Here is a 43,885-nt window from a genome sequence, read left to right on the forward strand (position 1 = left end):
GGGGAGAAGCCTTCCATGATTTCAATGTGAGTAGACACATCTTCAAGGGTTGATTTGTCAGCATGTTTCATCACGGCCTTGATCTTCATCATGGCTGATTGAAAGTCTTGATTCATTCCTTTTCCAGTGATTTTCTCATAGATTTTTTCAACTACCAGAAATGAAAGTGCTTCTTCTTTGGTGAACATCAAAGGCGGAAGTCTATATCCTTCTACCAAGGTATATCCTATACCAGCCTCTGCGGTAATGGGCACTCCTGACTCTTCCAATGCCTTCATGTCTCGGTATACTGTTCTCAAACTGATACCAAACCTATCCGCTATATCTTGAGCTTTGATACACCGTTTAGATTGAAGCTGTGTTAGAATGGCGGTTAGTCTTTCGAGCCGGTTCATATTTTACTGAGGTTGGAAGCTGAAATATTTTTGAAAATTAAGTAACAAAATGAATTTTTCTAAATACTACTGACATAAGGCTGTCACTCTCATGTCTTTTTTTTGTGAAATAAATCAAATAAAACAGTAAATGAGGAAAGGATTTTTGGTATTTGACTTTTATCAATCAAGTCAAAAATCAAATGGGACATGATGCTTTAATGACGGGTATGCATCATGTTTTATTTCTGATACTTAATATGTCTTCAAATACCTATTTAATATTCACAAAAAATAAAACACCATGAAAGATTCAAATTCTGTTACATCCGCAACAAAATCAACACTTCTTATGACACAACAGCAACTCTTGGAGCATTGGCAGGGACACAGGGCCTTGACGAGGAGAGTGATTGAGGCTTTCCCAGAGGATGAGTTTTTCTCTTTTAGCATAGGTGGCATGAGGCCTTTTGCTATCATGATCAAAGAACTTATAGCCATTGCGGCACCAGGAGCAAAAGGTCTCGCTACAGACACTTGGGAGCAACTTGATGAGGAAATTGATCTTGGTCAAAGCAAGTCAGAGATACTTTCTTTTTGGGACAAGGCCACGGAGGATATCAATTACTGGTGGTCTCAAATTCCTCTGGAAAGGTTTCAGGAAGATGTACTTGCATTTGGGATGTATCAAAACAAGGGCTATTGCAATTTACTTTATTTCATCGACAATGAAATTCATCATAGAGCTCAGGCTTATGTGTATCTTAGATCCTTGGGGATAGCGCCACCTGCATTTTGGGAAAGATAATATAAAATAGATCATCTTTTCCCGATGCTATAGCCTGTCTCATCATTGCAAATGATAAATGATGAGACAGTTTTTTTCATACATCAGTTCGTTATCCTCATCATGGTAGGTGAACCGGTTCTTCTTATATTCCCTAGTGGGTTGGCATTGTTGTTCATTTTGTAAGTGAAGCTTAGCATATAAAACCTTCCTAGGTTATTGGTAACAGTTTGTTCTATGAAATTGACATCCGCTCGCTGGGCTACACCAATGTTTTGATTCAATAAGTTGTCACAGGACAGTTTTACCTCACCCATATTGTTTTTGAGTACAAACCTGCTTAGGGAGATGTTGAGTAGTGGTATGGACTCGTCAAAATCGGAGGTCTGAGAATTGTATCGCAGTAGATTGTATTTGGTATTGAAGCTGTATTTTTGAAGAAAGTTTAGTCCTAAGTCAGTACTATAGCTTTGATTAATAAATCGTTGATTTTGTTGGGGGTTAAAATTATAAGCGGTGTTTTGTCTACTAATATTGGCTGCTAAGCCAAAGTTGATGTATTCTTTCCAGGTGAAATCATACCTAAAATTACCTCCAAGATTTAAGATTTTGATTTGATCTTCCAAATCATTGAGTAGCGTAGAGATCATTACGATCAAAGGGATTGGGTATTATTTTTCGGTGTAATCGCGCTGGTTTCAAGTAATCTAATTTTCTAATACATACTCAATTTCAATCCTGTCATTTTCTATATGCTCGGAGTCGCTGCATGGTAGGCCAGGTATACAATCATTGAGAAGCTTCGTAGAGCCAAGCCCGATGGCAGTTATCCTTGAGGCTTCGATCCCTTTTTCTCTCAAATAGGCTTTCACTGCTGTGGCTCTTTTGTCGGATTTCCGTTTATTGGCAGCTGGAGTACCGCGGGAATCTGTATGAGCTAGTATCTTTATCTTCAGCTTTGGGTTATGGTTCAGTGTCAGAAATAAAACATGTAGCACCTCTTCAATTACCTCCAAAGATAGCTGGTCTTTGGAGGTAAATCCACTATTGAAAAGAAGCTTTGAGTCAGCCTTGATTTTGTTCAAACCCAGATTCAGTTTTGTATTGATGTCAAGGCTATCTGGTAAATCAATTTTTAATACTTCGAAACCTGCAACAAGGAGATATTTAGCTTCAATACTGTCTTTTAGATCATTTTGTAGCGATAGCTGAAGTTCACCATTACTGTTGGTGAGGATTTCTTTGCTTTCAATTGTATTGGAAATATTAACTTTCTCATCCCGAATGGGGGTGTTGTACGCCATGTCAAACAACCTCACCTGAATGATATCTTGCTGATTAGAAGCATTCTGTAAGTAGTACAGATCATCATCACCGCTTCTGTTGGAACTGAGTACAGCTATTTCTTCATCTTCTTTCTCATATAATCCATAAAAAAGATCATCCCCATGAGAATTGATTGGTGGAGATAGATTTTCTGGATTGCTATATTGATTATCGGTGATTTTGGTGCTAAATATATCATATCCACCATATCCACCTTGCCCATTACTCGAAAAATAGAGAATACCTGCCTTTACAAAAGGGCTTCGTTCATCTTGTTTACTATTGATTTTTGATCCCAAGTTTACAGGATCAGACCACTTGAGATCCCCCAGATACTTGACGCTATACAGGTCCAATCCTCCACTACCACCAGGCATATCTGAGGAGAAGATGAGCAACCCTCTTTCTTCATCCCAAAACGGATCGATCATTGCGAATTCCCTTTTGGATTTGTTGAAGAGTTTTTTCTCAGGACCATATGAACCATTCCTTAATTTTTCTCTGAAGAAAATTTCTGGAAATGAGGCATCTTCATCTTTCGAAAGTAGTTTTTTGATACCTGAAGCTTCTTCAACTTGACTTGCCGCATAGAATACAAATTGGTCTGAAAAGGTAACACTGCCATGTTGGATCTTATCTTTGATAAAAGGGACTTGTTCTACAATGCCATCATTTTGACCTGATGCTTGTCGATAGGCCTTGAAACTTAAGCTTTCGTAGGGATTTCCAGTTCCAGCAAAGAATTTGTTTGGTCTATTGGAGACAAAATAGTGATACCCATCATGTATCCTTAACCCAAAATCACGGTATTTAGAATTCAAATTTGTGAACGTACTCAATTCATCAACGATTCCACTATTGACTTGATTGAGGTTTTTTTCGATAACCATTTGCATTTTGGTCAGCTCTTGATTTTCTAAAGTTATCCTATTGGTAAATTTCGCAAACTGATATAGCGTCTTAGCCTGCTCAAAATCCCCAAGTCTTACCAATGATTCGAAAAATGGTATGATGTCCTCTGTAGAAAGCTCATAGTTAGACCTGAGGTAGGAGTAGCCTTCTACAGCAGCCTCAAAATTCTTGATTTGATATTGAGAATGGGAAAGACCCTGAATCGCTTCTTTGGTTTCTTTTATCTTCAAGGAAGACTTGAAGTGATCTATCGCCAAAAGATAGTCGCTATTTTGAAAAGCAATATTTGCTTCGGCAATTTTCCTTTTTTCCTGAGTTTGTAAAACTTGGGCATTGACAAACCCTACTGAAAAAAGGAGTATAGTGAGTATGTATATTTGAAAACGTTTCATTTTTATTAGAAGTATTTTGGGGAATAGATCCGTCTTCTTTTTTCAGGAAATATAAAACCTATTGATACATCATGGGTAGTGAATGCACCCACGCTGATTCCGTTGATCTGGTGATCGTAGGCATAGCCTATTCTCAATCCATTGGTCATCCAAAATTGAGCTATAGCAACTACAGCACTACTATTTCGAAGATTTTCTGAATCTACTCTATTTGCATAATCTATAGCTCTTCTATAGGTCAATCCTAGCCAAAGTTGCTCGTAAAACAGGAAGGTTGAACTAAAATCAATGCGCCCAGGTGTACGAAAGTCATCCAGCACAAGCAGGGTGTTTTTCATAGTGACTTCATTGCTTAGGTCAAACCAAAAGCCAGTATACAGATTGATATGGACATCATTATTAATAAGGAAGTCACCTCGGTCAGGATTGGTGATGAGTGAGCCAATATTTTCAGCACCTAAACTGAAAAAAAATGTCTCATCATAGTAGAATAATCCAGCCCTTAATTCAGGATAGAGGAAGTTAGTATTGCCCGAAAGACTGGCAGGATCCTCTGGATCTATGCCATCGAGTAGTGATTCATCCAATCGGGAATTGATAAGGCCCAAACCTAGCCCAAAGCTTAGGAACTGTTCCTCACCAAGCTGAAGGTGATAGGCGATGTTTGATTGGAATGTGTTTGTTCTATTTGCGCCAATTTGATCACTCATCACGTACATGCCTATGCCTAATTGGCTTTTTTCTAGAAATCCATCAGCAGAAAGTGCCATGGTCGTAGGACTTCCTTCTATACCCGTCCATTGAGTCCTGTAATAACTTTGGATGTAGAGCCTTTCTTTGTAGCCAGCATAGGCAGGATTGATAAATATGGGGTTGAACATGTACTGACTGAACTGAGGGATTTGTTGACCATAGCTATCCTCAATGGTCAAAATGAACATAAGTCCAGGAGCAATCATGCTTATGAATAGTTTGATCAAGTTGCTTTTCATGGTCATTTGATTAAGGTTATGTATCCGTTCAAAATCACCTCTTGGCCATCAGGCTTTCTCCCTTTGATTTGGTAGAAATATGTGCCCGCATTCAATCCATCACCAGCCCAATCATTTTCGTAATTGGCTGATCTGTATAGTTCAATTCCGTACCTGTTGAAGATCAAAACTTCCCAAAATGCTAAAAAGCTATCTAATCCTTGGGTTTTCCAAGTATCATTTCTTCCGTCACCATTAGGAGTGACCATATTTGCTATTTTATATTCCAACTGATCATGAGCAACACTGGAGGATGCTAATACCGTAGGAATGGAGCTACTGTCATCTATCAGATAAGCGGTGTTTACAACTGAGGCTGATGCTTGTGCAGCCCTCACTTCAAATGATATTGAAGTACTTTCTCCACTTGCCAAACCTGGTATACTCCATCGAAGCGTCTGGGTAGCTTGGTCGAACTCAACTTGGGTCGTGCCACTTAGAATTCTCACAAAGATTACTTCCTCTGGTAAAGTGTCTATTACGATCAAGTTTGATTCGGAACCAATCTCATCTCCAGTGTTGAGAATCTCTATCTGGTAGGTAAATACTTGATCTATTTGAACGTTGGGCTGGGAGACCGTTTTGAGCATTTCGAAAGACAAGTTGATGTCTCCATCTCCATCATCACCTACTACAGGCACAGGCTGAGTTTGATCAGATTGAGTGTCAAAATTATCACCAGATACCTGTGCGGCATTAGAGACTTGTGTAGCACCATCTTGCACCATTGCTTGAATGCTATAGATTCTAGAATCTCCAGGAGCTAAAGTTTCCAAATTCCAATGGATATTTTGCCCATCAATATCACCACCGTCACTTGCAGCTATGGCAATCAATTCTACAGGAAGAATGTCCAAAATGTTAATGTTCAATGCAGGAGCTTCACCAGTATTGGTTATTGTGATTTCATAGTTAAGAATGGATCCGACATTGATTTCACCTTCATCTGTCAGTAATTTGGAAATGTTCAATGTGGTGTTTTCATCCTCGATAGGATTTTCTCCGTCTCCATCATCATTTCCAATCACAAGAACTTCTACTGTATTTGAACTGATGATTTCTGTATCAGATTGAATTTGACCAGTGGCAGTGTTTGGGATAATGGTGTTCATTGGAATATCATCAACAAGTCTTACGGTTATGGTCAAAGTGATGGATTGATTTACAGCTAAAGCATTGATAATCCAATTTACCGTATGGTTGTCAAGTAGTTGCACTGTACTGGATGAAGCTATGTAAGTCACCAAATTTGAAAGCACATCTGTGATCACAAGGTTTGTGATAGGCAATGTTCCATCATTTGTAACGGTGATTGAAAAAGTGACTGTCTCGCCAGCTTTAGCTTCTAGTTGATCTACCGATTTTTCGATAGAGAACGTCGTACAATCGGCGGAAAATGTCAGCGCTGTGGTGAATGTTTGTTGCAAAGATTCGCAGTTGCTGTTGATCGTCACCACCAAGTATAGCATTTCTAGGCTTGTACTTGGGTTTATATTACTTATCGTAAGTGCTCCATTCTCTGCAATTGTAAAAATCGCACCCTCAAATGTTGAGCCATCATTGATTTCATTGATTTGGTCTTCATCAAAAAACCAAGAGAAAGAAACTTCTGCCTGATCATCAGGGAAGCCAGATGTAAAAGTAGGAGTGAGGGTTACATCATCTCCGGCACAAATGTTTTGCTCATTTCCAGTGATAGTTAATACTACTTCATCAAGTGCCTCCTGAACATTGATTTCTATAGGCAATCTTTTCGATTCTAAGTCGCAGACAGGATCATAGGCAGACACATAATATGTTTTTGTATCAGTGATCTCCTCGGTTACAAATGGAACAGCACTTGGGTTTTCGGCTAAAGGAATACCTTCTGTCTCTACTTCATACCATCTAAGGAGCAAGCCGTCTGGTACGTTGGCTGTCAAGGATGCTGTTTCTCCTGTACAAACCAAAATAGGGAGTAGTTCGGGAGAAATTTCTGGTGGGTTGATGCTGAATGCTATATGAGCCAGTTGAAGTGCTGGAAGTTCGACTAGTCCTGCATTCCCTCTTGCATAAGATACAGATAACCTATCCACTGGGCCATTTACTACAAATGGCACCGATACATATTCTCCATTTTGTAATAAATCAATAGCTTCCTCCGAAATCAAATCAGAAAGTTTCTCTTCATACTGCAAACTGTTCACCTCAAAGCCTCTTATCGAGACTCTTTGAAGGTCAGCGGTTCCAATGTTTTGGTCACTAAATTTAAATGTCAATTCAAATGTTGTGTTTCCATCAGAAGTTTTAGATAGCGTTACAAACTGCTCTATGACTGCATTTGAATTGTTGGATGTGAGGTTTAGTTCTGAGTATGAAGTGGTGCCTGGTTGTAATATATTTTCGACATCAAAGGCAGGCTGTACTCCAAGCAAGTTGGATAGATTGAAGTTTTGTAAATTGATACCAGTAAATGCTGATGTAATGCAATCATGGTCTGGAGGTATGATAAACACACCAAATATATCAGTAGAAGCACTATTACCAAGCCCCAAAAGGGCACTGATTCTATCCGTCAGCCTAATACTTTGAAATTCCTGTTGTGGTCGGATTTGTACATAAAAGTTTCTTTCTTCGTCTACAACTATGCGAAGATTGTCACCCGCAAAGTCTTCTGGGTTGGCCGTAGAACCAGATAGAACAACTTGATTTCCATTTCTAGCTTGAACTTGCAAAGTGTGATTTCCAAACAACCCATTATCAAGTAGGCTACTCCCCAGTCCACCTGAAGTTCCTCCAAGAAGATTTTCTAATATATTGATATCGAAATCTACTTTTATAAATACCAGTGTATTGGCAGGTAGCACGCTTGGGAAACCCAATTCCAGCACTCCAGTACTAGCACCTATTCCTAGAGCTACACCCGTGCTTGAGGTGATTCGAGCAAAGGTATTTAGGTTCTCATCTATTGCATTTAATGCGTTATTTACATTTTCTTGAAGGGGAATCTCTAATGCAAATTCCCTATCAAATTGAGCATGCGACCACAGAGGAGTGATCAATAGTGAGAACAAGAAAAGGTATTTGGTCAAGTGGTTCATTCTTGAAGTAGTTTAGCATAAGGCAATCAACTGTTGTCTTCTAGTTTGTAATCAGGCATTTGTTTTTTCCACATTTCATGGTATACACCTTTGTCAGCCATCAGCTGCTCATGAGCTCCTGTTTCGATCAGTTGCCCTTGGTCCATTACAAGAATCTGATCAGCACCTACTACAGATGATAATCTGTGTGCTATCATAATTACCGTTTTTCCTTGATCTTTGAGGTTGTGAAGGGTCTTCAGGGTGAAGGCTTCTGATTCAGAATCCAAGGCAGATGTAGCTTCGTCAAAAATCAAAATGCTAGGGTCTTTGTACAATGCTCGTGCTATAGCGAGTCGCTGACGCTGACCACCAGACAGACTTACACCATTTTCACCTATATATGTTTTGAATCCTTGTGGCAAGGCTTCTATAAATGTCAAAATTCCAAGGTCTTGACAGATGCTAAGCACCCTGTCCATGTCAGGGTAGAAATCTCCCACAGCAATGTTTTCCACTATATTTCCTGCAAATAGATGGATCTGCTGTGGTACTACACCGATCATTTTTTTGAGTGATCCACTGTGAATGTATTCTAAGTTTTGATTACCAATGTACACCCTTCCAGAGGTAATTGGATATACTTTTTGGATGATAGATGTTAGGGTAGATTTTCCAGAACCTGATTGACCAATGATAGCTGTAAACTTTCCAGTTTCTATTTCAAGGTCAAGTCCATTGAAAACCTGATTTCTGGATCCATAGCTGAAGACGACATCTTTGAAAGCGATATTGCCTATTTGACTTTCATCCAATTGGATTTTTCCTTCATTGTCATCAGTCTCAATATCCATAATTTCAAAAAGCCTATCAGCAGCAATCAAAGAATCTTGAATAGTCTTGTTCATACTGATAAAGGAAGCTACAGGTCCAGTGAAATACCCCATGATAGCATAGAAGGAAAGTAATTCACCAGCAGTCAATTCATTTTGCAATACAAATGAAGTTCCTATCCATAGTAATGCGACAGTGAAGACCGAAGTCACAAGTCCACTTAAGTTACCAATCCAAATGGAGTTAGTTCCTGATTCATAGATGGATTTCAGCAAGTTGATAAACCTACCTTCTGTCTTGATATTGGTATAATCTTCTATTCCAAAGCGCTTGATAGTACTTACAGCATTGAGTGACTCTACCAATTGTGCTTCCAAGTCGGCGGAGTTCTCCATTAGCTCTCGCTGAGTTTTCTTGTTTACTTTATTGGAGAAAATGTAAATAACAATATACAAAGGGATGACCACGATCATCAAAAGTGCTAGCTTCCAATAGAAGATAAACATTAATGTGAATGAAAATATCAAAACAAAGATGTTAACCACGAAGCCTACGATTACATCATTGATAAAGGCTCTGATTTTCACTGCATCGTTGATCCTAGAGATGATTTCTCCAGTACGCATATTATCGAAAAATTGCTGAGGGAGATTGAGTAAGTGCTTGTAATATCCCAAGATCAGTTTTGCATCTATTTTTTGACCAGTTTGTAGGGTCAGTATTCCCTTGAAATGTCCAAGGATAGCACTAAAAAGAATGATGCAAATCATCAATACGCCCATCAAGTTCAGCAGGTTGCCATTGTCATTAGGAATGACGTTGTCGATGATCTTTTGGATATATAGAGATGTGGCAAGTCCAAGGATCACAGCGAATACTGAACCAATCAAGATTTGAGTGAAGATGAAGGTGTACGGCTTGAGTAGAAACCAAAACCTTTTGGCTACACTGTATTTTTCATTTTTTTCCTCAAAGCTTTCACCAGGCTCAAGTAGCAAAATCACATTGGTCCAAATGGTGAAGAAGCTTTCTGCACTCACAGTCTGTATCTTGCCATGGGCAGGATCCATCATGGTGACTTCTTTTTCGGTCGTTTTGAGGATGACTACATAATGGTGTAGTCTGCCTCTTACTACTACGTGAGCAATACAAGGTCCAGGTAGCTCCGCAATTTGATCATCACTTACTTTTACACCTTTGGCATCAAAACCTAGTTGTTTGGCAGCTTCGATCATACCAAGGAGATTTGTGCCTTTTTGATCTGTGTAGGCTATTTGTCTGATTTTAGCTATCGGAACTTCCAGTTTATAGTAAGCTGATACTGCGGCTAGACATGCTGCTCCACAATCAGTCAGATCATGCTGCTGTATTTCTGTTCTTTTGAAATCTCTATTTTTGAAACTACTGAATCTGAACATAGACTTACTTATTGGCTAAATTTGGATTGACCCAATCATCTACTTTATCGAATAGCAAATTGATGATTCTCCTTCTTGTAAAACTAAATCTTGCTTGTACCGTCATGCCTTTCAGTAGCTGACCTGTGTAGCCATTTTTCAACTTCATTTCTTCCTTGGGCAGCTCACACCTGATTTTGAAATAAGGTTTGCCATCAGGCTGAATAAATACATCATTGGAAATGGATTCAATCTTCCCTTCCAAGAATCCCCATTCGTTGTAATTGAATGCATCCACTTGAAATTTCACAGGGGTGTTTGGATTGATGAAGCCTATATCTTTTGGCTGCACATATACTTCTGCGATCAATGCACCATCAGGTGTGATTTCAGCGAGGGTTTCTCCAGCAGCTACACTTGCTCCAGGATACAGTTGCCTGATGTCCTGAATATATCCATCTATCGGTGATTCCACGGAATAGAACTTGATCTCCTCATCAATCTGTACATTTTTTGACTGAAGGTCTTGAAACAAGAGCCTGATTTGATTCAAATTGGCTTGCCAGTAAGCTGCCTGCTGAGAGTAAGATGCAAGTACGGTGTTTTTTGCTCTTTCATATGCTTGTTTGGACCTATCAAACTCTGCCTCGGCAATAGCACCAGATTGGAACAGTAATTCTGATCGCTTGAACTCTTTCTTTGCCAGCTCAAACTGCTCTTTGATGTCGTTGAGCTTTTGGAAAAAGAAATTAGCCTCTTGTTGGAAATTAGGATTGGATAATCTGGGAATATTTTCCCAGTCATATTTATTGGTCTTAGAAATCAAGAAATTCAAATCGCTCATTTGTGACTGATACTCTTTGACAAGCCTTTTGGTACTTTCTGATTTTTCATCCAAAATATTGGTTTTCACAGAGAAGATTTTTTGGCCTTTCTTTATCCGTGAATTTTCTGATACAAATACAGAATCTATACTTCCTGTGACAATGGAGCGTAATTGATTTCTGTTTTCTACGGACTTTATCATTCCTACACCTTGTACATTGACATCTACTTTGATGACGAAAATGCCTACAAAGATGGAGATCAACAAAACGAGAACTACTTGATACAATATGATAGATTTTGAATCATATCGCTTGAAATAATAGCTCGTAGTACTTTCCAATATCTCGGGAGGAAATATGTCGTTGTGGTTCTTTTTCATAGCTATAAAAATTTGGGCTAGCGGTAAATTACCGCTAGCTCTGGGTGATTATTGGCTGCTTGTACTACTGAAGATACCGATGTCACTGAGGCTCAATCCTACATTTAAAGATGATTGATCACCTTCTTGAGAAGTTGATGATAAGTTAAGGTTGATACCTATATTTCCAATAAGTGAAGCTTGTGACGAGGAAGTTCCACGTCTATTTAGTCCCAAAAGACCACCTAATAATCCTCCATTTACTGTTTTCAATTCTTCTGAAGTCAATTCTTGGAATTTCATGTTGGTTAAATTTAGTTGGTTGTTTCCTACTCTTTTTTAGGTTTTCGGATCACCCTGTTTGATTGTAGTTATTGGGATTTACGAACTTGATTCCCTATTTGGATGATGTGAGAAGGCAATGAAAATGTAAATCACTCATCGTATTCATCAAAAGTGCAAGCTGAATTCCCAAAATCAACATCATAGTTGTGGTAAGTTTTGTAAAGAAAAAATGAACTTTGGTTAAGATAAAAATGAGTGATCTATAGAAGTTTAACTTTTTTCAAACGCTTATATCACCATTGACCATTTCTTGAAAATAATAATGGTTTGTTTTTAAAGAGATATTAAATCAAATGTTTTATTTTAGCCCAATCATTCCCAATTTCATTACCCCATTTTATCACCCGTCCGCACATGTTCTTGTTGCCCATTACAGTAATCTGTTCATTGGTATTGTACATCCAAACTTCAGGTATCACAGAACCAGAAACTAACAAAGTATTTAAACTGCCTAAAACCATTGAGGAAATAAATGCTTTGCATGACCATGCTTTTGATATTAGGGGAAGTCATCCCGATTCATTGTTTATATATGCCAATATCAACCTCAAAGCAAGTCAGGAATTGAATTATCAAAACGGTATAGCCAAAAGCTATACTCATATGGGTGTATATCATTATCAAAAATCAAATCATGGTAAAGCAATAGAATATTATCTAAAAGCAAAAAAGATTTTTGATCAAGAAAAGCTCTATGGATCTTCAGCAAGTACCAGCAATAATATCGGTTTGGTATATTTCAGGGAAGGGGATTATCCTTTGGCACTGAAGTATCATCAAGAAGCCATAGATATAGCCACGGACTCGGGGGACATCGTCCAAATGGCAAATTACAAGTTGAATAAAGCTTTGGCTATCAATAGGTTGAGCTCATTTAGTGAAGCTTTACCTATTTTCTATGAGGCGATTAGAGATTTGGAGCAAACAAAAGAATATGAATACTTATCGAATGCTTACCTAAATTTAGGTAATAATTTTGGTGCAAATGGTCAATTGGATTCAGTGAAAAAATATTTTGATAAGGGGCTTGAAGTCGCTGAGAAAACTTCTGATTTTGAAACCTTGTCCTACGCATATACAAGCCAAATAAAATATTATGTAGTCACTGAAAATCCACGAGCAGCGCTAGATTATGCAGAAAAATCTCTCTCAAATGCTTTAAAATCAGGCTCTATTTTCAATATTTCAGATGCTTATCATACCATTTCTACTTTACAAGAGGATACTGGTGATATAGAAGGAGCCTTGCATAGTTTCAAAATGTATTTTGAATACAAGGATTCATTGAGAAAAAATGAACAAACGCTGGAAATAGCCAGATTGGAAGGTAGTAAGATCATAGAACGGGAAAAGGAACTTTTTGAGTTTGAATTGAAAACAAAAGAAAAAAGCAATCAACAAAAGGTTTTGATTATCATACTTCTTGTAATTCTTACGATTACATTGGTGACGCTATATTATGTCGTTTCAAAAAATCTAAAGGGATCTAAAAAACGTAATCAGATATTACTTCAGAAAAACAAAGAAGTAAAGAAGCTTGCAAAAAATTTGAAGAAAATGAATGATCATCAACATCAGATTTTTAGCATCATTGGTCATGATCTAAATGGTCCAGTAAGTTCTCTGGTGACTGTGGCTGACCTGATCAATGAAAAACAATTGAGCGAAGAAGATTTACTGGAGATCATGCCTCAATTGAGTTCTGAGATCAAAAGAGCAAAAATTACCCTAGAAAACTTGCTGCATTGGGCACTCAGCCAAAAAGAAGGCGAGTCCCTTAATCTTATCAAGTTTAAGCTGAGGGAGTTGTTTGTCGAGATCGTGAATTCTCTACAGTATGCCATAGATCGAAAAAAACAGCTAATTGAAATCAAAATGGATGAGGAGCTCTATCTAGAAGCTGACAGACAAATGATTCAGATATCGTTGAGAAATTTGATATCAAATGCTATCAAATTCACTCCTGAAGGAGGAATGATTAAATGCAAGGCTTTCAGAGATGGGGAGCTATTGAAAATTGAAATCGATGATAATGGAATCGGAATGGATCATTTCACACTTTCTAAGTTGCAAAACAATGACCTGATATCGAATTATGGTACCAATAATGAAAGTGGTACAGGTTTGGGATTGGCCCTTTGTAGAGGTTATGTCGAAAAAAATGGCGGGACAATGCATATTCAAAGTGAGATCAATGTTGGTACAAAAATCATATTGGAATTTAGGTAGATTTTAAAAGCAAATTAAAAATCTTGAGCCCTAAAGGAGAATAGTAATCATCATGTTTATGAGTTGATTATAATCTTAACTGATTTTTTTGAATAGTGGAGCAAAATCAAGCATGATGATTGATTGTATGAAATATATTATTTTTAATGTTTAGAACCATTTGAAAGAAATTATCCATGCAAAAGCGAGTTTTGATCATCGACGAGATGCACGAATCAATCATCCCCTTATTGACAAATGAGGGGTTTTTGGTGGATTACAAACCAAAAATCAACAGGTCAGAAATCTTGGAAAGCATTTGTGCTTATGATGGATTAATCATAAGATCAAAGACGCCGATGGATAGAGCGTTATTAGAAAAGGCCGAAAAGTTGGAGTTTATAGGTAGGGCAGGGGCTGGTCTTGACCAAATAGATCTTTCCTATTTGGAAGAAAGAGGAATCAAACTTTATAATGCTCCAGAAGGAAACCGTGACGCTGTGGGAGAGCAAGCCATTGGCAGTCTGCTTGCGCTTTTCAATCATGTCAAAAAAGCGGATAGGGAGGTTCGAAAGGGGATTTGGGATAGAGAAGGCAATAGAGGAGAGGAACTTTCAGGTAAGACAGTTGGAGTTTTTGGCTTTGGCTATATGGGGCAAGCCTTTGCGAGGAAACTATTAGGTTTTGATGTGAAAATTCTGGCTTATGACAAATACAAGAAAGGATTCGGAGATGGCTTCATCGACGAAGTAGATTTAGAAGAATTGCAGAAAGAGGCTGATGTACTTAGTATTCATGTCCCGTTGACCTCAGAGACCAGAGGCTTTTTCAGCCTAGATTTTTTACAGAAATTTGCAAAGCCTATATACCTAGTCAACACAGCAAGGGGAGAAGTGATTAGTTTTGAGGTTCTCAATGAAGCATTGGAAAGTGGGATTATAAGAGGAGCAGTTTTGGATGTATTGGAAAATGAGAAGTTTGACACTTTTTCGATCAGCCAAAAGAAGTCATTCGAAAAGCTTGCGCAAAGGGAAAATGTCTTGTTCAGTCCACATATAGCTGGATGGACATTTCAATCCTACGAAAAAATAAATCAAGTCTTGGTGAAGAAAATCAGAATCGGAAGCACGAAACAAGAGCATAATAATTTCAGTTAACCAACAAGCCTAAGTTGACGAAGATTTAAGGTCGAAGGATGATTTGTAGAATATAATTGCATTCTCTATTCAATCTTTGTATCTTTGTGATCAACATAGCGCAATAGCATAAGAGAAACGGTTTCAATTTTGAGACCGTTCTTTTATTTTTCATAGCCATAGAAAAAAATAAAAAGCATGGGAAAAGTACAATATTATACAGAAGAAGGACTGAAAAAATTGAAGGATGAACTTCAAGACCTGAAAACAAGAGGTCGTCAAGACATTGCAAAGCAAATTGCAGAAGCAAGAGACAAGGGTGATTTAAGTGAAAATGCAGAGTACGATGCAGCCAAGGATGCTCAAGGTCTCTTAGAGCTGAAGATTGCTAAACTAGAAGCTGTAGTTGGTAATGCTAGAGTGATGGATAGTGCAATGATGGATGCTTCCAAAGTGGGGATTTTGTCAACGGTGAAGATCAAAAATGTCAAAAATGGTATGACAGTAACGTACACCCTTGTATCAGAGGAAGAAGCAGATCTCAAGGCAGGAAAAATCTCTTTAGCTTCACCTTTTGGCAAAGGATTGAATGGCAAATCAGTTGGTGAGATCGCTCAGATCAATGCGCCTGCAGGTGTATTGGAATTTGAAGTGTTAGAAATCACTTATTAATAATTTTACTTTCCCGATGGTTTACCTTCGGGATTTTTTATTTTTGAACTATGGCATCAATATTTACAAAAATCATCAATAGGGAAATCCCCGCAGAAATCATCGCAGAAGATGATCACTTTATAGCATTCTTGGACATCATGCCTTTGGTCAAAGGTCATGTGCTCGTAGTACCAAAGCTGGAGGTGGATTATATTTTCAATCTTGAAGACGATGTACTTGCAGGTTTGCACATATTTGCAAAAAAAGTAGCTAAGGCTATTGATAAAACCATCAAATGTACTCGTGTAGGTGTGGCTGTGATAGGTCTTGAAGTTCCACATGTACATATCCATCTTGTACCACTCAGGACAATGGATGATATCAATTTTACTCGACCAAAGCTAAAACTTAACCCAGAAGAATTAAAGGGAATTGCAGACCTTATAAGGACAGGATTTTAGGAAGAAAAAAAAACCGAAAGGGGTTAAATATTCAGAATCCCCGAGTTTTGACTCGGGGATCAAAGATGAAAGTCAAGGTTAAAAGCACCAACCCCGTAGGGGTTGATTTTCTTGAAAGAAGTTAAGAAAAGTGTCAAGTAATTCCAAGAAACAACAAAGAATCAAAAGGTAAGAATTCTTTCTCTCTAGTCTCTAGCCTCTTGTCTCTTATTTCCCGTCTCTTATTTCTTGTCTCTTATCTCTTGTCTCTTGTCTCTTATATCTTGTTTCTTGTCTCTTATTTCTAATCTCTTCCCTAAAATCTAAACCCCACCACCTAATGCTCTGTACAGACTTACTTTGGCATGGAGCTGATGGAGTTTGATTTCTAGAAGTTCCATGTTGGCCTCCAAAGCCTCTCTTTGGGTGAGTAAGACCTCCATGTAATCAGCCCTTGCGGCGTTGAATAGGTTGTTGGATATAGCTGTAGATTTATTTAATAGGGCGACTTCTTTAGATTTTATATCAAAACTTTTATTGTAATTCTCAACCTTATTGAGCTGATTTACCACATCTACGTAGGCCTGTAAGATGGTCCGTTCATAATCATAAATAGCTTGAATCTGTTTAGCATTAGCATTGTAGTACACCGCTTTGATGGCGTTTCGATTGACAAGTGGAGCCATTAGATCTCCTGCAAGCCCATATAGCAGTGAAGCAGGATTTATGAGAAAGGATGGATTGAAAGCTTGGAAACCTATACCCGACTGGATCCCAAATGATGGATAGAAATTGGCTTTGGCAACCTTCACATCGAGTTTTGAAGCTGCAAGTTGTAAGTTAGCTTGACGAATGTCTGGACGGTGTTCAAGTAAATCTGAAGGTAGCCCACTTTCAATTTCGGCTGTGTCGTAAGTGAGAAATTTTGACGAGTTTCTTTCAATAGGTTGAGGAAACCTTCCTACAAGGAAATTGATTTTATTCTCTGTTTCTACAATCTTTTGCCTGACTTCGAATTGAAGATTCATGGTGTTGAGTACTTGAGCTTCGAAGCGATTCACGGCAAGTTGAGTCACTTTAGCAGCTTCTTTTTGTTGTTGAATCACTTGAAATACGTTGGATTGAATCTGCACGTTTGAGTTGATGATCTCTAGCATATTGTCTAAGGCAATCAATTCATAATAAGATTCAGCAATTTCAGCAACTATATTCGTGATCAAGAAATTTTTGCCTTCTACAGTAGCCAAATATCTTGTAAGAGCAGCTTTCTTAGCATTTCGCAATTTTTTCCACACATCTACTTCCCAGGAAGCATAGGCTCCAAACATGAAATCAGGTACTGGTTCAGGGAAATGTACACCGGGTCTAACTTCCAAATGATGCTCAACAGCTCCTTGAGGAGTATAGCGTGCAGCTTTATCAAAACCTGCACCTGCATGAAAGCTGACAGAAGGTAGATACTCACCTTTACGAGCCCTAATTTCATTTTGATCTATGATGATATCTTGCAATACCATATTGAGTTCTTGGTTGTTGCTGAGAGCTTCATGGATGAGCAATGATAAATTTGGATCGTCGAAATAAGACTCCCAATTTATGGGATTAGGAATGTCCGATGTGGAAGGTTCATTTGTTACCCCATAATTCGCTGGAGTCTCATTATTCACTGTTTTGGAAGGTAAGTCCAAACTCTGACAGCCAGAGAATGCTAATAAGTTTATTTGAAGGAACATTATTCCTATAGTTAGCTTAAGCTTCATGATTGCTTCTTTTAAAGTTGGTGTTTTTGAGGGCGAGTTTGAGGGCATGGAATTTCTTTCTCCATTTGCTCGCTTCATTGGAAGTGACAAAATCTTCGCTGAGAGGATTGTGGTCTTCGTCTCTGATGAGCTTACGACCGTCAGCAATACTACCAAAGATGTAATACAGTCCAGGAACGAGTACTACACCAAATAGTGTCCCGAAAAACATCCCTCCAAGAGCAGATGCTCCCAGGGTTTTGTTGCCTACTGCACCTGCGCCAGTAGCTATCACCAAAGGAATCAATCCTGCCATAAAGGCAAAGGAAGTCATGAGAATAGGTCTGAACCTAACCTTGGCCCCAGCAATAGCTGCATCAAATACACTTGCCCCTTCCAATCGCTTCTGAATCGAGAACTCTACGATCAAGATGGCATTTTTTCCTAACAGACCTACAAGCATGATAAGCCCTATTTGGGCATAAATATCATTGGCCAAACCCATGATTTTCAATAAAAGGAATGAGCCAAATACGCCCAGTGGGAGAGAGAATACCACAGCTAGCGGAATGATAAAGCTTTCATATTGCGCAGCAAGCACTAAGTAGACGAATATCAAGACTACTACGAAAATGTATATGGCTTCATTCCCTCTTCGTGATTCATCATAAGATAGACCTTCCCACGCTATGTCATAGCCGTTAGGAAGGGTTTGTTCAGCTACTTCGGTAATTGCTTTGATGGCATCTCCTGAGGTATATCCTTCCGCAGGTACGCCTCTTATGGATGATGAGGTGTACAGGTTGAACCTCGTGATTTCATTGGGGCCATGCTTTTTCTCCATTCGCATAAATGCTGAGTATGGGACCATCTCACCATGTTCACTTTTGATATATAGATCAAGGATATCTTTAGGGAGTTTTCTGTATTCCGGAGCAGCTTGTGTGTATACTTTGTAGAATGTATTGAACCTCACAAATCCTTGTTCATAAGTACTGCCTATCAAAACATCTAGATTTTCCATTGCTTTACCGATGGATACACCTTTTTGCATTGCTAACTCATTATCAATGATCAGGTCAAACTGCGGATAATTTGCGGCATAGAAAGTGAAAAGCCCAGACAATTCTGGTCGCTTGTTCAGCGCATTCATGAATTCGGTATTGACCTGGTCAAACTCCTGATAGTCAACCGTACTGTTTTTGTCAATCATTCTCAAAGAAAAACCATCGGATGATCCATATCCTGGTACAGCGGGTGGTTCAAAATACTCAATAACAGCACCAAGATTGGCTGTTTTTTCTTCTAATTCTTCTATGATTTCTGAGACATTATGGTGACGTTCAGACCAATCTTTGAGGTTGATCATACATGTACCCGCATTAGATCCGCGACCTTCTGTGAGGATTTCGTATCCTGCTAGTGATGATACTGATTGTATGTCATCGATCTCTTCTGCTATGGATTGAAGTTGTCTTGATACTTCATTGGTGACTTCTAGTGTAGAGCCGGGAGGAGTCTGGATGATGGCATAGATTTGTCCTTGGTCTTCATTCGGAATAAAACCTGTCGGAAGTGCTTCACTTACTGCAAATATTCCAAAACCAAATGCCAAAAGGACGGCATAAGTGATTACCCTTCTATTGACTATCAAAAGTAGGAGTTTAGTGTATTTGTCAGTAAGCTTGTCAAATTTCCCATTGAACCAATTGATAAAGCGCGTCACAGGGGAAAGGTGCTTCTCCTTACCATGATGATGGCTTTTCAAAATCATAGCACATAGCACTGGTGTCAATGTCAAAGCAACTACGCCGGAGAGTACAATAGCACTAGCCATGGTAATTGCAAATTGTCTGTAAAAAACACCAACAGGACCAGTCATAAATGCTACCGGTACAAAGACAGCCGTCATCACTAGGGTAATAGCAATGATGGCACCGCTGATCTCACCAAGAACTTTTTTTACTGCATAGAAAGGAGACAGGTCCTCCTCACTCATTTTGGCATGTACTGCTTCGACTACTACAATGGCATCATCTACTACAATACCAATAGCCAAAACCAAGGCAAATAAGGTGATCAAATTGATGCTAAGACCAAACACCTGCATAAAGAAGAATGCCCCAATCAATGAAACAGGCACAGCGATCAAGGGAATCAAGGTGGACCTCCAATCACCCAAGAATAAAAACACTACAATAGCCACCAAAATAAATGCTTCGACTAAGGTGTGAAGAACTTTATCGATGGAAGCATTGACAAACTTGGATACATCATAGTTGATTTCATAAGCCATGCCTGGAGGAAAATCTGCTTCCATTTCCGTCAGTTTTTCCTTTACCAAACCGATCAGTTCACTAGCATTGCTTCCAAAGTTTTGCTTCAGGACAATAGATGCAGCTGGGTAGCCGTCTTTATTTGAATAAATATCAAAAAATTCACTACCAAGCTCTACTTCTGCGAGGTCTTTAAGTTTCAATATTTCACCATCAGGGTTGGCTTTTATGATGATTTGTTCATATTCCTCTGGTTTATTGAATCTTCCAGAGTAGGTTAATACATATTCTAAAGATTGAGCTGTCTTTCCAGAAGCCTGCCCTAACCTTCCAGGTCTACCAATTACACTTTGTTCATCTATCGCATTTAGGATTTCCTCAGTGGAAATATTGTATGCTCGCATCCTGTCTGGTTTCAGCCAAACCCTCATGGCATATTGCCTACTTCCAAGTATCTGTGCTCTGCCCATGCCACTGATTCGCTGAAGCTCGGGGAGCAAATGGACGCTGGCATAGTTATAAAGGAATTTTTCATCAGCATTTTTGTCCGTACTGTACAAGTTGACATACATCAGCATGCTTGGTTGGATCGGTGTGATTACGACTCCTTCTCGCTGCACTAGTGGTGGTAGATTGTTCATCACTTGATCTACCCTTGTCTTTACATTGACTACTGCTGCATTGGGATCTACATCCGGTTCGAAGATGATCTGAATGGTGGCCTCACCTGCACTAGTAGCATCTGAAGTGATGTATTGCATGCCTTGGACACCATTGATAGCGCGTTCTAATGGGATCAAGGTAGTATTCACGAGCACCTCGGCACTTGCACCGGGATAGGCAATAAAAATATTAACCCTAAGAGGTGCGATTTCGGGGAACTGAGATATAGGTCGCGAGAGGATCGCAAGTATGCCCAGAAATATGATAGCTATCGAAATGGTAATCGACAGCACTGGTCTTTGAATGAATTTGCTAAACATGTGATTTTCTTTTAGAAAGTTCTCGATTTATTCAGCATGCAGCTTATCTAGACCAGAAATGATTTCTGAAATATTCAAAAACTCCGGATTGATTTTTTGCTTGTTTCTGACTTTTCTAAGTCCCTCAACCAATATCTTATCTCCTTCATGAAGTCCCTCTGAAATTACAAAGAGATGAGGGAGTTCCTGTGCAACTTTGATTTCCCTACTTTCTAAAATATTACCCTTTCCTAAGACAAATACATATTTCTTATCCAAGATTTCGAAAGTTGCTTTTTGAGGAATAATTAATGCTTGATGTATGGGAGTAGGGAGCATGATATTCCCAGTTTCTCCATGTCTGAGAAGACCTTTAGGGTTTGGGAATGTAGCCCTGAAGGCAATGTTGCCATTTTCATTGTTGAATACAGCTTCGATAGTCTCTACGATGCCTTTTTGATCAAATAGCTTTTGATTGGCAAGTTTCAATCTTACATCACTTTGATGATTCAGTGCATCGTTGTCGCTCAAATCTAAGTAGGCAGCTTCTGGTACATTGAAATAGACCCACATTTTCTCATTATCAGATAAGGTAGAAAGCAATTCACCCTCATCGAGGAGACTTCCTTGTCGTACATGAAACCTCCCCACTATTCCATCAAAAGGAGCTCTGATTTCAGTGAATCCCAAGTGCGTACTGGCGAGGTTAAGTTCTGCTTGAGCTTTGTCAAGTTTAGCTTTGACCAATGCAAGTTCACTTTTGGATACAATGTTGCTATCAGCTAGACTTTTGGTGTTTTCGTACTCGATATGTGCATAGCTGACTTCAGCATTGGCTTTGCCCACTTCTGCTTGATAGATTAGAGGCATTACTTGAAAAAGTAGCTGACCTTTTTTTACAGCTTGACCTTCGTCCACATATATTTTTTGCAAGTAACCTCTTTCAAGAGCTCTTAGCTCAATATGCTGATATGAATTGACCTGAGCCACATAATCTTGATAGATGAGGGTGTCTTTTACCAAAGGGCGGGTCACTTGCAAAGTAAGTATTTCTTTTTCATGATGCTTTTTGCTTTGGCATCCTGTCCATTGTAGCATACAGATGATGCCAATGAGAATCGTTGTTAATTTCATGTTGTATTAGATTTGTAAAAATTCCAGAATAGGAGATGGGTGCTAGAGGCTTGAAAACCTAAAGCATAGTCGATTCACCCAAAGTGCTAGACTTTAGCTCGATCGTATTTATAAAAAAATCAGGCTATGAAACTTCTCCAGGCGTGGAAAAGGATAAACAAAGGGATTGTTTCTCGGTGAAGTTGAGATATTGTCAGATAATCTACCGATAGATCATCTTTGTAGTAGATTTTGCTGTAGAGTTTTTGAAATACTTGAATGCATTCAACTTCAAGTTCACTTTCTCCTTCTTTTTCATCAGAATCCTCTGATTCTTCTGGTGTTGATTCTGGTAATTTTTCTGAGAATGGTGTATGATCAAGGGCATGTATGGTACTTTGATCTTGAGCAAGTTCTGTAAGGGAGAGACTTTCTGATATTCCCGCTGAGCTTACTGATTCAATGCCCTTGTCTGCAAAGCTATAAGTGAATAGTCCAAAAAATAAAGCACATGTCCATACCAAAGCCATCAGGCTTTCAGTTTTAGAAAATGGCTTGATATTTTTCATACTAAGGAATATGCTTTTGACCTCAAAATCTCAGCAAATGTAGCGTAATTCTTATTTTTTTTGCAAGGAATTCTAATAATTTCTCTGTCATGATTTAATATCAATTCTTACAAATTCTAGTCTATCAATTTTTAGGTTTAGTTTGCTTTTATTCACTTAATAGATTGTGAAATAGTGGAATTTAATTGACAATTTTCAAACTTCATTCTCCCTTTGACGGTTATACATCTAGTAAATAAAAGTATCATGGAAAAAGAAGTCACAAAGAAAACATCTAAAGTAGATCCAAAGACAAAAATCGTAGAAGGATACATGGCTTATATTCTTGAACATGGACAGGAACCTGCCTCCATATTCAAGTTTGCAAAAGAGCTAAAGATGAAAGAAGAGGATTTTTATAACTATTATACATCCTTTGAAGCGATCAAATCGGCCGTTTGGGAACAGCTTTTTGATCGAACAATAGTGAATGTAGAATCTCAAGAAGTTTACACTTCTTATAGCTCAAGAGAGAAGTTGTTAAGTTTTCTTTTTACATGGATAGAGGAGTTAAAGAAAAACAGGTCCTATTTACTTGTTTTATATGGCTCGAAAAAGGATCTCAAAGGATTATTGCCTTCTGAGGTGAAAGTTTTCAAAGGCATGTTCAAGGACTTTGCAAATGAAATCATCCTAGCTGGTAAAGAGACTGAAGAAATAGCTGATAGACCCGTGATCACAGACAGGTATGATGATGCACTATGGCTTCAAGTTTGGTTTGTCTTTCAGTTTTGGCTTAAGGATACATCTCCAGCATTTGAAAAAACAGATGCCGCCATAGAAAAGTCCGTCAACCTTGCTTTTGATCTTATGGGCAAAAGTGCTTTGGATACTTTTATCGACTTTGCAAAATTCCTATATCAGCAAAAATAAATCATTCCTACCATGGATTCGAATATGAAAGAGCAGGAAAGTATTCCTACCTCAAAAGTACAGCGTGCGGCGAAATTTATTACTACTGGTGCCAAAGTAGGGGGGAATTATGTGAAGCACTATGCGAAAAAAGTAGTTAATCCTAGTTTGACTAAAGAGGATTTGCACAATGAAAATGCAAAAGATATCTACAATTCTCTAAGCCAACTCAAGGGATCAGCACTCAAAGTAGCGCAAATGATGTCTATGGACAAGAATATCCTGCCCAGGGCTTACCAAGATAAATTTACCATGGCACAGTACAGTGCACCACCATTATCGTATCCTTTGGTTGTGAAGACTTTTCAAAAGCATTTTGGAAAAACACCTGATGGGATGTTTGACTCTTTTACCAAGTCAGCAGTCAATGCAGCATCTATAGGGCAGGTTCATCAAGCTACATTGGGTAAGAAAAAACTCGCTGTCAAAATACAATATCCAGGAGTGGCAGATTCTGTGAGTTCTGATTTGAAGCTGGTCAGACCATTTGCTTTGAGACTATTGAATATGAGCGAAAAGGAGCTGGATCACTATATGGAGGAAGTGGAGGAGAAACTTTTGGAAGAGACTGACTATGAATTGGAAGTGGCGAGGTCGAAAGAGATATCCGCTGCATGTGGTCATATTGCTAACTTGAGTTTCCCGTCATATTATGAGGAAATGAGCTCTTCTCGTATCATTACCATGGACTGGATTGATGGTCAGCATATTCGCGAATGGTTAGCAAACAAGAATCCAAGTCAGGAAGAGCGAAACAGGGTAGGTCAAGCCCTATGGGACTTCTATCATCACCAAGTGCATGAGCTCAAGCAAGTGCATGCTGATCCACATCCAGGCAATTTTATCATTCAGGACGATGGAAAGCTAGGAATTATAGATTTCGGCTGTGTCAAAGTGATACCAGAGGATTTTTACAAGGGGTACTTTTCACTGATTAAAAAAGACTTGATGATCAATGAACAAGAATTGGATCAAATATTCTATGGGTTGGAATTTATATCAGACAGAGATACAGCAGATGAAAAATTATATTTCAAATCTGTATTCAAAGAGATGATTTCTTTGTTAGGAAAACCTTTTCATGTTGATAGCTTTGATTTTGCCAATGATGATTACTTCGAGCAGATTTTTCAGCTAGGCGATAGGATATCAAATGATAAGATGTTCAAAAAATCAAGACAAGCCAGAGGTTCGCGGCATGGATTGTATGTGAACAGAACCTATTTCGGTATTTACAACTTACTCAATCAACTCCAGGCCAATATCTCTACAACCAAACCAGAATGGTTAAAGGCTTGAGTTTGATTTAGCTAGAGTTCTTGGAAATATTGTAAATAGAAATCAAATTTTAATTACCATCACCTTAAAAAACAGTTTTTTAAGGTGATGGTGATGTTTTTATGTGTTTTGAAGCGTGTTCTAAGCAGTAAACTTCTAGCTTCATTTTTGAATTTTTGATTTTAAGTCAGTCGCTTTGACTATTCTTCCGTTCTTAGAATCTTCCAGTGATTGATCATTTTTTCACTTCTTAAGGTAGTAACTTATAAATATAATAGCTGAGCTAGTTTGTGTACTTAACCAGCCCAGCTTAAAATTATTCAATGATACAAGTCATTTCTCTTAATTAATCAGTCCCTCACTTCTGAGTTCTTTTTTCATTGAGTCGACGAACTCTCTAGCAAAACTCTCAATGTCATTTGGATTTAGAGTTTTGGATTGGGCGGACCATAGGAGCTCTAGAGAAGATGAATCATAAAGGTTTGTTTCGAGGAAGTATTCCTTGTCTTTGACATAATATCCTTGATTCCAACCTGCCCCATGCCAATGATTGAAATAGCCTCCGAAGTTGCCATAGTACCCAAATCTTCCCATAGGAGCAAATCCACCTCCTACAGGTCCTCCTTGTACATAGCGCTCTTCCTCTTCAATGTCAATCAATGTCACCGTCAAGATAGCCTCTGAATTAGTCGCTTGAATTGCCTCTAGAATTTTGTCTTTACTAGGTTCTCTTTCATCAAAAAAGTCAGGTCGAAGAGATTCAATACTTTTGGTCGTACTTACACTTCTGTTTTGTAGCCTATTGGAAAATTCATTTTCAATGCTTTGTCTGATTTGAAGATCCTCTGTCAGTGCTGCAATGTATATGCTGCTATAGCCAGTTTTTGCCTCTTCTGATTTCCAGCTTGCAGTAATCTGTGTGCTAGGTGCACATGCCCAAGACAAAGTTAAAAGGGCTACCAAAGTAATTAAAATGGAATTTTTCATGTTACGGTTGATTAAGTTTTCGATTAAGAAAATAGCGTGGGTAAGCAAAAAATAGCAAAGTACGTTCCAGAATGGTTTATTCGCCAATATTTAGCCCTATCAAAAAGAATTTCATATACTCCCTTGTTTCATTGCTAGATTACTTATTTTTGCGCCATGTTATCAATCAACAATCTTTCGTATTTCATAGGTGGTAGAGGTCTATATGAAAATGCATCCTTACATATCAAGCCAAAGGATAAAATTGGACTAGTGGGACTCAATGGTACAGGTAAATCTACTTTGCTCAAATTGATCAATGGAGATTATCAACCAAGCGCAGGAGATATCCAAAAGGCGAAAGATTGTACCATAGGCTTTCTTAATCAGGATTTACTTTCCTATCAGTCTGAAGATTCTATTCTTGATGTAGCTTTAGAAGCTTTTCAGGCTACACTTAAATTTCAAGAGGAAATAGACGCTGTACTTAAGCAGATGGAAACGGATTATTCCGATCAGGTAATTGATCGTCTAGCGAAGCTTCAAGATCAGTTTGAGGCCAATGAAGGCTACACGATCAAAGCCAAAGCAGAGGAGGTATTGGAAGGGATTGGATTTCAGACAGCAGACCTGAAGAGGCCATTGAAGACATTCTCTGGAGGCTGGAGAATGAGGGTGATGTTGGCCAAGTTACTTTTGGAAAAGCCTTCTCTCTTGATGCTCGATGAGCCTACCAACCACCTTGATTTACCTTCCATACAATGGGTCGAAAACTACCTTAAAACCTATGAGGGTGCTGTGATAGTCGTGTCTCACGATCAGGAATTTTTGGATAATTGCATTGAAAAAACTGTGGAAGTGTCTCATGGAGGTCTGACTTTATACTCGGGAAACTATTCTTTTTACAAAGAAGAGAAAAAGGAGCGGATGGAGATTCAGCAGAACGCTTATGAGAATCAGCAGCAGATGATCAAGCAAACGGAGCGATTCATAGAGCGGTTCAGGGCCAAGGCAACCAAGTCAAACCAGGTACAGTCCAGGGTCAAAGCTTTGGAAAGACTGGATCGGGTAAATGAGGTAGTGGATGATAACATAGCCGTTAATTTCAAATTTAAATTTTCTCAACAATCTGGTAGGGATGTAGTGACGCTAGATCAAGTATCCAAAGCTTATGGTGACTTGGTGATTTTGAAAAATTCCACAGCGAGAATTGAGCGGGGAGACAAAATAGCCTTGATCGGTGCCAATGGTAAAGGGAAATCTACCGTGTTGAGAATCATAGATGGTACAGAAAAAGTTGAAGGGAGTAGGACAGAAGGATATAATGTCATCAAATCGTTTTTTGCACAGCATCAGCTTGAGGCCTTGAATGTGAATAATGAAATCCTTCAAGAAATGAATCAAGCTGGATCTTCCAAAACAGAGCAAGAGCTAAGGAATGTGTTGGGCTGTTTCCTATTTACCAATGAGGATGTATTTAAAAAGATCAAAGTGCTCTCTGGGGGAGAAAAGTCCAGGGTTGCTTTGGCGAAGACTTTGATATCAGAAGCCAATTTTTTGTTGCTTGATGAGCCTACCAATCACTTGGATATGCAATCTGTCAATATCCTCATTCAGGCGCTGGAGCAGTACGAAGGGACTTTCATCACGGTCTCTCACGACAGGCACTTTATCAGAGGAGTTGCCAATAAAATATGGTATATCGAAGATCAAGAAATCAAGGAGTACCCTGGTACTTACGAGGAGTTTTTGAACTGGAAGGCAAAGCAGGATGCGGAGGCATTGGTCACAGCAAAAACTGAGGCTGCCCCCAAAGTCGTGGTAGCAAAAAGAAGAGAAATCAATCAGACCGAGGCTAACCAAGTGAAGAAAGAGCTAAAGAAAAAGCAAAGGGAGTTGGAAATAGTGGAAGAAGAGCTGATGGGGATTGAAGAACAAAAGATAACTTTGGAATCAGAGATGGCTAGTCCAGAGGTGTTTGCAGATAGCCAAAAACTCGAAGCTGTGAATTTGAAATACCAAAAGATCAAAGATCAAGAAGCTAAGATCAATGCCCAATGGGAGCAATTAGTTGAGGAAATCGAGCAATTGGAGCTCGAATTGGGTTGATGTGCTTTACCATTTTATCCTATAGCTCGTTTTGATACCAGAGAAAAGGATATGGTATGGTATAGGTCCTGTATTATACACGACTAGACCGATGTCGAAATCTCCGATTTGTCTTCCTATTTCCAAGCCATAATTGATCTCGCGATAGCTTACTACCCAATTTTCTTGCGCAGGGTCATTATATACCGAAGTGCTTTGATTTATCGCAGCTCCAAGAGATCCCTCGATGTACCAGTCCCTGATATTTCTTCGGTATCCGATTGCCAAAGGGATTATTTGGTTATAGGCTCTCTTTTGACTAGCGTCTAACCTATCTGAAGGTACTGGAAAATGATGGTATCCAGTTCGGATGATGAAACGACCCACTTTTTGTCTTCCCAAATATACTTTGACTGGAAGTCCAAAGTGTACAGGGTAGGAGCTGTTGAACCTGTTTAGCGTAGGGCCGATCTCCGCACCAAAACTTACATAATTCAATCCATTTTTATAAAGTGGATTGGAGCTTTTGGCGATTTCTTTTTCAGCATAAGCTGATTGGCCAGATGCAGCCAAGCATAAGCTAACTGCCATCGAAATTAATATTATTTTAGTCTTCATATTCCCACCAATTTTCTTTTTCTTTCTTTTTTCCCATTCTATATCTGAGGCTGAATATGTGATGCAAGGCACTGCCATTACTCACTATCCTAAAAGGGTGTACGCTCTCTGGATTTTCTGAGATGTTTTGTCCTGTTTTGTAGCTTCCTTCCATTTCTACCATATCGATAAAACCCAATCTTCCTGTCAGTCTATAAATAAAGATAAAGCGCTTTCCCAAATTCCACATTGCCTCACCTCCGGCTTCTAGGCTGAAGTTTATCTTTGATAAATTTTCTGTAAAATATTGAACTGATAAGTTTGTAGGAGGTGAAGGATATACAGGAATAGAAGCCAACCAAGTTTCACCTCTTGAATTTAAATTGCCTGCAAGTAAATAGGTGTTTAAACCAAATAAAAGGTTTAGATTTATCGATTTCCATTGAACTGAAGGGTTATAAATTATCTTAGATGGAATTTCTATTGTATTTGTATGGCTTCCATACATTAATGGTCTGTTTAATAATCTTTGGTATCCTGGTTCGTTGTAATACACTGCCACTGTTCTGGAATATGGGGTACTCAATACACCAGACTCAAATCTCCAGGTCTCACTGTACTGAAAGGCAATGCTGCCACCTATAGAAAACATTGGACCTCCCCCTCCTCGAGTGTACAAATATTTATAAGAATCTTCATTTTGCCTGATCTCAGATCTTCGGGCGACATCAAATCCCATGGTCCACCTCCCTTGAGCAAGGGAGGTGGAAAATGAGATGCATGATGCAAACAATATGGCAAAGACGGATTTAATCATCGAACTTTACTTTGATTTGCATTTCTTCTACTCTTTCTGTGAAATAATCATGATACACTAATGTTCCATACTCGGTATACCTCACAACTTTTCCTTCTATCATTAATTCTCTCTTTTCATTGACAAGAGAAGCTGTAAATTCATCTGTTATAATAGAGTCCTCTTCGATATCATCATCTTCCAGTCTTAGCATTGCAGGATTTACCTTTGCAAGCTCAATTCTTTTTTGTCTCAAGGAGACGAATTTATCTTTGAAAATCCCGAGTTCATCGCCCTCTTTATCACTGTTTTTCTCTACAAAATCAGAGAAGCTAGTCAGATTTTTGAAAGATATTCTACCAGTGGGGTCAAGTTCTGGAGGAAGAACCTTTTCAATAATACTGTTTTCTTCATTAATCAGATCAGGCGTTTCAGAAACTTCCTGACAAGAAACCATTAAAATTGCTAGTAAAAACTTTATTTGTAAAGTTTTGTAAAGTTTTGTAAAGTTTTGTAAAGTTTTGTAAAGTTCTCATAATTTTAAAAGTTAGGTTAAAACATATTTTTGGTCTAATATATACATAGACGGTAAAAAATCCAATCAAAAGGTTTTTTTATTTAATCATCAGAGTTTCCCCAAAAGCACGAGTATTGAGAAGCTTCATAGATTTGAGGCCTCCTAACGAAATAAAGTTGATATATGGCTTTACCTATGGGTAGACAGGTGTGGTGATATTTTGGTGATATATGCCTTCGGCGATATAAGGTTGATATATGCCTCTACCTATGGGTAGACAGGTGCGGAGATATAAGGTTGATATATGCCTGTGGCGAGTGAATCTGGAATTATACTTTCTAATTATACGCTTTTTTGCCAGCAACTTCATTTCATTGGCTCAACAGGTTGTTAATGGTCAATATCCATAAGTATCCAATATCAATTTATATCGGAAATTAGATAAATCGGAATCCTTTAATGTCAATGGCAAAGTTCCTTATATCCATATAATTCAATTATAAGTACATTCGTTTTTATGCTTGCAAAAGTATTTTATTCAAATAATAGATTACCTCTGGATTAAAATCAACTATTAACAAGTGCGCCTCTGCGGATCTAGCCCACTACATCGGACAGGTTTCAATCAATATCTTAATCCTTAAAATCCCAAATAAGACCTTACTACTGCTATCTTCACCGAAATCCATATCCAACAATCCACTAATTCACTAATTCACTAATTCACTAATTCACTAATTCAACAATTCAATAATTCAACAATTCACTAATTCACTAATTCACTAATTCACTAATTCACTAATTCACTAATTCACTAATTCAACAATCCAACAATTCAATAATTCAACAATTCAATAATTCAACAATTCACTAATTCAACAATCCAACAATTCAATAATTCAACAATTCACTAATTCAACAATTCAATAATTCAACAATTCACTAACTCCTTTGATATTGTTATTTGATGTACCGACAATTCTTTTGGTTCTCAGGTACCTGTTCAATTCGTACTCGTCATAATCAGGGCTTTCTGGATCAAAGCTGCTGATCCTTACTCTTCCTCTTGAGTGGATAAAAGCCTTATCGCCTATCCACATTCCTACATGGATTACACGTTCTTTTTTACCTTCGGTAGCTTTTTCTCCAAAAAACAAAAGATCACCAACTTGTAAATCATCCCAACCTTTGGAAGTGTCAATCTCTTCTCCTTCATGAATTTGTTGTGAAGCGTCTCGGGGGATGATTGCACCATTGAGATAGTAGATAGTTTTCGTAAATCCACTACAGTCCACACCTTTGACCGAAGTGCCACCCCAGAGGTAAGGCACACCCATCATGGATTTGGCAGTTTTGATAAGATTTTCTTTGCTAGGATTTCTGCTTTCAAGCCATTTATCCATCTCTTCACATTGAGATTTATCCACCCAGCCTTTTCTACCATCTGGGAGCACTACTTCCCAAAATCCTCCTTTTTCTCCTTTTACTTCTAAAATATTTCCTGCTACTAGATCGCTTATAAAATCTCCCTTGTCTGCATTTTCATACACATAGCCAACGATTTCGGTGAAGATGACCTTGGGTGCATTGATCCAAGCTTGTAGCTCTTCCTGGTTTTTCAAAGCTATACCAGCAGCATCTACCCAAGATATGTATCCCTCAGGTGTTTGGATTAAATACCAGCTTCCATTTTTTTTCAATACTTTGAGCGGCGTCCCCATTACAGCTTGAGTTGCTAGCTCGGCGGAATGCTTGGAATCACTCCTGATATTTGCGACAGATATGGTGACAAGAGCTAATGTTTGTGCTCCCAGTTCTTCCGCTGGCAAGAGTACAATTTGATTGTCATAATTGATATGGAGGCTATCTAGATGATTTAAGAATGCTTCCAAGCCTTCTTCTTGATCGGTTTGGCCACTTAAGACTTTGCCATCCCACTGTATATCCCAAAGTGCTACTCTTTTATCTGGAGCGAGATCCATACGGAAGGATTCTATACTTTCACTGACTTGAGATGATTTTGGGTCTGTACAGGCTGTGAAGCTGATGATCGTAAATGCAAAAAAGATTAATATGGATAGCTTTTTTTTCATGATAGCTTAGGGTTCTTCTTACTATTGTTATTCTTGAGGGAGTTTAGATTATTCGCCTCGACTACATTACAAATATGTTCTTAAGCAACGCTACGAGTAAGTTATTTGGAATTTCAATCCCGGCTTTGATCTGCTTCAGACAAGTTTTTACTAAATATTGGATGACGACAAAACCGCAAGCTAATAATTTTTAGCTTGCGGTTTTTGAATTCAAAGAGTCTATTTATTTCTCTAGACCAGGCGATCTTTCAAGGAATTCTTGATAGAGCTTGATGTGTCTGTTGCTCATTGGTACTCTGTAACCATCTATGAATACGTGAGAAACTTGGGTTCTGGTCTCAAAAGGATCACCAGATGAGACAAACAAAGTTGCGTCTTTTCCAGCCTCTATAGATCCCATTTTATCAGCGATACCAAACACCTCAGCAGCATTGATGGTAACGGCTTTCAAAGCCTCCTCTTTTCCCATACCATAAGCAGCTGCAAATCCTGCATTGAAAGGAAGGTTTCTCACATTTTCGGCATCATTGGTTCTGATTACTACTTTCACGCCAGCTTTGGCCAATTTGCCTGGATTGGTATAGGCTGCGTCAAATCGATCTGATTGACGAGTAGGTATAGATAGCATAGGGCCTGTGATTACTGGAAGTTTAGCTTGCGCGATTTTATCAGCTACTCTCCAACCTTCCGCTACACCTGTTAGTATGGCTCTAACTTTCTTTTCTTCTATCCATTTGATTGCTGAAAGTATGTCTTCGGCTGCATTTACCTCTACTAGAAGTGGTAAATCTCCTGAAATGACTTTGGCTAGTTGATCCATTTCAGGGTAGAAAGTCAATTCAGCTTCTGAACTTTTTAGCTCATGATATTTGGTAGCTTTTGCCCAGATTTCATTCAGGTTTTTTTGAGCTTGTTCTGCATCTTTTTTGACTTCTTCCTCACTTCTTCTATCCCAGGTGCTTCTTCTGGCAGAGGTTGGGAAATTTAGGATGACTCCTTCAAATCCCGCATACATTTGATCACCTGTATAGCCATTCAAATTGATCAGTGCGGCGGTGCCGGGAAATAATCCACCCGATGGCGATGCTAGGGTAGTGGTGACTCCACTGACTCTAGTGACTGGTATGGCTACTGAATTGGGATTCACAGCCACCAATGCTCTCATGTTGGGAGTAACTTGACCAATTTCAGCAAAATCTTGTGTCTCTGGAAGGGAGTTAACTTCTACAAGACCCAATCTACTGCCTCCGTCAAAAAGCCCTGGATAAATATACTGACCTGTGCAATCTATTACCTCCGCATCTCCAGCGGAAATATTGGTGCCAACGGATTCTATTTTCCCATTTACTATAAGCACGCTCCCATTTTTTATTTCACCTTTTGTGACAGTGACTACAGTAGCGTTTTGGAGTAAAAATTTTCCATTTCTTGGCTTGATAAATTCTCCGTCAAACTGTGCCTGCGTCACCACAGGGAGTAATATCAAGGCCAATAGGTATATGATTGAATTGAATTTCTTCATGATTTCTTGAATTTTGAATTGTCCTTGAACCTATTAATGTGAATGCTGGAATAAGCTTCTTCCAAAATTGTTGAAAAAGAAATCAACACCATGCATACAATTGTGATCATGTTCTTTTAGGAAAATAGGTTCTACGGTATCCGTTGCGCTTACTTTTATCCTCATATCATCTGCGTCATCATGGATGTCAAAGTACTTGACTCCATCCACAAATGTCATCTGTGGAATAGCATATACAGATAAGGGATGCTCATCGAAAATCACCAAATCTCCTTGCTTTCCTTCTTCAATGGAGCCAACTTTATCGGCTATTCCCAATTGCTTTGCGGGATTGATCGTAATGAGGGCAAGTGCTTGCTCATCACTCAGCTGCCCATAGCGCTGTGTTTTTGCAGCTTCATGATACAAGTGGCGTATAAGCTCACCAGAATCCGAATTGATGGAAGTGATGACATTGTTCTCAGTTAGTATTGCGGCATTGTAAGCGGTGGAGTAATATACCTCAAACTTATACGCCCACCAATCTGCGAATACCGATGCGCCCATTGTGTATGCTGCCAATTCAGGAGCGACTTTGAATCCTTCATTTACATGAGAGAATACAATGTTGGTGATTCCAAAATCACGACATGTATTGATCAATGCATATATTTCATCAGCTCTGTAGGAGTGACAATGGATGATGATCTTGCCATCCAAGATATCTACCAATGTTTGAAGCCTTGCGTCATGCTTAGGAGGTATAGGTGTAGCACCTTTTTGCTTGAGTGCTGTATTGTAATTTTCCCAAGACTTTTTGTATTGCAAAGCTTCGTTAAAACCATTTCTAATGATAGCTTCCACGCCCATGCGGGTTCTAGGCTGAATGTTTTTTCCTCTACCATGAACCCGTGTAGGGTTTTCCCCAAGTGCAAATTTTATGGTCCTTGGTGCTTCTTTCATGTAAAGATCTTCTGGGTTGTATGTACCGTATCGATGCTTAAGGGTGATGTTTTGACCTCCGATGGCATTTGCAGACCCGTGCATGGCATGAGAGATCGTCACTCCGCCTGCAAGTGCCCTGTACAATCCTACATCAAATGGATCCACTACATCTGCCATTTGCACCTCCGAGGTGATTGGTGCTGTAGCCTCATTCACTGCATCCAATGCCACGTGTGAGTGAGCATCTATAATACCAGGCATGAGGTATTTGCCTTTGGCATCTATTGTGGTGACATTACTTGCACTTAGCCCTTTGCCTATTTTTTTGATAATTCCATTTTCGACCAATACATCTGTATCTTCTAGTGTTCCGTTTGTCACAGTGAGTACAGTTGCATTTTTGATTAGAACCGAACCTTTGTTTGTCTGTCCTTGAGTAGGTATCCAAACCAAGGTCAAAATAGCGGCTATAAATATGTTAAGCTTTTTCATTTTGAGAGTGATTTAGAAGTTGAGACTAGTTGGTTTTTTCGAGGCATTCATAGGAAAGCTTCCAAATTCTCCTAGAGAAATCTGACCAGAAAATTGACTGCCATCAATTTCTCCAGATACATTTACCCTAATGTCCATGCCTCCAGCGCTGACATTGAAGCTGAAGCTTAGGTTATTGTCAGCTACTTTGATATCTTTCATATCAGCTTGAGCAGTGCCATTGCCTGTTGGATCATCATAAGTAATGATGCCTTTGAGGTTAGAGCCACTACCTTCTATTTTCATGATGCCTCCAGAGCTTCCAGCAGGTGTATCTGAAGTATATTCCCATTCCCCCGCTATACTGGTATTACCTGTATTGGAGCTTTCAGTTGCAGATTTTTTGGATTTGGTTTCATAGTCAAATAGATAACCATCCGCTATCACGTGCTTGACCTGAGCATCTTTTGAAAATAAGGGAGCCGTGGTGATGACCATATTGGCTAGTTTGCCTTTTTCCAATGTTCCAGCAAACTTTTGTATCCCAAGGTTTTCAGCATTATGTATAGTAAGTGCTGCCAAAGCCGTGTTTTCACTGAGGCCATTCTCAATCATGATCTGAAGATTTTTCATAAAATCTCCTGATTTTGAGCCTGCTGTAGCAAAACCAAATTTGATCCCCTCTTTTTCTAGCAAGGAAGCCTGTTTCAAAGCCTGTTGATAGGCTTCTTTCACGCGAGTGGTTCTAGCTTTGTATTCTTCTGTAGCATCTTCTTTGGATTTTGTTTTATCCTCTGGCAATGACAAGGAAAGCAATATGATGGCATTTGAAGCTTTGATTTCTGAAATCAAATGCTCAACTTCTGTCACACCTGACAGCACCAATTTGAATCCCAATTCTTTTTGAAGTCTTAATGCTCTTCTTGTTTCAAGATCATTGGAAACTTCAAATATCACAGGGATATTTTTATCAAGCACAGGATACATAGCCTGATAAGTCTTGTTGATTTCGGGTCTGTTCAGGCCATTATTGCTCGCAAAAAGCTTGGTATGTCTGGCGGAAAGTTCAGCATTTTTGTAAACATCGCGAAACTTTGCCATTACCCCTAATGGTGTACCCGGGTATACACCTCTGGAGCCCCTAAATCTGGCCATAAGGGCTGTGTTTTCTGCCAAAATGTTGGTCGAATAACCACTTCCATAGGTGATAATAGCTGCTTTTCCAGAGATCATTCCGCCGTCAGGAATTAGCTGTGCTATGGTAAATCCAGCCTTTCTCCAGTCCCCAATAGCGTTGTTTTGCTTGTCATGATGATCCAAAACAGCTCTCCATGGAGTGATACCTGCTTGTTCGTCAGTAGGATTGGAGGAATCGAAATTGGCTGGTCTCTCAGGATCTGAGGGTCGGCTTACTCCAGCGCTGCTCGCACCGTCTATGAATCCAGGATAGACAAAAAGAGAGTCTCCAGAGAGTATGTCCGTCCCCTTAGGAATCGACACATTGGTACCCACTGCCGTTACTAAACCATCTTTGAAAAGGATGGTAGCTCCTTGGATCGTTTTTCCTGGAGAAGTGGTGATTGTTGCATTTGTGATTGCATATGAGCTACTTACCCTCCTAGTTCCACTAGGATCGCTTTGAGCATGGGTTTTTAAGCTTAGTATGAAAAAAACAGCAACAATTAAGCTACTCAATAGCTTGTGATTTGTACAGATTTTCATTCTATATTATTGATGGTTTGGTTGACTTTTCAATCATGTAAGCTAGTAAAAGATTTTTTCCATAAAAATTTATTTTTTTTTTAGCGTCAAATTTTGGTAAGAACGGCAAAAAAGTGAAAACATAAGTCAATTACGTATCTTTGTATTTTCTTGAGGTCATAATTGTATTTTTTCTAGAATGTGACGAAACTTTTTTTATAAAAAAAACGTAGTAAATTTCGAATTCAATTGCAATATATACCACATGAAGAATGTTTTATTGATAGAAGATGATATGCTTATTTCCAATTTGGTCAAATTCAGACTCAAAAAAGACGGGTACGAAGTCACCATAGTGGAAGATGGACAAGCAGGGATTGAGGCTATTGATACACTTTCACCAGATTTAATTATTACCGATGTCATGATGCCATTCAGGAACGGCTTAGAAATCATCAATCACGCTAAAATGGTCAATCCAAAAGTTCCTGTAATAGTCCTTAGCTCCTTGGGTGAGGAAGAAAATACGGTGCTGGAGGCGTTTACTATAGGTGCCTCAGATTTTATACCAAAGCCATTCAAGCCAAATGAACTGTCTTTCAGGGTAAAGAAATGGTTGAAATACGCATCATGACGATTGATAAATGTATTACTTTCTATTAAATTTTGTTTCTCCACTTTTACTCTTTGAATATCACTTTCAATATTCAAATGCCTTGGATGTTGTATTGGTTTTGCTACTCTTTGCGTTTGGGTTGATACTATTCTATTTGTTTCGATTCATTCGACGTCGAATAGATGCCGACAATCAAGAAAAAATTGCTCAGTATAAGATTTACGGTTTTTTTACCAAGCTTCTTTTTGAGGAAGACCTTGATGAAAGGTCGTTCAATGAGAAGGTGAATAAGATTAAGAAAAAAGTACCTTTTGACAAGCCCTGGTGCAAAGAGCTTCTAATCGAAAATATCATTGATTTGGACAAAAATCTCAAAGGAAATTATAGTCAATTGCTGATCAAGATCTACCTACAGCTAGGCTTGTTCAATTATATGAAAAGTCTTCTCGAAACTGGCAAGTCCTATTATATCAGCAAAGTAATCTATTATTGGAGAGAACTTGGTTATGCTCCTAGTTCTAAAATTATCTATCCTTATGTGAGGCATGAAAATGAGCAGGTGCGTACAGCTGCTGTCCTAGCCTATATTTCTCTCTCAGACAAAGACCCTTTGAGTATTCTTGATGAATATGTAGATCGCATCAGTCCTATAGATGAAATCAAGCTCTTGGACATTATTCAAAGAAAAAAGATCAAGAAACCAACCTTTATAGGGGATTGGTTGGCACATGAGCGTCCTTCTCATGTGGTATTTGCATTGAAACTTATCGCCTATTATAATGCGCTTGAATTCAAATCAGCTGTGATAGAATTGATCAAATCAGCTGATCTAAGGATAAGAGAAAGTGCAATCGAAGTGGTAAGAAGGTTGCTCATAGAAGATGCGGAAGGAGCCTTGATCGATATTTATGATGAAGGAAATGATAAATTAAAAATAAAAATAGTTGAATCACTTGCTGCTATGGGGTCTAGGTCTGGTGAAGCATTTTTGTTTCAAGTAGTAAACTCACCAAACAGATCTGAATTACTTCTAGCTGCAATGCGCGGGTTAAAAGAATTAGATTCAGAGTTGTTTGTTCAAAACTATCCAGAGGGATCGACTTTGTGTGCTGTCAAAAAACATGTTCTAGATCCATACATTTAAGAAGATGATTGCTTATTTTAAAGATTTTCTGAGGTATTACGAATGGTTTATTCTTGTCTATTCTTCTGCTTATTTGTTCTTGTATGTCTTGATGGGGATCTTGGCTTTTATAGCTATCAAAGCATATAACAACAATAAATATTTTTTCAAGGATGATATTTTTGTGAAATCTAATCATGTCACAGGAGTATCTATAGTAGCTCCCGCCTTCAATGAAGCCTTGAATATAGTGCATAATGTTCGCTCATTGATGAATTTGAATTACCCCAAATTTGAAGTGGTGATCGTCAATGACGGAAGCACAGATGATACATTGCAAAAGCTCATTGAGGAATTTGAATTGGTGAAGGTTGATTTTTTTTATGAAGGCAAAATCGAAACAAAACCAGTCCGAGGCCATTACAAATCCACTAATCCTGTATATAGCAATTTGCTAGTTGTGGATAAAGAAAATGGCAAAAGCAAGGCAGATGCCTCCAATGCGGGAATCAATTCTGCCAAGTATCCGCTTTTTATCTGTACAGATGTAGATTGCATCCTGAGAAATGACACCATTATGAAGTTGGCTAAGCCGTTCATGGAGTCAAAAACAAGGGTGATTGCTACAGGAGGAGCACTAAGACCATCCAATTCCTGTACTGTCAAAGATGGGTTTTTGGTGGATGTTCAATTTCCTGACAATTGGTGGGCAAGCTTTCAAGAGCTGGAATACATCCGCGCTTTTTTATTTGGAAGAATGGCTTGGGGTCAAATCAATGCGTTGCTATTGGTCTCTGGAGGTCTGGGGATGTTTGACAGAGAGATAGTGATACAAGTGGGAGGATACTGGCACAAGTCCTTGGGTGAAGACATGGATCTGATCTCTAGAATGAGAAAATATATGCATGATCAGCAGGAGAAATTTAAGATTCTATATATACCAGAAACCTTGTGTTGGACAGAAGTACCTTCCACCAAAGCTGTCTTGATGCGTCAGAGGGTAAGATGGGCTAGGGGGTTGATCCAAACTTTGATACTTCACCGAAACATGTTCTTTAATCCAAAATATGGTCTTACAGGTTTTGTTTCGATGCCTTATTTTTTCTTTTTTGAGTTTATTGTTCCGATTTTAGAAGTTTTTGGTCTATTGATCATAATATTAAGCATACTTTTGTTGGGCGTGAGTTTTATGGCTATTTTCAAACTTGTTTTGGCAGTATATTTATTCTACTTGATCATCACAATCAGCTCAGTACTTCTGGACGAGATGTTCAATAAATACTACAGATCAAGAATGGATTTGGTCAAATTAGTTTTCAAAGGAGTAATAGAACCATTTACCTACCACCCATTTGTGGTATATGCTGCGATCAAGGGATATTGGCATTATTTCGCAAACAAAGAGCAAAAATGGGGAAATATGCAAAGAACTGGTTTTCAGACTAAAAAGAAATAGTTATGAAGAAATTGATGTTTTGGATTTTTATAAGTTTCTGCACTGCAAACGCGGGAACATTGATGGCTCAGCAAATCGATACGGATAGCTTATTGGTAGTAGCCTACCAAGAGTTCAATCAGAAAAATAACCCAGAAAGCGCTAAAGTGATGGCCTGGACTGCTCTGGCGCTAGCCCCTGATTACTTGGATTATCACGTACTTCTTGGTAGAATATATCAGAAGCAAAATCATTTGGATAGTGCCAGCTATTATTACAACTATGTGCTAGAAAGAAATACTTCCTACCTAGAAGTATATGAATACATCATACCCGTAGCTATAGCCAAAGGAAATCAAGAAGAAGCAAAAAAGTGGATAAATACTGCAAGAAATCAAGGCCTGAGTGCTGACTATCTACATAGATTCGAACATGAGCTTTTGATGCAGTCAGGAGATATCAGGGCAGAATATGAATATTTGAAAAAATTGCTTACTGCCAATCCCGATCAGTCGGCATATAGGCAAAGGTTCAATTTTCTCGATGCGAGATTTAATGCAGATAGGCTTGGTGTGAATTATAGTATCACAGGTTTCGATAGGGATGGGGTAGGTCCATGGCACCTTGCAGGCTTACAATATATCCGAGAGCGAGAATGGGGGAGCTTGATCGGAAGGGTCAACTATGCCGATAGGCTGAGCGGAGGACAGTCCATTTCCAATGGGATTCAATATGAGTTAGAATCTTATTTTTTTACTGGTAAAATGTCCTACTCATATGTGGGTGCAGCCTATAGTAATGCCATTGTTTTTCCCAAGCTACGTTTTGGCTATTCTTATTTTAAAAATTTCAAGGACGGATGGGAAGGTGAACTTGGTCTGAGGTATACTCAGGTCACTCCTCCAGGAGAGAATAGGGTCTTCAGATCGGGAATTATTGGAGTAGGGAAGTATATTGGTTCTTATTGGTTGAATATCAGGTCATTTTTGCAAAATGAAGAAGATAAATTCTACCCAGCCTTTACTTTGACTACACGATATTATTTTGGTGGTAGGTTTGATTATCTTACCTTTATTGCTGGATATGGGACATCACCTGATGAAAGGACCACTTTGGGTCAATTTGAAAATAGAGTTGCCTTGGATTCTTACAGAGCGGGCATAGGTTATTACCAAGCCTTGAGGCAAAATGTACTCATCGGAGCTCAATTTATGTATAACCACCAGGAGTACTTTCCAGGTCGTACACAGCAAGAATTTGAGGGTACACTGAATTTGCAGTATAGATTTTGATGAAAATACAGAATGGAAGACCCTAAGTTATATACCATAGTACTTATCGAAGATGATGAATTGATCTTGAAAATGACTGAGTTCAAGCTAAAACAAGCGGGATTCAAGATCTATATAGCCAAAGATGGTGACAGTGGAATCAGGGCAATACGTCAACATGTTCCTGACCTGGTGATCACAGACATCATGCTTCCATACAAGTCTGGTTTAGAGGTGACTCACCTTTCCAAAAAGGAATTTCCAGACATTCCTATCATAATCTTGTCTTCGCTTGGAGATGAAGAAAATGCCGTAGACAAAGCCTTTAGCCTAGGAGCGGATGACTTTATTTCTAAACCTTTTAATCCCAATGAACTTGTGTTAAGAGTAAAAAGATTTTTAATAGTTCGTTAACCATTTTATATGTCCAAATTTAAGTTATTTAAAGAATTATTTACCAATATTTCTACCACTGGTGCCGTGACTTTTAGTTCTAAGGCATTGGTAGATAAAATGTTATCCTATGCAGATTTCCAATCGGCCAAGGTTATAGTAGAGCTAGGAGGTGGAGATGGAAGTATCACCCAAGGTATAGTAGATAGGATGAATCCCGATGCTACTTTGTTGGTGTTTGAAATATCCAAAAAGTTTTGTGATAACCTCCAAACACAATTTACCCAACCCAATGTCAAAATAATCAATGACTCAGCTGAAAACATAGACAAGTATCTGGAAGGCAAAGAGGCAGATCTTATTTTATCCTCCTTGCCCTTGTCATTGATTCCAAAACCTGTAAGAAGCCAAATCTATCAGAAAAGCAAAGCTTCGATTTCTTCCCATGGTAAATTGATTCAAATTTGCTATTCTTATTTCCTTAAAAATCAATTTGAGTCTTATTTCCCAAAGGTGAGTGCCACCTTTACGCTCAAGAATTTCCCACCTGTATTTATTTTGATCTGTCAGTAAGTATTTGAAGTACACCGTAGACATACCGATATTAGAACTAGCTATCTTAGAGATGATTCGCATGAACCCCAATCAGTCTTTTGATCCTGCGGAGGTTGTGATGTGGCTTTTTCCCCAATCATGGGAATATTTTGTTGATGATGTAGTTGCAGAAGCAGAAAAGATGTATGACCAAGGAAAAATCTCCCTGATCTTTGGTGGTGAAAGTTCGAACAAAACAACTTTGAATAAGTCAGCTTTCAAAATAACAGCCAAAAAATAAACCATGAGGGCTAGATTTCGGTTATGAACAATAAAAATAGCTCATGATCAGAATAGTAATTTGTATGATTTTCAGCTTCGCTGTAGCATGTAAACCATCTACAGGTCAGCAATCAAAGAATAATAAAGCCATGGAAAAAATTCCTCAAACAAGTGTAGTCGTACCAGAGGGTATGGAGGTAGCAACTTTTGGATCAGGTTGCTTTTGGTGCATAGAAGCCATATATCAGGATATAGAAGGGGTGAGTGAGGTGAAATCCGGCTACAGTGGTGGACATATTGATAAGCCTTCCTACAGACAGGTCACCTCTGGCACCACAGGACATGCAGAAGTGATTCAATTTACTTTTGATCCTAAAGTAATCAGTTTTGAAGAACTACTAGAGATCTTCTGGTCTACCCATGACCCTACTACGCTGAATAGACAAGGAGCTGATGTAGGTCCTCAGTACAGGTCAGCAGTCTTTTACCACAATCAAGACCAGAAGGATAAAGCTGAGTTCTTCAAAAAGAAACTAAATGAATCTGGAGCATTTTCTAAGCCAATTGTAACAGAAATCACTGCATTCTCCAACTTCTACGTGGCAGAAGACTACCATCAAAATTACTACAAAGACAACGGCGCCCAACCCTACTGTCAACTAGTGATCAAACCTAAAGTCGATAAATTTAAAAAAGTTTTTGCTGAAAAATTAAAAACGGAGTAGATGCTTGAGAGAGACGAGAAGCGAGAATCAAGAAACAAGAATCAAGAAACAAGAGACAAGAAACAAGAAACAAGACGCAAGAATCAAGAACCAAGAACCAAGAATCAAGAACCAAGAACCAAGATGCAAGAATCAAGACGCAAGACTCAAGACCCGATAGATTCACTTAATTTTGTGTCCCGATTTATCTTACTTCCGATATAAATTGATATTGGATACTTATGGATATTGACCATTAACAACCTGTTGAGCCAATGAATTGAAGTTACTGGCAAAAAAGCGTGTAATCAGAAAGTATTTATCAACTTATATCGCCGAAGGCATATATCAACCCCATATCGCCGAAGGCAAATATCAACTTTATATCGCCATAGGCATATATCAACTCAATATCTCCACACCTATCTACCCATAGGTAGAGGCATATATCAACCTTATATCGCCACACCTGCTAAAATCCCGATTTATCTTACTTCCGATATAAATTGATATTGGATACTTATGGATATTGACCATTAACAACCTGTTGAGCCAATGAATTGAAGTTACTGGCAAAAAAGCGTGTAATCATAGGTAGAGGCATACAATGTATTATGTACCAAGTATAAAGTACCAAGTACAGTGTACCAAGCTTGAAGTATAATTTCAGATACACTCGCCGAAGGTATATATCAACTTTATATCGCTTTAACATATATCAAACTCCCCCTTCATCTTTCATTAAGATACAAGACGCAAGACTCAAGACCCGATAGATTCACTTAATTTTGTGTCCCGATTTATCTTACTTCCGATATAAATTGATATTGGATACTTATGGATATTGACCATTAACAACCTGTTGAGCCAATGAATTGAAGTT

Annotated in this window: 37 protein-coding genes (1 of these 37 running past the window's edge); 17 read left to right on the forward strand and 20 right to left on the reverse strand. The window is 38.6% G+C overall.

Annotated features, from left to right (window positions below):
• Positions 1-395, reverse strand: the 5' end (the start) of a protein-coding gene (locus tag MM214_RS04825; protein WP_241292648.1) for a helix-turn-helix transcriptional regulator. The gene continues 556 nt to the left of window position 1, outside the view; 395 of the gene's 951 nt are visible here — the first part of the coding sequence; it begins with the start codon at positions 393-395; the stop codon falls past the left edge of the window.
• 283 nt (positions 396-678) lie between these two features.
• Between MM214_RS04825 and MM214_RS04830 the strand changes: the two genes are divergently transcribed.
• Positions 679-1,182 carry a DinB family protein gene (locus MM214_RS04830; protein WP_241292650.1) on the forward strand — a complete coding sequence of 168 codons (504 nt, stop codon included), beginning with the start codon at positions 679-681 and terminating at the stop codon, positions 1,180-1,182.
• Between the two features lie 83 nt (positions 1,183-1,265).
• Here MM214_RS04830 and MM214_RS04835 read toward each other — a convergent pair whose 3' ends face one another.
• From MM214_RS04835 to MM214_RS04865, 7 genes are read right to left on the reverse strand one after another with little or no spacing between them, the layout of a single operon-like run.
• Complete coding sequence (locus MM214_RS04835; protein WP_241292652.1) at positions 1,266-1,811, reverse strand: hypothetical protein; 546 nt, start codon at positions 1,809-1,811, stop codon at positions 1,266-1,268.
• Between the two features lie 57 nt (positions 1,812-1,868).
• Positions 1,869-3,791 carry an OmpA family protein gene (locus MM214_RS04840; protein ID WP_241292653.1) on the reverse strand — a complete coding sequence of 641 codons (1,923 nt, stop codon included), beginning with the start codon at positions 3,789-3,791 and terminating at the stop codon, positions 1,869-1,871.
• A gap of 5 nt (positions 3,792-3,796) precedes the next feature.
• Positions 3,797-4,783 carry a PorP/SprF family type IX secretion system membrane protein gene (locus tag MM214_RS04845; protein WP_241292655.1) on the reverse strand — a complete coding sequence of 329 codons (987 nt, stop codon included), beginning with the start codon at positions 4,781-4,783 and terminating at the stop codon, positions 3,797-3,799.
• Positions 4,784-4,785: 2 nt separating this feature from the next.
• Positions 4,786-7,902, reverse strand: coding sequence for a T9SS type B sorting domain-containing protein (locus tag MM214_RS04850; protein ID WP_241292656.1), 3,117 nt, complete (start codon positions 7,900-7,902; stop codon positions 4,786-4,788).
• Positions 7,903-7,928: 26 nt separating this feature from the next.
• A complete protein-coding gene (locus tag MM214_RS04855; RefSeq protein WP_241292658.1) occupies positions 7,929-10,133 on the reverse strand; it encodes a peptidase domain-containing ABC transporter in 2,205 nt (734 codons plus the stop codon).
• A gap of 4 nt (positions 10,134-10,137) precedes the next feature.
• A complete protein-coding gene (locus MM214_RS04860; protein ID WP_241292659.1) occupies positions 10,138-11,319 on the reverse strand; it encodes an HlyD family secretion protein in 1,182 nt (393 codons plus the stop codon).
• A gap of 48 nt (positions 11,320-11,367) precedes the next feature.
• Positions 11,368-11,601, reverse strand: coding sequence for a bacteriocin (locus MM214_RS04865; RefSeq protein WP_241292661.1), 234 nt, complete (start codon positions 11,599-11,601; stop codon positions 11,368-11,370).
• Between the two features lie 396 nt (positions 11,602-11,997).
• On the opposite strand from MM214_RS04865, the gene MM214_RS04870 reads away from it, so the two are divergent.
• The 4 genes from MM214_RS04870 (at position 11,998) to MM214_RS04885 (ending at position 16,102) form a co-directional block, all read left to right on the forward strand.
• Entirely contained in the window at positions 11,998-13,872 is a 1,875-nt protein-coding gene (locus tag MM214_RS04870; RefSeq protein ID WP_241292663.1) for a tetratricopeptide repeat-containing sensor histidine kinase, read from the forward strand.
• 176 nt (positions 13,873-14,048) lie between these two features.
• Complete coding sequence (locus MM214_RS04875; RefSeq protein WP_241292665.1) at positions 14,049-15,008, forward strand: 2-hydroxyacid dehydrogenase; 960 nt, start codon at positions 14,049-14,051, stop codon at positions 15,006-15,008.
• 177 nt (positions 15,009-15,185) lie between these two features.
• A complete protein-coding gene (gene greA, locus MM214_RS04880; RefSeq protein WP_241292667.1) occupies positions 15,186-15,659 on the forward strand; it encodes a transcription elongation factor GreA in 474 nt (157 codons plus the stop codon).
• Between the two features lie 50 nt (positions 15,660-15,709).
• The gene (locus MM214_RS04885) at positions 15,710-16,102 is read left to right on the forward strand and encodes an HIT family protein (protein WP_241292669.1); all 393 of its coding nucleotides are present in this window, start codon (positions 15,710-15,712) and stop codon (positions 16,100-16,102) included.
• A gap of 302 nt (positions 16,103-16,404) precedes the next feature.
• On the opposite strand, the gene MM214_RS04890 is transcribed toward MM214_RS04885, so the two are convergent.
• From MM214_RS04890 to MM214_RS04905, 4 genes are all read right to left on the reverse strand, one after another.
• Positions 16,405-17,841: a TolC family protein gene (locus MM214_RS04890; RefSeq protein WP_241292670.1), complete on the reverse strand. Its 1,437-nt coding sequence runs from the start codon at positions 17,839-17,841 to the stop codon at positions 16,405-16,407.
• Complete coding sequence (locus MM214_RS04895) at positions 17,831-21,079, reverse strand: efflux RND transporter permease subunit (protein ID WP_241292672.1); 3,249 nt, start codon at positions 21,077-21,079, stop codon at positions 17,831-17,833. Before MM214_RS04895 ends, MM214_RS04890 begins: the two co-directional genes overlap by 11 nt.
• A 27-nt stretch (positions 21,080-21,106) precedes the next feature.
• Positions 21,107-22,192 (reverse strand): efflux RND transporter periplasmic adaptor subunit, encoded by a 1,086-nt coding sequence (locus MM214_RS04900; RefSeq protein ID WP_241292673.1) that lies wholly within the window; start codon positions 22,190-22,192, stop codon positions 21,107-21,109.
• Between the two features lie 119 nt (positions 22,193-22,311).
• On the reverse strand, positions 22,312-22,740 hold the full coding sequence (locus MM214_RS04905) for a hypothetical protein (RefSeq protein WP_241292675.1): 429 nt from the start codon (positions 22,738-22,740) through the stop codon (positions 22,312-22,314).
• Positions 22,741-22,986: 246 nt separating this feature from the next.
• Here MM214_RS04905 and MM214_RS04910 point away from each other — a divergent pair, with 246 nt between their 5' ends.
• Positions 22,987-23,652, forward strand: coding sequence for a TetR/AcrR family transcriptional regulator (locus MM214_RS04910; protein ID WP_241292677.1), 666 nt, complete (start codon positions 22,987-22,989; stop codon positions 23,650-23,652).
• 12 nt (positions 23,653-23,664) lie between these two features.
• The gene (locus MM214_RS04915) at positions 23,665-24,990 is read left to right on the forward strand and encodes an ABC1 kinase family protein (RefSeq protein WP_241292679.1); all 1,326 of its coding nucleotides are present in this window, start codon (positions 23,665-23,667) and stop codon (positions 24,988-24,990) included.
• Between the two features lie 321 nt (positions 24,991-25,311).
• Here the strand turns inward: MM214_RS04915 and MM214_RS04920 are convergent, their stop codons facing one another.
• Positions 25,312-25,956, reverse strand: a complete 645-nt coding sequence (locus MM214_RS04920; RefSeq protein ID WP_241292681.1) for a hypothetical protein — start codon at positions 25,954-25,956, stop codon at positions 25,312-25,314.
• A gap of 156 nt (positions 25,957-26,112) precedes the next feature.
• Between MM214_RS04920 and MM214_RS04925 the strand changes: the two genes are divergently transcribed.
• Complete coding sequence (locus MM214_RS04925; protein ID WP_241292683.1) at positions 26,113-28,044, forward strand: ABC-F family ATP-binding cassette domain-containing protein; 1,932 nt, start codon at positions 26,113-26,115, stop codon at positions 28,042-28,044.
• A 6-nt stretch (positions 28,045-28,050) separates the two neighbouring features.
• Here the strand turns inward: MM214_RS04925 and MM214_RS04930 are convergent, their stop codons facing one another.
• The 7 genes from MM214_RS04930 to MM214_RS04960 all read right to left on the reverse strand — a co-directional run bounded on the left by MM214_RS04930 (position 28,051) and on the right by MM214_RS04960 (position 36,665).
• Positions 28,051-28,641: a hypothetical protein gene (locus tag MM214_RS04930; RefSeq protein WP_241292685.1), complete on the reverse strand. Its 591-nt coding sequence runs from the start codon at positions 28,639-28,641 to the stop codon at positions 28,051-28,053.
• Positions 28,631-29,437, reverse strand: coding sequence for a hypothetical protein (locus tag MM214_RS04935; protein WP_241292687.1), 807 nt, complete (start codon positions 29,435-29,437; stop codon positions 28,631-28,633). Before MM214_RS04935 ends, MM214_RS04930 begins: the two co-directional genes overlap by 11 nt.
• On the reverse strand, positions 29,430-29,873 hold the full coding sequence (locus MM214_RS04940; RefSeq protein ID WP_241292689.1) for a hypothetical protein: 444 nt from the start codon (positions 29,871-29,873) through the stop codon (positions 29,430-29,432). The genes MM214_RS04935 and MM214_RS04940 overlap by 8 nt, the downstream gene beginning before the upstream one ends.
• Before the next feature lie 983 nt (positions 29,874-30,856).
• On the reverse strand, positions 30,857-32,026 hold the full coding sequence (locus tag MM214_RS04945; protein WP_241292691.1) for an SH3 domain-containing C40 family peptidase: 1,170 nt from the start codon (positions 32,024-32,026) through the stop codon (positions 30,857-30,859).
• A 223-nt stretch (positions 32,027-32,249) separates the two neighbouring features.
• Positions 32,250-33,548 carry an amidohydrolase family protein gene (locus MM214_RS04950; RefSeq protein WP_241292693.1) on the reverse strand — a complete coding sequence of 433 codons (1,299 nt, stop codon included), beginning with the start codon at positions 33,546-33,548 and terminating at the stop codon, positions 32,250-32,252.
• A 33-nt stretch (positions 33,549-33,581) separates the two neighbouring features.
• Entirely contained in the window at positions 33,582-34,964 is a 1,383-nt protein-coding gene (locus tag MM214_RS04955; protein WP_241292695.1) for an amidohydrolase family protein, read from the reverse strand.
• Between the two features lie 12 nt (positions 34,965-34,976).
• Entirely contained in the window at positions 34,977-36,665 is a 1,689-nt protein-coding gene (locus MM214_RS04960) for an amidohydrolase family protein (RefSeq protein WP_241292697.1), read from the reverse strand.
• A 244-nt stretch (positions 36,666-36,909) separates the two neighbouring features.
• On the opposite strand from MM214_RS04960, the gene MM214_RS04965 reads away from it, so the two are divergent.
• The 9 genes from MM214_RS04965 (at position 36,910) to MM214_RS05005 (ending at position 43,227) form a co-directional block, all read left to right on the forward strand.
• On the forward strand, positions 36,910-37,278 hold the full coding sequence (locus MM214_RS04965) for a response regulator transcription factor (RefSeq protein WP_241292699.1): 369 nt from the start codon (positions 36,910-36,912) through the stop codon (positions 37,276-37,278).
• Positions 37,279-37,288: 10 nt separating this feature from the next.
• Positions 37,289-38,404 (forward strand): HEAT repeat domain-containing protein, encoded by a 1,116-nt coding sequence (locus MM214_RS04970; protein WP_241292701.1) that lies wholly within the window; start codon positions 37,289-37,291, stop codon positions 38,402-38,404.
• Between the two features lie 4 nt (positions 38,405-38,408).
• Positions 38,409-39,839: a glycosyltransferase family 2 protein gene (locus MM214_RS04975; RefSeq protein WP_241292703.1), complete on the forward strand. Its 1,431-nt coding sequence runs from the start codon at positions 38,409-38,411 to the stop codon at positions 39,837-39,839.
• A 2-nt stretch (positions 39,840-39,841) separates the two neighbouring features.
• Positions 39,842-41,110 (forward strand): YaiO family outer membrane beta-barrel protein, encoded by a 1,269-nt coding sequence (locus tag MM214_RS04980; RefSeq protein ID WP_241292704.1) that lies wholly within the window; start codon positions 39,842-39,844, stop codon positions 41,108-41,110.
• A 12-nt stretch (positions 41,111-41,122) separates the two neighbouring features.
• Positions 41,123-41,503 (forward strand): response regulator transcription factor, encoded by a 381-nt coding sequence (locus MM214_RS04985; protein ID WP_241292706.1) that lies wholly within the window; start codon positions 41,123-41,125, stop codon positions 41,501-41,503.
• Positions 41,504-41,512: 9 nt separating this feature from the next.
• Positions 41,513-42,055, forward strand: coding sequence for a class I SAM-dependent methyltransferase (locus MM214_RS04990; RefSeq protein WP_241292708.1), 543 nt, complete (start codon positions 41,513-41,515; stop codon positions 42,053-42,055).
• 4 nt (positions 42,056-42,059) lie between these two features.
• Positions 42,060-42,317, forward strand: coding sequence for a hypothetical protein (locus tag MM214_RS04995; protein WP_241292710.1), 258 nt, complete (start codon positions 42,060-42,062; stop codon positions 42,315-42,317).
• 130 nt (positions 42,318-42,447) lie between these two features.
• Positions 42,448-43,023: a peptide-methionine (S)-S-oxide reductase MsrA gene (gene msrA / locus MM214_RS05000; protein ID WP_376856714.1), complete on the forward strand. Its 576-nt coding sequence runs from the start codon at positions 42,448-42,450 to the stop codon at positions 43,021-43,023.
• A complete protein-coding gene (locus tag MM214_RS05005) occupies positions 43,024-43,227 on the forward strand; it encodes a hypothetical protein (protein WP_241292714.1) in 204 nt (67 codons plus the stop codon).
• The last annotated feature ends 658 nt before the right edge of the window (positions 43,228-43,885 follow it).

Source organism: Belliella kenyensis (assembly GCF_022549675.1).
GTDB lineage: Bacteria > Bacteroidota > Bacteroidia > Cytophagales > Cyclobacteriaceae > Belliella > Belliella kenyensis.

What these genes read in the sequence shown, in the direction of transcription:
- MM214_RS04830 (WP_241292650.1), top strand. Translation starts at nt 679, where the DNA reads ATGAAAGATTCAAATTCTGTTACATCCGCAACAAAATCAACACTTCTT.
- MM214_RS04835 (WP_241292652.1), bottom strand. Translation starts at nt 1,811, where the DNA reads ATGATCTCTACGCTACTCAATGATTTGGAAGATCAAATCAAAATCTTA.
- MM214_RS04840 (WP_241292653.1), bottom strand. Translation starts at nt 3,791, where the DNA reads ATGAAACGTTTTCAAATATACATACTCACTATACTCCTTTTTTCAGTA.
- MM214_RS04845 (WP_241292655.1), bottom strand. Translation starts at nt 4,783, where the DNA reads ATGAAAAGCAACTTGATCAAACTATTCATAAGCATGATTGCTCCTGGA.
- MM214_RS04850 (WP_241292656.1), bottom strand. Translation starts at nt 7,902, where the DNA reads ATGAACCACTTGACCAAATACCTTTTCTTGTTCTCACTATTGATCACT.
- MM214_RS04855 (WP_241292658.1), bottom strand. Translation starts at nt 10,133, where the DNA reads ATGTTCAGATTCAGTAGTTTCAAAAATAGAGATTTCAAAAGAACAGAA.
- MM214_RS04860 (WP_241292659.1), bottom strand. Translation starts at nt 11,319, where the DNA reads ATGAAAAAGAACCACAACGACATATTTCCTCCCGAGATATTGGAAAGT.
- MM214_RS04865 (WP_241292661.1), bottom strand. Translation starts at nt 11,601, where the DNA reads ATGAAATTCCAAGAATTGACTTCAGAAGAATTGAAAACAGTAAATGGA.
- MM214_RS04870 (WP_241292663.1), top strand. Translation starts at nt 11,998, where the DNA reads ATGTTCTTGTTGCCCATTACAGTAATCTGTTCATTGGTATTGTACATC.
- MM214_RS04875 (WP_241292665.1), top strand. Translation starts at nt 14,049, where the DNA reads ATGCAAAAGCGAGTTTTGATCATCGACGAGATGCACGAATCAATCATC.
- greA (WP_241292667.1), top strand. Translation starts at nt 15,186, where the DNA reads ATGGGAAAAGTACAATATTATACAGAAGAAGGACTGAAAAAATTGAAG.
- MM214_RS04885 (WP_241292669.1), top strand. Translation starts at nt 15,710, where the DNA reads ATGGCATCAATATTTACAAAAATCATCAATAGGGAAATCCCCGCAGAA.
- MM214_RS04890 (WP_241292670.1), bottom strand. Translation starts at nt 17,841, where the DNA reads ATGAAGCTTAAGCTAACTATAGGAATAATGTTCCTTCAAATAAACTTA.
- MM214_RS04895 (WP_241292672.1), bottom strand. Translation starts at nt 21,079, where the DNA reads ATGTTTAGCAAATTCATTCAAAGACCAGTGCTGTCGATTACCATTTCG.
- MM214_RS04900 (WP_241292673.1), bottom strand. Translation starts at nt 22,192, where the DNA reads ATGAAATTAACAACGATTCTCATTGGCATCATCTGTATGCTACAATGG.
- MM214_RS04905 (WP_241292675.1), bottom strand. Translation starts at nt 22,740, where the DNA reads ATGAAAAATATCAAGCCATTTTCTAAAACTGAAAGCCTGATGGCTTTG.
- MM214_RS04910 (WP_241292677.1), top strand. Translation starts at nt 22,987, where the DNA reads ATGGAAAAAGAAGTCACAAAGAAAACATCTAAAGTAGATCCAAAGACA.
- MM214_RS04915 (WP_241292679.1), top strand. Translation starts at nt 23,665, where the DNA reads ATGGATTCGAATATGAAAGAGCAGGAAAGTATTCCTACCTCAAAAGTA.
- MM214_RS04920 (WP_241292681.1), bottom strand. Translation starts at nt 25,956, where the DNA reads ATGAAAAATTCCATTTTAATTACTTTGGTAGCCCTTTTAACTTTGTCT.
- MM214_RS04925 (WP_241292683.1), top strand. Translation starts at nt 26,113, where the DNA reads ATGTTATCAATCAACAATCTTTCGTATTTCATAGGTGGTAGAGGTCTA.
- MM214_RS04930 (WP_241292685.1), bottom strand. Translation starts at nt 28,641, where the DNA reads ATGAAGACTAAAATAATATTAATTTCGATGGCAGTTAGCTTATGCTTG.
- MM214_RS04935 (WP_241292687.1), bottom strand. Translation starts at nt 29,437, where the DNA reads ATGATTAAATCCGTCTTTGCCATATTGTTTGCATCATGCATCTCATTT.
- MM214_RS04940 (WP_241292689.1), bottom strand. Translation starts at nt 29,873, where the DNA reads ATGGTTTCTTGTCAGGAAGTTTCTGAAACGCCTGATCTGATTAATGAA.
- MM214_RS04945 (WP_241292691.1), bottom strand. Translation starts at nt 32,026, where the DNA reads ATGAAAAAAAAGCTATCCATATTAATCTTTTTTGCATTTACGATCATC.
- MM214_RS04950 (WP_241292693.1), bottom strand. Translation starts at nt 33,548, where the DNA reads ATGAAGAAATTCAATTCAATCATATACCTATTGGCCTTGATATTACTC.
- MM214_RS04955 (WP_241292695.1), bottom strand. Translation starts at nt 34,964, where the DNA reads ATGAAAAAGCTTAACATATTTATAGCCGCTATTTTGACCTTGGTTTGG.
- MM214_RS04960 (WP_241292697.1), bottom strand. Translation starts at nt 36,665, where the DNA reads ATGAAAATCTGTACAAATCACAAGCTATTGAGTAGCTTAATTGTTGCT.
- MM214_RS04965 (WP_241292699.1), top strand. Translation starts at nt 36,910, where the DNA reads ATGAAGAATGTTTTATTGATAGAAGATGATATGCTTATTTCCAATTTG.
- MM214_RS04970 (WP_241292701.1), top strand. Translation starts at nt 37,289, where the DNA reads ATGTATTACTTTCTATTAAATTTTGTTTCTCCACTTTTACTCTTTGAA.
- MM214_RS04975 (WP_241292703.1), top strand. Translation starts at nt 38,409, where the DNA reads ATGATTGCTTATTTTAAAGATTTTCTGAGGTATTACGAATGGTTTATT.
- MM214_RS04980 (WP_241292704.1), top strand. Translation starts at nt 39,842, where the DNA reads ATGAAGAAATTGATGTTTTGGATTTTTATAAGTTTCTGCACTGCAAAC.
- MM214_RS04985 (WP_241292706.1), top strand. Translation starts at nt 41,123, where the DNA reads ATGGAAGACCCTAAGTTATATACCATAGTACTTATCGAAGATGATGAA.
- MM214_RS04990 (WP_241292708.1), top strand. Translation starts at nt 41,513, where the DNA reads ATGTCCAAATTTAAGTTATTTAAAGAATTATTTACCAATATTTCTACC.
- msrA (WP_376856714.1), top strand. Translation starts at nt 42,448, where the DNA reads ATGGAAAAAATTCCTCAAACAAGTGTAGTCGTACCAGAGGGTATGGAG.
- MM214_RS05005 (WP_241292714.1), top strand. Translation starts at nt 43,024, where the DNA reads ATGCTTGAGAGAGACGAGAAGCGAGAATCAAGAAACAAGAATCAAGAA.